This is a genomic window from Sporomusa sp., from assembly GCF_035561255.1.
Taxonomy (GTDB): Bacteria; Bacillota; Negativicutes; order Sporomusales; family Sporomusaceae; genus Sporomusa.
On sequence record NZ_DATMXX010000405.1, the window covers coordinates 1 to 53,202 of the forward strand.

The 53,202-nt window shown below is 46.9% G+C and carries 70 protein-coding genes, 5 tRNA genes and 1 other annotated feature; of the genes, 2 read left to right on the forward strand and 73 right to left on the reverse strand.

Features of this window, described 5'->3' with window-relative positions:
- Positions 1 to 25: 25 nt before the first annotated feature.
- The 8 genes from VN379_RS23060 to argC all read right to left on the reverse strand — a co-directional run bounded on the left by VN379_RS23060 (position 26) and on the right by argC (position 9,635).
- On the reverse strand, positions 26 to 1,099 hold the full coding sequence (locus tag VN379_RS23060; RefSeq protein ID WP_325538269.1) for a branched-chain amino acid aminotransferase: 1,074 nt from the start codon (positions 1,097 to 1,099) through the stop codon (positions 26 to 28).
- 36 nt (positions 1,100 to 1,135) lie between these two features.
- On the reverse strand, positions 1,136 to 2,551 hold the full coding sequence (gene argH, locus VN379_RS23065) for an argininosuccinate lyase (RefSeq protein ID WP_325538271.1): 1,416 nt from the start codon (positions 2,549 to 2,551) through the stop codon (positions 1,136 to 1,138).
- Positions 2,544 to 3,767, reverse strand: a complete 1,224-nt coding sequence (locus VN379_RS23070) for an argininosuccinate synthase (protein WP_325538273.1) — start codon at positions 3,765 to 3,767, stop codon at positions 2,544 to 2,546. Before VN379_RS23070 ends, argH begins: the two co-directional genes overlap by 8 nt.
- Positions 3,768 to 4,079: 312 nt before the next feature.
- Positions 4,080 to 5,012 carry an ornithine carbamoyltransferase gene (gene argF / locus VN379_RS23075; protein WP_325538274.1) on the reverse strand — a complete coding sequence of 311 codons (933 nt, stop codon included), beginning with the start codon at positions 5,010 to 5,012 and terminating at the stop codon, positions 4,080 to 4,082.
- Between the two features lie 21 nt (positions 5,013 to 5,033).
- Positions 5,034 to 6,188 carry an acetylornithine transaminase gene (locus tag VN379_RS23080; RefSeq protein ID WP_325538383.1) on the reverse strand — a complete coding sequence of 385 codons (1,155 nt, stop codon included), beginning with the start codon at positions 6,186 to 6,188 and terminating at the stop codon, positions 5,034 to 5,036.
- A gap of 34 nt (positions 6,189 to 6,222) precedes the next feature.
- Entirely contained in the window at positions 6,223 to 7,128 is a 906-nt protein-coding gene (gene argB / locus VN379_RS23085) for an acetylglutamate kinase (protein ID WP_325538276.1), read from the reverse strand.
- 78 nt (positions 7,129 to 7,206) lie between these two features.
- Positions 7,207 to 8,418, reverse strand: coding sequence for a bifunctional glutamate N-acetyltransferase/amino-acid acetyltransferase ArgJ (argJ, locus tag VN379_RS23090; protein ID WP_325538278.1), 1,212 nt, complete (start codon positions 8,416 to 8,418; stop codon positions 7,207 to 7,209).
- 176 nt (positions 8,419 to 8,594) lie between these two features.
- A complete protein-coding gene (gene argC, locus VN379_RS23095; RefSeq protein WP_325538280.1) occupies positions 8,595 to 9,635 on the reverse strand; it encodes an N-acetyl-gamma-glutamyl-phosphate reductase in 1,041 nt (346 codons plus the stop codon).
- Between the two features lie 98 nt (positions 9,636 to 9,733).
- On the opposite strand from argC, the gene VN379_RS23100 reads away from it, so the two are divergent.
- A complete protein-coding gene (locus VN379_RS23100) occupies positions 9,734 to 10,354 on the forward strand; it encodes a DedA family protein (RefSeq protein ID WP_325538282.1) in 621 nt (206 codons plus the stop codon).
- Positions 10,355 to 10,374: 20 nt separating this feature from the next.
- Here VN379_RS23100 and amrS read toward each other — a convergent pair whose 3' ends face one another.
- The 4 genes from amrS to VN379_RS23120 form a co-directional block, all read right to left on the reverse strand.
- Positions 10,375 to 11,364, reverse strand: coding sequence for an AmmeMemoRadiSam system radical SAM enzyme (gene amrS / locus VN379_RS23105; protein WP_325538284.1), 990 nt, complete (start codon positions 11,362 to 11,364; stop codon positions 10,375 to 10,377).
- 19 nt (positions 11,365 to 11,383) lie between these two features.
- A complete protein-coding gene (gene amrA, locus VN379_RS23110; RefSeq protein WP_325538286.1) occupies positions 11,384 to 11,899 on the reverse strand; it encodes an AmmeMemoRadiSam system protein A in 516 nt (171 codons plus the stop codon).
- An 11-nt stretch (positions 11,900 to 11,910) separates the two neighbouring features.
- A complete protein-coding gene (gene amrB, locus VN379_RS23115) occupies positions 11,911 to 12,744 on the reverse strand; it encodes an AmmeMemoRadiSam system protein B (protein WP_325538288.1) in 834 nt (277 codons plus the stop codon).
- A gap of 91 nt (positions 12,745 to 12,835) precedes the next feature.
- Entirely contained in the window at positions 12,836 to 13,552 is a 717-nt protein-coding gene (locus tag VN379_RS23120; protein WP_325538290.1) for an N-acetylmuramoyl-L-alanine amidase family protein, read from the reverse strand.
- A gap of 109 nt (positions 13,553 to 13,661) precedes the next feature.
- Between VN379_RS23120 and VN379_RS23125 the strand changes: the two genes are divergently transcribed.
- The gene (locus tag VN379_RS23125) at positions 13,662 to 14,447 is read left to right on the forward strand and encodes a transglycosylase domain-containing protein (RefSeq protein ID WP_414715032.1); all 786 of its coding nucleotides are present in this window, start codon (positions 13,662 to 13,664) and stop codon (positions 14,445 to 14,447) included.
- A 296-nt stretch (positions 14,448 to 14,743) separates the two neighbouring features.
- On the opposite strand, the gene rpsI is transcribed toward VN379_RS23125, so the two are convergent.
- The 61 genes from rpsI to ispD form a co-directional block, all read right to left on the reverse strand.
- Positions 14,744 to 15,136 carry a 30S ribosomal protein S9 gene (gene rpsI / locus VN379_RS23130; RefSeq protein ID WP_325538292.1) on the reverse strand — a complete coding sequence of 131 codons (393 nt, stop codon included), beginning with the start codon at positions 15,134 to 15,136 and terminating at the stop codon, positions 14,744 to 14,746.
- Between the two features lie 23 nt (positions 15,137 to 15,159).
- A complete protein-coding gene (gene rplM, locus VN379_RS23135) occupies positions 15,160 to 15,597 on the reverse strand; it encodes a 50S ribosomal protein L13 (protein WP_325538294.1) in 438 nt (145 codons plus the stop codon).
- A 188-nt stretch (positions 15,598 to 15,785) separates the two neighbouring features.
- Positions 15,786 to 16,526: a tRNA pseudouridine(38-40) synthase TruA gene (gene truA, locus VN379_RS23140; RefSeq protein WP_325538296.1), complete on the reverse strand. Its 741-nt coding sequence runs from the start codon at positions 16,524 to 16,526 to the stop codon at positions 15,786 to 15,788.
- Positions 16,523 to 17,332, reverse strand: a complete 810-nt coding sequence (locus VN379_RS23145; RefSeq protein WP_325538298.1) for an energy-coupling factor transporter transmembrane component T — start codon at positions 17,330 to 17,332, stop codon at positions 16,523 to 16,525. The genes truA and VN379_RS23145 overlap by 4 nt, the downstream gene beginning before the upstream one ends.
- A complete protein-coding gene (locus VN379_RS23150) occupies positions 17,322 to 18,191 on the reverse strand; it encodes an energy-coupling factor transporter ATPase (protein ID WP_325538300.1) in 870 nt (289 codons plus the stop codon). Before VN379_RS23150 ends, VN379_RS23145 begins: the two co-directional genes overlap by 11 nt.
- Complete coding sequence (locus VN379_RS23155) at positions 18,182 to 19,012, reverse strand: energy-coupling factor transporter ATPase (protein ID WP_325538302.1); 831 nt, start codon at positions 19,010 to 19,012, stop codon at positions 18,182 to 18,184. Before VN379_RS23155 ends, VN379_RS23150 begins: the two co-directional genes overlap by 10 nt.
- Positions 19,013 to 19,107: 95 nt before the next feature.
- Positions 19,108 to 19,446, reverse strand: a complete 339-nt coding sequence (gene rplQ / locus VN379_RS23160; RefSeq protein WP_144348557.1) for a 50S ribosomal protein L17 — start codon at positions 19,444 to 19,446, stop codon at positions 19,108 to 19,110.
- 14 nt (positions 19,447 to 19,460) lie between these two features.
- Positions 19,461 to 20,420, reverse strand: a complete 960-nt coding sequence (locus VN379_RS23165) for a DNA-directed RNA polymerase subunit alpha (protein ID WP_325538304.1) — start codon at positions 20,418 to 20,420, stop codon at positions 19,461 to 19,463.
- Between the two features lie 65 nt (positions 20,421 to 20,485).
- Positions 20,486 to 21,118, reverse strand: a complete 633-nt coding sequence (rpsD, locus tag VN379_RS23170; RefSeq protein ID WP_325538306.1) for a 30S ribosomal protein S4 — start codon at positions 21,116 to 21,118, stop codon at positions 20,486 to 20,488.
- A 24-nt stretch (positions 21,119 to 21,142) separates the two neighbouring features.
- Positions 21,143 to 21,535, reverse strand: coding sequence for a 30S ribosomal protein S11 (rpsK, locus tag VN379_RS23175; protein ID WP_144348554.1), 393 nt, complete (start codon positions 21,533 to 21,535; stop codon positions 21,143 to 21,145).
- Between the two features lie 14 nt (positions 21,536 to 21,549).
- A complete protein-coding gene (gene rpsM, locus VN379_RS23180) occupies positions 21,550 to 21,921 on the reverse strand; it encodes a 30S ribosomal protein S13 (RefSeq protein WP_325526171.1) in 372 nt (123 codons plus the stop codon).
- 23 nt (positions 21,922 to 21,944) lie between these two features.
- Positions 21,945 to 22,058 carry a 50S ribosomal protein L36 gene (gene rpmJ, locus VN379_RS23185; protein ID WP_094607412.1) on the reverse strand — a complete coding sequence of 38 codons (114 nt, stop codon included), beginning with the start codon at positions 22,056 to 22,058 and terminating at the stop codon, positions 21,945 to 21,947.
- A gap of 90 nt (positions 22,059 to 22,148) precedes the next feature.
- Entirely contained in the window at positions 22,149 to 22,367 is a 219-nt protein-coding gene (gene infA / locus VN379_RS23190) for a translation initiation factor IF-1 (RefSeq protein WP_084577080.1), read from the reverse strand.
- Between the two features lie 32 nt (positions 22,368 to 22,399).
- A complete protein-coding gene (locus tag VN379_RS23195) occupies positions 22,400 to 22,675 on the reverse strand; it encodes a KOW domain-containing RNA-binding protein (RefSeq protein ID WP_325538309.1) in 276 nt (91 codons plus the stop codon).
- A gap of 13 nt (positions 22,676 to 22,688) precedes the next feature.
- Complete coding sequence (gene map, locus VN379_RS23200; protein ID WP_325538311.1) at positions 22,689 to 23,435, reverse strand: type I methionyl aminopeptidase; 747 nt, start codon at positions 23,433 to 23,435, stop codon at positions 22,689 to 22,691.
- Entirely contained in the window at positions 23,432 to 24,085 is a 654-nt protein-coding gene (locus VN379_RS23205) for an adenylate kinase (RefSeq protein WP_325538312.1), read from the reverse strand. The genes map and VN379_RS23205 overlap by 4 nt, the downstream gene beginning before the upstream one ends.
- 12 nt (positions 24,086 to 24,097) lie before the next feature.
- Positions 24,098 to 25,354, reverse strand: a complete 1,257-nt coding sequence (gene secY / locus VN379_RS23210) for a preprotein translocase subunit SecY (RefSeq protein ID WP_325538314.1) — start codon at positions 25,352 to 25,354, stop codon at positions 24,098 to 24,100.
- Positions 25,355 to 25,795 carry a 50S ribosomal protein L15 gene (rplO, locus tag VN379_RS23215; RefSeq protein ID WP_325538316.1) on the reverse strand — a complete coding sequence of 147 codons (441 nt, stop codon included), beginning with the start codon at positions 25,793 to 25,795 and terminating at the stop codon, positions 25,355 to 25,357. It abuts the gene before it with no gap.
- 45 nt (positions 25,796 to 25,840) lie between these two features.
- Positions 25,841 to 26,026: a 50S ribosomal protein L30 gene (rpmD, locus tag VN379_RS23220; protein ID WP_325526165.1), complete on the reverse strand. Its 186-nt coding sequence runs from the start codon at positions 26,024 to 26,026 to the stop codon at positions 25,841 to 25,843.
- A 12-nt stretch (positions 26,027 to 26,038) separates the two neighbouring features.
- On the reverse strand, positions 26,039 to 26,539 hold the full coding sequence (gene rpsE / locus VN379_RS23225; RefSeq protein ID WP_325538318.1) for a 30S ribosomal protein S5: 501 nt from the start codon (positions 26,537 to 26,539) through the stop codon (positions 26,039 to 26,041).
- Between the two features lie 17 nt (positions 26,540 to 26,556).
- Positions 26,557 to 26,919 carry a 50S ribosomal protein L18 gene (gene rplR / locus VN379_RS23230; RefSeq protein WP_325538320.1) on the reverse strand — a complete coding sequence of 121 codons (363 nt, stop codon included), beginning with the start codon at positions 26,917 to 26,919 and terminating at the stop codon, positions 26,557 to 26,559.
- 38 nt (positions 26,920 to 26,957) lie between these two features.
- Complete coding sequence (rplF, locus tag VN379_RS23235) at positions 26,958 to 27,509, reverse strand: 50S ribosomal protein L6 (protein WP_325538322.1); 552 nt, start codon at positions 27,507 to 27,509, stop codon at positions 26,958 to 26,960.
- A gap of 23 nt (positions 27,510 to 27,532) precedes the next feature.
- Positions 27,533 to 27,931: a 30S ribosomal protein S8 gene (gene rpsH / locus VN379_RS23240; protein WP_325538324.1), complete on the reverse strand. Its 399-nt coding sequence runs from the start codon at positions 27,929 to 27,931 to the stop codon at positions 27,533 to 27,535.
- A 33-nt stretch (positions 27,932 to 27,964) separates the two neighbouring features.
- Positions 27,965 to 28,150, reverse strand: coding sequence for a type Z 30S ribosomal protein S14 (locus VN379_RS23245; RefSeq protein ID WP_084577069.1), 186 nt, complete (start codon positions 28,148 to 28,150; stop codon positions 27,965 to 27,967).
- Positions 28,151 to 28,269: 119 nt separating this feature from the next.
- Positions 28,270 to 28,815: a 50S ribosomal protein L5 gene (gene rplE / locus VN379_RS23250; protein ID WP_325538327.1), complete on the reverse strand. Its 546-nt coding sequence runs from the start codon at positions 28,813 to 28,815 to the stop codon at positions 28,270 to 28,272.
- Positions 28,816 to 28,845: 30 nt separating this feature from the next.
- Complete coding sequence (gene rplX, locus VN379_RS23255; RefSeq protein ID WP_325538329.1) at positions 28,846 to 29,184, reverse strand: 50S ribosomal protein L24; 339 nt, start codon at positions 29,182 to 29,184, stop codon at positions 28,846 to 28,848.
- 18 nt (positions 29,185 to 29,202) lie between these two features.
- Positions 29,203 to 29,571 carry a 50S ribosomal protein L14 gene (gene rplN / locus VN379_RS23260; RefSeq protein WP_325538331.1) on the reverse strand — a complete coding sequence of 123 codons (369 nt, stop codon included), beginning with the start codon at positions 29,569 to 29,571 and terminating at the stop codon, positions 29,203 to 29,205.
- Between the two features lie 84 nt (positions 29,572 to 29,655).
- Complete coding sequence (gene rpsQ / locus VN379_RS23265; RefSeq protein WP_325538333.1) at positions 29,656 to 29,916, reverse strand: 30S ribosomal protein S17; 261 nt, start codon at positions 29,914 to 29,916, stop codon at positions 29,656 to 29,658.
- A 41-nt stretch (positions 29,917 to 29,957) separates the two neighbouring features.
- Positions 29,958 to 30,155 (reverse strand): 50S ribosomal protein L29, encoded by a 198-nt coding sequence (rpmC, locus tag VN379_RS23270; protein WP_144348538.1) that lies wholly within the window; start codon positions 30,153 to 30,155, stop codon positions 29,958 to 29,960.
- Entirely contained in the window at positions 30,145 to 30,621 is a 477-nt protein-coding gene (rplP, locus tag VN379_RS23275) for a 50S ribosomal protein L16 (protein ID WP_325538335.1), read from the reverse strand. Before rplP ends, rpmC begins: the two co-directional genes overlap by 11 nt.
- Positions 30,621 to 31,298 carry a 30S ribosomal protein S3 gene (gene rpsC / locus VN379_RS23280; protein ID WP_325538337.1) on the reverse strand — a complete coding sequence of 226 codons (678 nt, stop codon included), beginning with the start codon at positions 31,296 to 31,298 and terminating at the stop codon, positions 30,621 to 30,623. The genes rplP and rpsC overlap by 1 nt, the downstream gene beginning before the upstream one ends.
- 25 nt (positions 31,299 to 31,323) lie before the next feature.
- A complete protein-coding gene (gene rplV / locus VN379_RS23285; RefSeq protein ID WP_325538339.1) occupies positions 31,324 to 31,656 on the reverse strand; it encodes a 50S ribosomal protein L22 in 333 nt (110 codons plus the stop codon).
- A gap of 48 nt (positions 31,657 to 31,704) precedes the next feature.
- Complete coding sequence (rpsS, locus tag VN379_RS23290) at positions 31,705 to 31,986, reverse strand: 30S ribosomal protein S19 (protein ID WP_325538341.1); 282 nt, start codon at positions 31,984 to 31,986, stop codon at positions 31,705 to 31,707.
- Between the two features lie 42 nt (positions 31,987 to 32,028).
- The gene (rplB, locus tag VN379_RS23295; protein ID WP_325538343.1) at positions 32,029 to 32,853 is read right to left on the reverse strand and encodes a 50S ribosomal protein L2; all 825 of its coding nucleotides are present in this window, start codon (positions 32,851 to 32,853) and stop codon (positions 32,029 to 32,031) included.
- Positions 32,854 to 32,882: 29 nt separating this feature from the next.
- Positions 32,883 to 33,170, reverse strand: a complete 288-nt coding sequence (gene rplW / locus VN379_RS23300) for a 50S ribosomal protein L23 (RefSeq protein ID WP_325538345.1) — start codon at positions 33,168 to 33,170, stop codon at positions 32,883 to 32,885.
- Entirely contained in the window at positions 33,170 to 33,796 is a 627-nt protein-coding gene (gene rplD, locus VN379_RS23305; RefSeq protein ID WP_325538347.1) for a 50S ribosomal protein L4, read from the reverse strand. Before rplD ends, rplW begins: the two co-directional genes overlap by 1 nt.
- A gap of 67 nt (positions 33,797 to 33,863) precedes the next feature.
- On the reverse strand, positions 33,864 to 34,505 hold the full coding sequence (gene rplC, locus VN379_RS23310) for a 50S ribosomal protein L3 (RefSeq protein ID WP_325538348.1): 642 nt from the start codon (positions 34,503 to 34,505) through the stop codon (positions 33,864 to 33,866).
- A 14-nt stretch (positions 34,506 to 34,519) separates the two neighbouring features.
- Positions 34,520 to 34,831, reverse strand: coding sequence for a 30S ribosomal protein S10 (gene rpsJ, locus VN379_RS23315; RefSeq protein ID WP_021168692.1), 312 nt, complete (start codon positions 34,829 to 34,831; stop codon positions 34,520 to 34,522).
- Positions 34,832 to 34,986: 155 nt separating this feature from the next.
- Positions 34,987 to 36,189, reverse strand: a complete 1,203-nt coding sequence (gene tuf, locus VN379_RS23320; protein WP_325532282.1) for an elongation factor Tu — start codon at positions 36,187 to 36,189, stop codon at positions 34,987 to 34,989.
- Between the two features lie 172 nt (positions 36,190 to 36,361).
- Positions 36,362 to 36,438 (reverse strand) — tRNA-Met (locus VN379_RS23325).
- A 9-nt stretch (positions 36,439 to 36,447) separates the two neighbouring features.
- Positions 36,448 to 36,523, reverse strand: a tRNA-Thr gene (locus VN379_RS23330).
- 250 nt (positions 36,524 to 36,773) lie between these two features.
- Positions 36,774 to 36,849, reverse strand: a tRNA-Met gene (locus tag VN379_RS23335).
- Between the two features lie 24 nt (positions 36,850 to 36,873).
- Positions 36,874 to 36,958 (reverse strand) — tRNA-Tyr (locus VN379_RS23340).
- Positions 36,959 to 37,142: 184 nt separating this feature from the next.
- A tRNA-Thr gene (locus VN379_RS23345) sits at positions 37,143 to 37,218 on the reverse strand.
- Positions 37,219 to 37,381: 163 nt separating this feature from the next.
- The gene (locus VN379_RS23350; RefSeq protein WP_325538350.1) at positions 37,382 to 37,843 is read right to left on the reverse strand and encodes a chemotaxis protein CheX; all 462 of its coding nucleotides are present in this window, start codon (positions 37,841 to 37,843) and stop codon (positions 37,382 to 37,384) included.
- Between the two features lie 79 nt (positions 37,844 to 37,922).
- Entirely contained in the window at positions 37,923 to 38,723 is an 801-nt protein-coding gene (locus tag VN379_RS23355; protein WP_325538352.1) for an undecaprenyl-diphosphate phosphatase, read from the reverse strand.
- 4 nt (positions 38,724 to 38,727) lie between these two features.
- Positions 38,728 to 39,252, reverse strand: a complete 525-nt coding sequence (locus VN379_RS23360; RefSeq protein WP_325538354.1) for an NUDIX hydrolase — start codon at positions 39,250 to 39,252, stop codon at positions 38,728 to 38,730.
- 106 nt (positions 39,253 to 39,358) lie between these two features.
- Positions 39,359 to 40,063 carry a DUF421 domain-containing protein gene (locus tag VN379_RS23365; protein WP_325538356.1) on the reverse strand — a complete coding sequence of 235 codons (705 nt, stop codon included), beginning with the start codon at positions 40,061 to 40,063 and terminating at the stop codon, positions 39,359 to 39,361.
- Between the two features lie 73 nt (positions 40,064 to 40,136).
- Entirely contained in the window at positions 40,137 to 41,228 is a 1,092-nt protein-coding gene (locus VN379_RS23370; protein WP_325538358.1) for an ATP-dependent 6-phosphofructokinase, read from the reverse strand.
- Positions 41,229 to 41,378: 150 nt separating this feature from the next.
- Complete coding sequence (gene sigH / locus VN379_RS23375) at positions 41,379 to 42,134, reverse strand: RNA polymerase sporulation sigma factor SigH (protein WP_325538360.1); 756 nt, start codon at positions 42,132 to 42,134, stop codon at positions 41,379 to 41,381.
- Between the two features lie 173 nt (positions 42,135 to 42,307).
- Positions 42,308 to 42,826 (reverse strand): NYN domain-containing protein, encoded by a 519-nt coding sequence (locus tag VN379_RS23380; RefSeq protein ID WP_325538362.1) that lies wholly within the window; start codon positions 42,824 to 42,826, stop codon positions 42,308 to 42,310.
- A 19-nt stretch (positions 42,827 to 42,845) separates the two neighbouring features.
- Positions 42,846 to 44,243 (reverse strand): VanW family protein, encoded by a 1,398-nt coding sequence (locus VN379_RS23385; RefSeq protein ID WP_325538364.1) that lies wholly within the window; start codon positions 44,241 to 44,243, stop codon positions 42,846 to 42,848.
- The gene (gene rlmB / locus VN379_RS23390; protein ID WP_325538366.1) at positions 44,240 to 44,992 is read right to left on the reverse strand and encodes a 23S rRNA (guanosine(2251)-2'-O)-methyltransferase RlmB; all 753 of its coding nucleotides are present in this window, start codon (positions 44,990 to 44,992) and stop codon (positions 44,240 to 44,242) included. Before rlmB ends, VN379_RS23385 begins: the two co-directional genes overlap by 4 nt.
- 166 nt (positions 44,993 to 45,158) lie before the next feature.
- Positions 45,159 to 46,214, reverse strand: a complete 1,056-nt coding sequence (locus tag VN379_RS23395; protein ID WP_325538368.1) for an HD-GYP domain-containing protein — start codon at positions 46,212 to 46,214, stop codon at positions 45,159 to 45,161.
- A gap of 65 nt (positions 46,215 to 46,279) precedes the next feature.
- Positions 46,280 to 46,960, reverse strand: coding sequence for an FAD-dependent thymidylate synthase (gene thyX / locus VN379_RS23400; protein ID WP_325538370.1), 681 nt, complete (start codon positions 46,958 to 46,960; stop codon positions 46,280 to 46,282).
- A gap of 21 nt (positions 46,961 to 46,981) precedes the next feature.
- Positions 46,982 to 47,467 carry a Mini-ribonuclease 3 gene (locus tag VN379_RS23405; RefSeq protein WP_325538372.1) on the reverse strand — a complete coding sequence of 162 codons (486 nt, stop codon included), beginning with the start codon at positions 47,465 to 47,467 and terminating at the stop codon, positions 46,982 to 46,984.
- On the reverse strand, positions 47,464 to 48,906 hold the full coding sequence (cysS, locus tag VN379_RS23410) for a cysteine--tRNA ligase (RefSeq protein ID WP_325538374.1): 1,443 nt from the start codon (positions 48,904 to 48,906) through the stop codon (positions 47,464 to 47,466). The genes VN379_RS23405 and cysS overlap by 4 nt, the downstream gene beginning before the upstream one ends.
- The gene (cysE, locus tag VN379_RS23415) at positions 48,887 to 49,570 is read right to left on the reverse strand and encodes a serine O-acetyltransferase (RefSeq protein WP_325538376.1); all 684 of its coding nucleotides are present in this window, start codon (positions 49,568 to 49,570) and stop codon (positions 48,887 to 48,889) included. Before cysE ends, cysS begins: the two co-directional genes overlap by 20 nt.
- 54 nt (positions 49,571 to 49,624) lie before the next feature.
- Positions 49,625 to 49,839: a binding site (T-box leader), on the reverse strand.
- Positions 49,840 to 49,987: 148 nt separating this feature from the next.
- Positions 49,988 to 51,448 carry a glutamate--tRNA ligase gene (gltX, locus tag VN379_RS23420; RefSeq protein ID WP_325538378.1) on the reverse strand — a complete coding sequence of 487 codons (1,461 nt, stop codon included), beginning with the start codon at positions 51,446 to 51,448 and terminating at the stop codon, positions 49,988 to 49,990.
- A gap of 170 nt (positions 51,449 to 51,618) precedes the next feature.
- Complete coding sequence (locus VN379_RS23425; RefSeq protein ID WP_325538379.1) at positions 51,619 to 51,900, reverse strand: hypothetical protein; 282 nt, start codon at positions 51,898 to 51,900, stop codon at positions 51,619 to 51,621.
- 76 nt (positions 51,901 to 51,976) lie between these two features.
- On the reverse strand, positions 51,977 to 53,202 hold a 1,226-nt coding region (gene ispD / locus VN379_RS23430; RefSeq protein ID WP_325538381.1), incomplete at its 5' end, for a 2-C-methyl-D-erythritol 4-phosphate cytidylyltransferase.

Genomic DNA, 53,202 nt, shown 5'->3' on the forward strand with positions numbered 1-53,202 from the left:
CTAGTATAGTATATTTAGGTCAAATTTATAGCTTAGTTACTTCACCAATCCAACCAAATTTGTCCGCTACGCGGCCCTGTTGAATGCTGGTAATATAGTCAAACAGTTTTTGAGAGGTTTCGCCTGTTTGGTTATTATTAATGACGATATTCTTGCCATGCCAGGATAGCTCGCCAACTGGTGAAATGACCGCAGCTGTACCTGAACCGAATACCTCTTTCAGGCGGCCCTCGGCATGAGCAGCATATACTTCATCAATCGAGATGCGGCGTTCGGTCACTTTCATACCCCAGTCTTTTGCCACCTGAATGACAGAGCGGCGGGTAATGCCATTTAAAATACTGCCATTGAGTTCTGGGGTAATAATCTCGTCGTCAATTTTAAAGAAGATATTCATAGTGCCGACTTCTTCAATATATTTCTGTTCAAGCGCGTCAAGCCACAGCACCTGGGTATAGCCTTCTTTTTTAGCTTCTTCCGAAGCCTTGAGGCTGGCGGCATAGTTAGCCGGTGTCTTGGCTTCGCCCAGCCCCCCCTTAACGGCGCGTACATAGTTTTCTTCAACCTTAATCTTGACAGGTTTGAAGCCAGATGCGTAATAGGCGCCAACTGGGGAGAGAATGATGAAGAGTGTGTATTCGTCGGCAACTTTTACACCGACGAAGGGATCAACTGAAATAACGAACGGACGAATGTACAGAGATGTTCCCAGCGATTGTGGCACCCAATCCTTGTCAACTTCAATCAATTTATTCAAACCGGCATGTAATAAATCAACATCCATTTGCGGGATGCTTAAAATGTCAGCTGAATTGTTAAACCGTTTCAGGTGATCGACAGGACGGTACACCACGATGCGGTTATCTTCCGTACGGAAGGCTTTCATACCTTCAAAGATGGCTTGTCCATAATGCAGCACCATAGCTGCCGGAGAAATGCCAAAGTCACCATACGGAACGATGCGGGGGTTATACCAGCCTTTGCCTGATTGATAGTCCATGACAAACATATGGTCGGTAAAGATCTTGCCAAATCCAAGTTTGTCGTCTGCAGGGAGTGTGCCGCGTTTATCAGCCAGTGTAACAGCGATATCAGTCATGTTAACAGGCCTCCTTGGGTTGTATATTTATGGATATTATAGTTTGATTTTTGTATACATGTCAAGGCGTTTTTGCTGTTTCTCCATTATGGACTTGGCAACAGTGACAGCCTGTCCAACCTGAGCGGGCGATGTCCCCCCCAAAGAATTACGGGCAGCCACACAGGTTTCGATGGTAATGGCGACTAAAATATCGGTGTCAAACAGCGGCGAAAAATTTTTAAACTCTGCCAGGGTCAAATCTGTCAGGTTTTTTTGCTCACCTAAGCAATAGGCTACACATTTGCCGACAACTTCATGCGCCTGCCGGAATGGCAACCCTTTTTTAACAAGATAATCTGCCATATCAGTTGCATTGGAAAAGTCGGTTTTAAGCGCCTGCCGCATTGTACCGGAATTGACCTTCATGCCTCTGAGCATCGCAGCATACACTGTCAGGCTGAATTTCACAGTGTCAATGGTGTCAAACAACCCTTCTTTGTCTTCTTGCAGATCTTTATTGTATGCCAGCGGGAGACCTTTTGCCACTGTCAACATAGCCATCAGATGACCGAAAACGCGTCCGGTCTTGCCCCGCACCAGCTCGGCGACGTCAGGGTTTTTCTTTTGCGGCATAATACTGGAACCGGTACAATGGGCATCGTCAAGCTCAATAAAGGAGAACTCGGTGGATGACCACAAGATGATCTCCTCACTTAACCGGCTTAAATGCATCATCAAAATTGACGCAAACGACAAAAATTCCAGGATATAGTCCCGGTCACTTACCGCATCAATACTATTTTCGTAGATGCGGCCAAAGTTTAGTTCTCTGGCAACAAGTTCCCTGTCAATGGGAAATGTGGTGCCGGCTAAAGCGCCTGCACCAAGAGGCATAATATCTGCCGACTCCCACACCCCGCCCAAACGCCTGAAGTCCCGCTCAAACATGAAAAAGTAGGCTATCATATGGTGGGCAAAAAGGATGGGCTGGGCCCGCTGCAGATGGGTATAACCAGGCATAATTGTCTCCGGATATCGATGGGCGGTATCAAGAACAGCCTGCTCCAGGTCAAAAAGCAGGGTGCCGATTTCGGCCACTTGCTCCCTGACATACATATGGGTATCAAGGGCCACTTGGTCGTTCCGGCTGCGGGCAGTGTGCAGCCGGCCGCCGGTCGGGCCGATGCGTTCAGTCAGACGTTTTTCAATATTCATGTGGATATCTTCAAGCGATACCTCAAAGCTGAAGTTGCCTGCTTCAATATCGGCAAGAATGCTGTTTAAGCCGTCAATAATCAGCTTAGCATCGTCAGTGCTGATGATGCCGCACTTAGCCAGCATGCCGGCATGAGCAATACTACCGGCAATATCCTGCCGGTACATGCGGCTGTCAAAAGAAATGGAGGAGGTAAACTCCTCCACCATAACATCAGTGTTTTTGGCGAAACGTCCGCCCCATAATTTACTCATTACTTTTCTTGGCCTCAGCTTTCATCATGGCCCGAACCTTAAGGGGCAGTCCAAAGAGGTTGATAAAGCCCTCGGCATCGCCGTGGTTATATAATTCTTCGCTATCGCCAAAGGTTACAATTTTTTCGTTGTAGAGCGAATATGGCGATTTCGCGCCGGCGCTCATGATGTTGCCTTTGTAGAGTTTCATCCGGACAGTGCCGGTAACAGTCTGTTGTGTCGAATCGACAAACGCATCAAGTGCTTCACGGAGGGGGGCAAACCACATGCCGTCATACACCAGTTCAGCATATTTAATCGCAACCTGTTCTTTATAATGCATAGTTGCCCGGTCCAGGGTCAGGTATTCCAGTTCACGGTGAGCAAAATATAAGATCGCTCCACCGGGATTCTCGTACACGCCACGGGATTTCATCCCAACAAGACGGTTTTCGACGATATCGGCAATACCAATGCCATTGGCGGCACCGATCTCATTGAGTTTGGTGAGGAGCGCCACAGCGTCCAGCTTGACACCGTCAACAGACACTGGAATACCTTTTTCAAAACCCACCTCAATGTAGAGCGGTTGATCAGGTGCTTTTTCCGGTGGGGTAGTAATCAGATACACATCATCAGCCGGTTCGTTGGCCGGGTTCTCCAGATCAGCACCTTCATGGCTCAGATGCCAGATGTTGCGGTCCATGCTGTAGGGGCGTGCTTTGGAAACAGGCACAGGAATGCCGTGTTTTTCGGCATAGTCGATGGCATCTTCGCGGGAACGGATGTCCCATAGGCGCCAGGGAGCAATGATTTTAAGATGAGGAGCCAGTGCTTTTACAGTAAGCTCGAAACGAACCTGGTCGTTGCCTTTACCTGTTGCGCCATGGCAGATGGCATCAGCGCCTTCTTTCAGGGCAATCTCAACAAGTGCCTTGGCAATGATCGGGCGGGCAAAGGAAGTCCCTAACAGGTATTTGCCTTCATATACAGCGCCGGCCTTAAGGGTCGGCCAAACATAGTCTTCGACAAACTCAGCTGTCAGGTCTTCAATATATACTTTGCTGGCGCCTGATTTAATAGCCTTTTCACGGACAGGGGCCAGTTCATCGCCCTGCCCAACATCAGCGCACATCGCAATAACTTCGCAATGATAGTTCTCTTTCAGCCAGGGAATAATAACCGAGGTATCCAGGCCACCGGAGTAGGCCAGTACAACCTTTTTGATTTCACTCATTATAAATTGCCTCCTATTGTCGATATGGTTTCCCAGGTTTTCCTATTGTAAAGTTTACAGGAACCCAGTGAAATTGTCTATATGGTAAAGGAAATTGAAAAGTACGTGTGTTAAAATAACCGTCCGCTCGGCATACTCCCGTAACCAAAAAAGTCATGAGCAGCCGGAACTTGTTAGAAATGTCCAGATGCGAGGCGCACCGGAAAAACGTGCAGCGCCGCGTACTGGCGTACGCAAGCAATCGTTTTGAGGAGCAACGAAGCAGGTGGGCGTTTATAACAAGTTCTAAAATATTTGGCACAAGTTCAAAGGCTAATCGGCCATAAGAAGGGCTAATATGGCTTTTTGCACGTGCAGGCGATTCTCCGCCTCATCAAATACTACCGAGTTTGGCCCTTCGATAACATCATCACTAATCTCCTCGCCGCGGTGGGCGGGCAGGCAGTGCATCACGATGGTATCTTTCTTGGCCGCCTGCAGGATGGCGTTGTTAATCTGGAAGCCGGCAAAGGCTTGTTTACGGATAGCCTGCTCGCCCTCTTTGCCCATGCTGGCCCATACGTCGGTGTACAACACGTCGGCATCTTTAGCGGCAGCAAAAGGATCATCGAGAATGGTTATTTTACTGCCGGACAGTTTGGCATCCACAGCAGCCTGCTCAACAATCGTTGCATCAGGCGCATAGTTGGCCGGGGTGGCCACACTGATATCCATACCGACCTTGGCACAGATATGTAAAAGCGAGTTGACCATATTGTTGCCGTCCCCAATATAACACAGCTTACGGCCTTTTAAGTCACCTTTGTGTTCAAGGGCGGTAAAGATATCCGCCATTGCCTGGCAGGGGTGCAGCAGGTCTGTCAGCGCGTTAATAACAGGCACTGTGGCATGCTCAGCCAGTTCTTCCACCTCCAGGTGGGAGAAGGTCCGAATCATAATTCCGTCAACATAACGGGATAATACGCGGGCCGTATCCTTAACCGGTTCGCCCCGGCCAATTTGCAGATCGTTGGAAGAAAGGAACAGTGCCGAACCGCCTAACTGCCACATGCCGACCTCAAATGATACCCGGGTACGGGTTGACGACTTTTGGAATATCATGCCCAGTGTCTTGCCTTTTAACAGCGGGTGTGGCTCACCTGCTTTTTGCTTGGCTTTTAATATCCTGGCAAAATCAAAAATTTGATATATCTCATCAACAGATAAATGATGTACTGATAAAAAATCTTTCCCTTTAAGGCTCATTCCTCATACACTCCCCCATGATTAAAGTTGTACAGCCGCCAGTGTTTTATCTAATATGGCGATCAATTCGTCCACATGACCTTTAGTGATAATCAGCGGCGGTACAAACCGGAGTACATCGCCGGCGGTGCAGTTAATAATCGCACCCTGGTTCATGCAGCTATTAACGATGTCCCGCCCTGGTAGAGTGAGTTTGGCGCCAACAATCAGACCTTTGCCGCGTACCTCGCTAATAATTGCCGGATATTTTTCTTTGAGCACATTAAGCTGTGCCATCAGGTATTCACCCATTGCCTGCGCGTTAGTGAGCAGCTTTTCCGACTGAATAGTGTCCAGCACCGCATTTGCAGCGGCACAGGCCAGCGGATTACCGCCAAAGGTAGAACCATGGTCACCAGGCCCAAAGGCAGCAGCAACCTTATCGGTGGCAATAAACGCGCCGATCGGCACGCCGCCTGCTAATCCTTTGGCCAGGGTAACGATGTCAGGCTTAATGCCTAAATGCTCATAAGCGAACATCTTGCCGGTACGGCCAATCCCGGTCTGAATTTCATCAAGGATTAAGAGCGCGCCATACTTGTCACACAGATCCCGAACTTTGATAAAGTAGTCCTGATCCGGCATGTTAATGCCGCCTTCGCCCTGAATAGGCTCAAGCATTACGGCGCATGTTTTGTCAGATATAAGGGCTTCAAGAGCGGCAATATCATTAAACGGTACATGGGTAAAGCCGCCTGGCAGCGGTTCATAGCCATGCTGGTATTTGGGCTGAGCCGTAGCTGTCAGGGTTGCCAGTGTACGCCCGTGGAAAGATTGCTCAGCGGTGATGATTTGAACCTTATCCGCATTGATTGCCTTGCCATATTTACGGGCCAGTTTAATGGCCCCTTCGTTGGCCTCTGCGCCACTGTTGCCAATAAATATTTTGTTAAGGCCGCTTGCGCTTACTAGTGTCTTGGCAAGGGTAACCTGGGCCTCGGTATAGTAAAGATTAGAACAGTGAATCAGTTTACCGGCTTGCCCGGCCACGGCAGCAACCAGTTTAGGGTGGGCGTGACCCAGAACATTGACGGCTATACCGGCTAGAAAATCTATATATTTGTTACCTTCATTATCATAGACATAGGGTCCTTCACCATGACTAAGGACCATCTGATACCGCGCGAACACCGGCATATAGTTGGTCCGGTCAATATCAATTACCGTTTGTTTATCCACTGATGTACCTCCTGTATTTAACCACTTCGGTACCGATCCCCTCGGTGGTAAAGATCTCTAACAACAGTGAATGGGGTTTGCGGCCATCAATAATATGGGTTTTGGCTACCCCGGCTGCCAGTGCTTTTACACAGGCCTCCACTTTGGGGATCATCCCGCCTTCAATGCTGCCTGATTTAATCATCTCCTGAGCTTCTGCCAGTGACAAGGTTGATACAAAGCTGCTTTTGTCGCTATAGTCGCGATAAATACCCTCAACGTCAGTAATCAGGGCCAGTTTCTCAGCCCCTAAGGCTGCAGCCAGTTCACCGGCCACATAGTCGGCGTTAATGTTGTAGGTAGCGCCATCTTTGCCAATGCCGATTGGTGAAATAACCGGGATATAGCCTTGATCCAGCAATGTCTCGATAATACCGGTATTCAGTTTCAGCACATCGCCAACAAAACCGATATCAACCTCTTTGGTTTGACCGTTCTCACGGACTTTCGCCAAATGCTTGGCCGCAATAATCAGGTCGGCATCTTTGCCGCTTAAGCCGACTGCTTTGGCCCCGAGAAAGTTTAGATTTTTAACGATTTCACTGTTAATTTTGCCGACAAGCACCATCTCGGCAATCTCCACAGTCTCGGCATCTGTTACCCGCAGACCACTGACAAAGCTGGATTCCTTACCAAGTCTTTTGAGCATGCCGGTGATTTCCGGTCCGCCACCGTGAACAACAACAGGACGAATACCGGCGTATTTAAGAAAGATAATGTCCTGCATTACATTTTTCTTGAGTTCATCATTAAGCATGGCATTGCCGCCGTATTTAATCACAATTGTATTGCCGGCAAACCGCTGCAGGTATGGCAGAGCTTCAATAAGCACAGCCGCTTTTTCTACCGAATTAATCATATTCATCATCCCTTCCCATTTTAACCTTATTGTAACGATGCTGAATCAAAGCGTTGCGGTATGAGGTTCTTGACAGCATCAGGTAGTATATTCACCGTTAATCTTGACATACTCATACGAAAAATCGCAGGTCCACACGGTAGCTACCGCATCGCCTAAACCTAAATCGATGGTAATTGCTATATCTTTGGCAGCCATGACTGCTTTGAGTTTGTCGGTGTCAAAGCCAACTGCTCCCTGCCCATTGACAACAATGGTTAAGTCACCAATAACCAGCGATGTTTTTTCCGGTTGGCTCTGGGCGCCGGAATAACCGACTGCGCATAAGATGCGCCCCCAGTTGGGGTCCTGACCGAAAAAAGCGGTCTTAACAAGCGGTGATTTGGCGATCGCCATCGCAGCACATTTCGCTTCAGCAAAGGATACCGCTCCGGTGACGTTAATCTCTAAAAACTTAGTGGCCCCTTCCCCGTCCCGTACGATCAGCTGGGCCAGTTCAGTACAAACGGTTTTGAGGGCTGTATAAAATTCCTGGTAGCCTTGGCTATCAGCGGTGGCAATCAGCTCATTGCCGGCCTGGCCATTGGCGATGACAGCAACCATATCATTGGTACTGGTATCACCGTCTACGGTTATCATATTAAAGGACAGCTCAACCGCCTGGGCAAGCGCCTGTTTCAGTATTAATGAGTCAACGGCTGCATCAGTAGTAATAAAACTCAGCATTGTTGCCATATTGGGGTGAATCATACCTGCCCCTTTGGCAATTCCGGCAATTTTGCAGGCTTTGCCGCCAAGTGTAAATTCATAAGCACAAGACTTCGAAAAAGTGTCTGTTGTCATAATTGCCGCCAGCATCTGTTCGTGACCAGCCGCAGCCAAGCTGCCTGCGGCCTGAGTGATCCCCGGGATTACTTTATCCATTGGCAGGTTAACGCCGATTACCCCGGTTGAAGCCACCAGTACCTCACAGTCGTCCAGCTTAAGGGCCTGGGCTGTTTCACGGGCCATTGTCCGGGCATCAGTCAGCCCCTGATCACCGGTGCAGGCGTTGGCACAACCGGAATTGACAACAATGGCGCGGGCTTTCCCCCGGGCGATAGCCTGACGGGAGACAAGCACAGGCGCCGCCGCCATTTTGTTGGTGGTAAACTGTGCTGCCGCTGCTGCGGGGACAGTGCTATAAATAATCCCCACATCTTCTTTACCATTCTTTTTTATGCCGGCATGAACACCGGCTGCTGTAAATCCTTGCGGGGCGGTTATGCCACCGGTGATTTTAGTTAACATTACAATTCTTTCCCCCTGTTAGCGTGTTTGTTAAAACACGCACCCTTAATGTAAGTAGGTTGGTTCAAAATGTTCAGATGCTAGGCGCGACGAGGATTGTGCCGCGCCGCGTACGCAGTTGGTACGCAAGCAAGCAACCGCAGGAGCAACAACGCAGATGGGCGTTTTCAACCAACCTACGGATATAAGGGCGCGTTGTCCAGCCCTGTCCGCTCCTCAATATTAAACATTACATTCATATTTTGCACGGCCTGACCGGCTGCGCCTTTGACCAGATTGTCGATCGCCGCAACAGCAACTACCCGGCCGGTGCGGTTGTCAATATGCCAGCCCAGGTCGCAGAAGTTGGTGCCACGGGTATTCTTGGTAGCAGGGTACCCGCCCCGCCCTAACAGCCTGACAAAATATTCGTCGCCATATAGAGAGGTGTATGCCGCATCAACAGCTTCTGCTGTTACGCCTTGTTTTAATGTGGCATAACAAGTGCTCAGGATGCCTCTGGCCACAGGAATCAAGTGCGGCGTGAAGCTAATAACAAGTTGTTCACCAGCCAGTTCGCCGAGCACAGCCTCAATCTCCGGAGTATGCCGGTGACCGGCTACATTGTACGCCTTAACGTTTTCGAATACCTCAGTAAAATGCGACCCCAGGCTCAAACCACGTCCGGCGCCGGATACGCCTGATTTGGCATCAACGATAATCGAAGTCAGGTCAATTAGTTTATGCTGTACCAGTGGTGCCAGCGCCAGGATGCTGGCTGTTGTGTAGCAGCCGGGGTTACCGATAATCGATGCCTCACGGACTTGGCTGCGCTTTAATTCTGTCAGTCCATACACGGCTTGGGCTTCACGGTGGGTATGGGGAACTTTGTACCACTGTTCATATATATCATGATCCTTAAACCGGTAATCGGCTCCAAGGTCAATAATCTTTAGGTTAGGATTTACTGCCGTGGCCTTACGCCCAACCTCCATGGCATGACCATGGGGCAACCCAATAAATATAACCTCGCTCTGGGATGCTATCATGTCCAGGTCGGACAAACTGGCTAGTGTTTTAGCATAAAATCGTGTAAAATGGGGATATATTTCATTGATGGCAGTACCTGGCTGGCTTTCGGATGTAATATACAGTACTTCAGCAGCTGGATGGGATGCCAGAATACGTAAAAGTTCCGCACCGGTGTAACCGGTTGCTCCGACAATGCTTATCTTCATGGGCCTCGCTCCTTTTCATGTTATAATAATACATTATATATGAATATTAATGCAAGTATTTTCGTGTTTTTGTATACATTAAATTTTTTGAGGTAGTTATGGCGATTGACTTTACTCCCCTTATTGGGATAATTGAACAGTATAGCTATGGGGCTGTATGTCTGGCGATGGTATTTGAAGGCATGTGCCTGCCCATCCCCAGCGAGCTGGTATTGGGATTTGCCGGTTATATGGTGTATAAGGGTGTTTTTAGTTTTCCAGCCGCCGTGTTTGCTGGTTGGCTCGGTAGTATGCTGGGGTCTTTATTTATCTATTTTGTGGCCAGACAGGGCGGTCGCAGGTTTCTCTACAGATTCTGCGGGATTATCCGCCTCTCACCGGTTTATGTTGATAGAATGGGCGAGGCATTTATCCGCTATGGCCCCCAGATTATTATCCCCTGGCGGCAATTACCCATTGTCCGCACTAAAATCAGTATTGCTGCCGGCCTGCTCAACATGCGGCTAACTACGTTCACGTTGCTTACAGCCTTGGGCATTGGGATATGGTGTACGCTGGCGGTAGGCTTAGGTCTTTTCTTCGGCCCGCATTGGCAAACCCTGATTGACATCTTCTCAGAGCTTGGTTATCTGGTTATAGCCCTTTGGGTTATTATCGCCGTCATTATTGGTATATATTGGAATATATGCTTTAAAAGAAAAAAAGAGGCTCCCAGATAATCGCAGATAGCCTCCTGCCTTTAAAACTTGACTTCTCCGGTAATTGATATGCTGCTCCCGCACCGGGGGCAGTTTTTTTTGTTTAACCGGCTATTACGCTTCAGGCGGTCAATTACTTTGTAGCAACACTCTGGACAATAGGTCACTGATCCCTCGCCGCCGGTATTGCCAAGATAGACATAGTTAAGCGCCTGACAGGCAATTTTACCAGCCTGCTCAAGGGTGCTGACAGGGGTTGGCGGTGCATCCATTTTGTAATTAGGGAAATAACGTGAGAGGTGTAGCGGTATATCAGGGCTAATATCTGCTAGCCATTCAGCCATGTCGGCAATTTCAGCGTCAGAGTCGTTGAGCCCGGGAACAATTAAGGTGGTGATCTCTATATGACACTGCTGAGCTGCCAGCTTGACTGTCTCTTTGACCTGATCTAGCTGGCCGGCACAAACTTTTTGATAAAAATCATTATTAAACGCTTTTACGTCAATGTTTATCGCATCAATATACGGCAGCAGCTCCTGCAAGGGCTTGGGGTTGATAAACCCATTAGTGACAAGTACGTTTTTGAGCCCGCCCGCTTGTACGAGGCTGGCGGTATCCAGAATATATTCGTACCATACTGTAGGCTCTGAATATGTATAAGCGATACCGATATTTCCCTGGCCCAGGAGGTGGTTGGCCAATGCGGCGGCAGCCTGGGGCTCAAGGGCGGTTACCTGTGGGTTGGCATGGGCTATATGCCAGTTTTGGCAAAACCGGCAGGCAAAGTTACAACCCCAGGTACCAAGTGACAGAATGTGGCTGCCAGGGTAAAAGTGATACAGTGGTTTCTTTTCTATCGGGTCAAGCGCCTGAGCAGTCGCTTGAGCATAGTTGAGGCTGTATAATCTGCCGCCGGTGTTTTGGCGTACCCGGCAAAAGCCTGTCTGCCCTTCATTAATAAAACAGTTTTTCGGGCACAGGCTACAGGCGATTCCCTTGTCATGAGGGGTGTAATGGAGAGCCTCGCGCATGTTGTTCACCTGCTTTAGCTTACTTATACCGGGTCACAGTAAAACGATATAAATCAATCTGTTCATTTGTCTGGATACCGGCTTTTTCCATGGCAATAGCAACCTGCTCAGATGTGGTTTCAACACCCTCCAGATCAGGCAGGAGCAATCCGGAGCGCCGGCCTTTACGGACAATGACCCCATACCTTTTGGGGTCAAGCTCATCAAGGCTATAGATCTGTTCCGGCGCTTCCAGTATGTCCACCGAGATCTCAAGTTCAGAGAGCTCTGATTGTTTAATTTGTGGAAAACGAGGATCTTCTGTTCCGGCACTCACGGCATTTTGGATAATTTCCTCGGCCACAGTCGGCTGGGTGGGAGCGAAAGTACCGATACAGCCACGCAATTGACCGTCTTTCTTAAACGAAACAAAGACCCCGGCTTGTCCCTGTAACACGCTTGACAGTTCAGCGGGTTTATCCATTAACCGGCCATAGCGCAGGTAATGTGTAAGACTTTCCCGGGCAAGAGCTGGAACTGTACTTTGTCCACTCATGCTAGACCCTCCTATTTTTTACCTTTAATTTTATAAAGGGCTACAGCATACCCAACTCCAAACGGGCCTTCATATGATAGCTTAACTGTTTCCACATCAAGACCGCCCATGGCTCCCATAAGGAAGAAGATGGGCCTGAGGCCACATTCTCCGGCTTCTTCAATCAAGTTTCTATCCATTTTGAGTAAGGCTTTGACATCCGCGTTTTTGAGGGCAGCCACTACCTGACTGTCAAACTCAGCGCCACGCGGGTTATAGCCCGCCGGGGCATTTGGTGTCAGACGATGGGATAGGTCACCAGAGGCAATGACAGCAACGCGCTTGTCCATACTGCCAATAGCCGCCTGAACAGCTTTGCCGAAGGTATACATCTCCTCATAGGGCAGCATGCCCATTGACAAATTGACAATCTGTCCTTTAAACCCGGCCTTTGCAAGATAGTATAGCGGTACAAATGCGCCATGGTCAAGTGTTAAGGAGGTTCGATGATTTTTCGCCACATCGTCAGTCAATTCCAATAAATTAACGCCTAGTCGCTGGCAGTTACGGATGATATGCTTTATTAATAAATTGTCGGTCTCAAAACCGAGGGTTACATCAGCCGCGCCAAAATTGGCCAGATTGCCGCGCAGGCGGGGATGGATACTAACAGTAACCGAGTCATCAAATACTGGCCCATGCGGGCTAATGATCACTATCGTCTGTGGATTGCTTTCTTTTAATAGCTCAGCGACCTGGTTAGCTGTTTCAACAGTAGTTTTAATTACATTTAGTTCGTCTTTTCCCACTTCCGGGATCATAAGCGGCGGATGCGGCATGAGCGCACAGCCAATCAAGTTATCCATATAATCGCTCCCTTGAGTTAGTGGTGCGTTTTAGTAAGAACGACTAAAGCTTCTGCCTTCGCCCTCAGGCTCGGGAGAAGCAAGTCTTTTCTTATCTTCCCACATTCTGGCTGAAATGATACGCCAATGCCCTGGCGATATACTCGGCCAACTTTTGCTGATAAGCATCGCTGTTAAGGCGCACTGCCTCATCCGGATTACTGATAAAGCCGGCTTCAACGAGTATACCTGGCACACTTACAGATTTCAATACTATAATATCAGAATCCTGCTTGATTTGACGTTTGTTGCCTGGAGGAAAATTTTTTAATGCATGCTGCATTATCTCCGCTAACTTTTTATTCTCCTCATCCTTAGGATGATAAAAAACCTGAGCACCTGACCAGTTAGCCCCTTTGATGGCATTGCAATGAATACTGACAAACACATTTGCTCCCGAACTGTTAATAATTTCGGCACGTTTTAACAGGTCATTGCGTTTGCCGCCTTTACCCTTCGTGTAATAGTCAATATCCCCTTCCCGGGTGAGTACAGTCGTTGCACCGTTCGCTGCCAGAATTTCGGCCAATTTCACAGTAATAGCCAGATTTATATTCTTTTCATCAATACCATTCCATTTCGCACCGTCGTCAATCCCGCCATGACCGGCATCAATGGCAATCGTCTTGCCGGCAAGTACTGACATATTGGCATTTTCAATATCATCTAAAACCAGATAACGCAGTGTCAGGAGGTTTAACACCACTACCGCAATGCTGAAAACCACCGCACTCACTAATCGCCGCCGTGGCACCACCAATATCCGCATGTTATCCCCTGCCCCTCTTTCACGACCTTTGCTACTTACACTGTATTCTCTATTGCCCAATTAAATGCTAAAATATAGGTAAGCGTTACGCTGCAGGAGGTGGTTGAACATTAAACGTGTGCGAATAGGTCGATTATTAGCCTTATTACTTATTATTTTTACGATCGCCTTTTGGTGGGCTGGCGGCGACTTAATGCTGCGTTCAGCAATGCCCAAAACCCCGGCACTGCCAACAGGGGCCGCTGCTACAGTAGCTAATGTTACCGGTGTATGGGAACGAGTCCACCGGATCATCTTTCTTAAAAAGGCTGTTGATGCTTCATTAGACAGGAAAAGCTATGTTAGCCTGAATGATACTCCCCTGGCCTTACAGCAGGCCATTATTGCGGTCGAAGATAACAGGTTCTATCAGCATATGGGGTTTGACATTGAGGGAATCCTGCGGGCAACATTGGTCAATGTGCAAACAGGTTCTTATTCCGAGGGCGGCAGCACAATTACTCAGCAGCTTATTAAAAACTTATTTTTAACACAGGAACGTACACTGAGCCGTAAGCTGGAAGAGGTTGTCCTGGCAATAGATATTGAGCTTCGCTATTCCAAAGAAGAAATACTTGAGATGTATCTCAATAGCATTTATTTCGGTTCCGGGGCTTATGGGATCGGTGAGGCATCAACTATTTATTTTGGTAAGCCGCCCTTTCATCTAAACCTTGCTGAATGTGCCCTGTTGGCAGGTTTGCCTAATGCCCCTTCCCTAAACTCTCCTTATGTTGATTTTGCGGCTGCTAAACAGCGTCAGGCCGTTGTACTGGCGGCTATGGCCCGCAACAGTTATATTGGTCCGTCACAGGCGCAGGAGGCTAAGCTAACCCCTATATTATTAGCTAAATAGGCTAAGGATCTAGCCCAGGCCAGATCCTTTATGTAATAAGAAAAACCGATGGCGCAAGTCTTTACGCTCAAACAGTACGGATTCTTAACGGATTACCGCCCGGCTTTTCTCCTCCGGAACGCTTTTTCCGGCAAAGGCTGGGGGGCTCTACCGGGGTTGCGGGCCCGTCTCCTTGCCAAGCCGGGCATTAACCTTGGCTCCCCCTTGTTTTATAAGACTTTTCAGCCTCTCAAAACTTATAATCCTGATACATAAAAAAACCGCCAGAGAACCTGGCGGTTTTGTGTAAAACAATATTAACGCTTCGAGAACTGAGAAGCTTTACGGGCTTTCTTGAGGCCGTATTTACGACGCTCTTTTTCGCGAGGGTCACGGGTTAAGAGACCAGCTTTCTTAAGAGCAGGACGGTATTCACCGTCAACTTTTAAGAGTGCGCGGGAAATACCGTGACGGACTGCGCCAGCCTGACCGGATACGCCGCCGCCCTCAACTTTAGCTAAAACATCATATTTGCCGACAGTGTCGGTAAGATTAAGCGGTTGAGTTACAATCAGCTCAAGGGTTTTCAATCCGAAATACTCATTAAGCTGACGATTGTTTACGATGATCTTGCCTTCTCCCGGAACCAGACGAACTCTGGCAACCGAGGTTTTTCTGCGACCTGTGCCGTAGTAAGTAACCAATGCCATGTATATGTTCCTCCTTTCCGGTATTACTTAATATTAAATTCCAGCACTTCCGGCTGTTGCGCGGAATGCGGATGGTTAGCACCAGCGTAAACATTCAGTTTACGGTACATCTGACGACCAAGGGTGTTCTTAGGAAGCATGCCTTTAACGGCCATCTCAATAACACGCTGAGGCTTGTCTGCCAGCATCTTGCCGGCAGGGGTAAAGGTAGTGCCGCCCGGATAACCGGAATGACGGAAGTATGTCTTTTGTTCAAGCTTTTTACCAGTCAATACAATTTTATCAGCGTTAACCACAATTACATGGTCGCCGGTATCAACATGGGGGGTAAAGATCGGTTTATTTTTGCCGCGAAGAACTTTCGCGACTTCAACGGCCAATCTACCAAGGGTTTGACCCTCAGCATCCACGACATACCATTTGCGTTTGATGTCGGCCGGGTTTGCCATAAAAGTTTTCATTGTCTATCCTCCTCGTACAAGCTAAAGGAATAAAAATTATGAGAGACAAGTTATGATTATTTAACCTTGAATTCCGGGGCTAATGGAAGCCATGGCAAAAAACTCATAAAACTATTGTAATAAATTAGCTAAAGGATGTCAAGCGTTATGCCTTGTCATCGCAAAAATATTTTGGACATTGTTACAAATCAGTACTTAACTTCTATCAAAAACAGCCCTTGTGCTGGTGCAGTCATACCGGCAGCACGGCGGTCACGTCCGGCCAGTATAGCGGCAAAGCCCTCAGGTGTCACGCGGTGCTGACCGACCTTAACCAGTGTCCCCACCAGATTTCGCACCATATGGTACAAAAAACCTGTTCCCCAAAATTCAAACTCAATAATGGAGTTGCCCATCTCCTGGCAAGAGGCCGACATAATTGTACGCACAGGGCTTACCGGCGCACCGCCTGTTGCACGAAAAGCTGAAAAATCATGAGTACCAACAACAACTTGCGCAGCCTGATGCATCAATGCGGTATCAAGTTTAGCAATACAATGCCATGTATAATTACGTTCAAATGGGTTAGGTGGACGAGTGTTTAAGATCCGGTAGCGATAAATCTTACTCTGAGCTGAACGCCGGGCATGAAATGCCACAGGCTCTTCGCTGGCACCAACAATAACAATATCGGCTGGCAGCAGCCCTTTGGTCGCCATGGCAATACGTTCTACCGGTATTGTCCCTGTGGTAAAAAAATTAACAACCTGGCCATAAGCATGTACCCCGGCATCAGTACGGGCAGCGCCGTTAAGTTTAATTGGATGTTCAAAGAGTTTGCTCAGTCGCTCTTCTACCAGCTGTTGAATAGTCAGCGCGGCATTAGCCTGGCGCTGGTAACCATGATAAGCAGTCCCGTCATAGGCCAGTATCAGTTTAATATTTCTCATATAGTTAGGTTGTATACCCGCACAAGAACTAACACCACGATCAATACAACAAGGGTAGCAGCTGCCATAATATCCAGAGCACCCAGCTTCAATTCTTTCATCCTTGTGCGGTTTTCCCCACCCCGGTAGCATCTTGCCTCCATGGCTACGGCCAGCTCGTCAGCCCGGCGAAAAGCACTGATAAACAGCGGTACTAGGAGTGGTACCATGTTTTTCGCTCTGCGTAAAATATTGCCTGAGGTAAAGTCTGCCCCCCGGGCCATCTGTGCTTTCATAATCCGGTCGGCTTCTTCCAACAGGGTTGGGATAAATCTAAGTGCAATCGTCATCATCATCGCCAGTTCATGCGCCGGAACCCCCAGCCTGCGAAAAGGATTAAGTAAACGCTCAATTCCATCTGTCAGGGCGATGGGTGAGGTAGTAAAGGTCAATAAGGAGGATACGGCAATAAGCAGCGCCAGCCGCAGCGACATGAGGATGCCCATGCGAATGCCCTCTTTAGTTACTGACAGCGGTCCCAGGTTATAGAGAACGACTCCTGGCGTACTAAAGATATGAATAGCAAGGGTCAGCAGGATAATTATCCATAACGGCTTTATTGACCTGATTACCATCTTGGCCGGAATCCCCGATATCCCAACAACCATTGCGGCAAAAGCGGCCAATATGCCATAGGCCAGATAATCCTCAGCCAGGAAAATAGTGCAGATATAGACAATAACACTTAATATCTTGGTACGGGGGTCAAGGAGATGTATAGCAGAGCGTCCAGGAAAGTATTGCCCTAAGGTAATATCAGTTAGCATGCTTACGCCCCCTAACGGCTGTAATAATTTCCTCAGCCGCGGCCTCTGCCGTCATGGCGGTATTGGTAATCGGTAAACCTTTAGCCTGGAGTGCATCAACCAGCGCAGTCAGCGGCGGTACATCAACGCCAGCCTCTCGAAGCTCCTGACGACCACTGCCAAAAATATCACGCGGCGTACCGTCAAGGCTAATTTGGCCGCCGTTCATGACCAAAACCCTGCTGGCAAACCGGGCAACATCCTCCATATTATGTGATACTAAAATGACGGTGATCCCAGTTGTCTGATGCAGCTTGACGATCTGACCAAAGATTTCATCACGGCCCCGGGGATCAAGGCCGGCCGCAGGTTCATCAAGCGCCAGATAATCGGGTTCAAGGGCAATCACACCGGCGATGGCAACCCGCCGCATCTGCCCACCGCTGAGGTTAAAAGGGGAGCGATCCTTAAACATTTGGTAGTCCAGCCCGACAAAGTCCATGGCCCGTCGCACACGGTTCTCCAGCTCTGTTTCGGGTACGCCTAAGTTTTTCGGCCCAAAAGCAATATCCTCATAGATGCTTTCTTCAAATAATTGATGTTCAGGGTATTGGAAAACCATCCCTACCCGTCGTCGTGCGTCCCGGGCAGCATCATTTTTTGCCTTTAAGTTTGCGCCATCTACGGTAACCTGACCGGAGGTAGGTGAAATAAGGCCGTTCATGTGTTGAACAAGCGTAGATTTCCCTGAGCCGGTATGACCAATAATCCCAATAAATTCGCCTTTATTTATTGTTAGGTTTATATTTTGGATGGCTGTCCGCTGATAGGGCGTATCCGGCATATAGGTATAGGTAACATTGTCAAATACTATGGACATAAGGCCACCACCAGTTGTTCATCGCTTATTATATCTTTTTCTAGCTCCAGTCCCTCACTGCGCAGGCAGGCAGCGACTTCAGCGGCAGCCGGGACATCAAGCCCCATGGCTTTTAGCTTGTCCACCTGACTGAAGATTTCAGCAGGCGTTCCCTGCATGACAATACGACCTTGTTCCATAACCACTACCCGGTGGGCAGATACTGCTTCTTCCATAAAATGCGTAATATAGACAACAGTAATCCCTTCTTTGTTTAACAGGGAAACGGTATCAAGTACCTCTTTCCGGCCACGTGGGTCAAGCATAGCGGTCGGCTCATCAAGGACCAGACATTTGGGACGCATCGCCAAAACACCAGCAATGGCAACCCGTTGTTTTTGCCCGCCAGACAGTAGATGCGGGCCATGGTGCCGGTAATCAGACATATTGACAAGTGCCAGCACTTCGGTTACCCGCCGCGAAATTTCACCTGGTTCAATTCCGAGGTTTTCTGGTCCAAAAGCTACATCCTCTTCAACAATAGCGGCCACGATCTGGTTATCTGGGTTTTGAAACACCATACCAACCTGCTGACGGATGTCCCAAACCTTAGCAGGGTCAGCAGTATCCAGACCACCTACCAGACACTTGCCACCAGTTGGCAGAATGAGTGCATTGAGGTGTTTAGCCAGTGTTGATTTACCTGAACCGTTGGTACCAATAATGGCGACAAATTCCCCCTGACTGACAGCCAGGTTAATATCAGTAAGCGCAACAACCTCCTGGCCCTCATAGCCCTGGTAGGTATGACGCAAGTTTTCAAGCTTAATAAGTTCTCCCATAGTGAGGTTTGTACACCCCTTTACCAATAAGATATAATCAGCTGCTATTGTAAGAATAAAGGCGACCCGCCGGGTCGCCCTTGTCTTTAAACCTGTTACACTAATTCGATAATCGCCATAGGAGCAGCATCGCCCCGGCGCGGTCCCAGTTTTAGCACCCGGGTGTAACCACCTTGACGCTCGGCATATTTCGGAGCAATTACATCAAACAGCTTTGTTACAACTTCTTCGTCGTAGAGGCTTGATAACACTTGGCGGCGGGCATGCAGGTCGCCCCGCTTGGCCAAAGTAATCATTTTATCGGCAAGGCCGCTGATTTCTTTCGCCTTAGCTTCAGTGGTTTCAATACGCTCATATGCAAAGAAGGAAGTCAACATACTGCGAAACAGCGCTTTGCGAGCACTTGTATCCCGTCCTAACTTTCTGTAGGCCACAACTCTTCCCTCCCTTATTCTTCGTGTTCCGCAAGTGCCAGACCCATCTCAATGATCTTTTTCTTTACTTCTTCCAGAGACTTGCGGCCTAAATTGCGAACTTTCATCATATCTTCTTCGCTCTTTTGGACAAGCTCAGAGACTGTGTTGATACCAGCCCGCTTTAAACAATTGTAAGAACGCACGGAAAGGTCCAGGTCTTCAATGGTCATTTCCATTGTCCTGTTCTTGCCCTCTGCAGGTTCTTCAGAAACTAAACCCTGACCCTCATCCTCTTCAGGAGGTTCTCCGGCAATATTTTGAAACAATTTCAGGTGAGACACCATTATGCCAGCAGCCTTACTGACCGCTTCTTCAGGACGCATACTGCCATCTGTCCATACTTCCAGTGTCAGCTTATCATAGTTGGTTACGTTACCGACACGTGTGTCGGTTACGTTATAATTGACACGTACAATGGGTGAGAAGATGGAGTCAATAGGAATAATCCCGATTACATGGTCGGGTTTTTTGTTTTTATCAGCCGGTACATAACCTTTACCTTTTTCCACCATGATTTCCATGCGGAGCTTACCGCCAGCGCCAACTGTCGCCAGATGGAGGTCCTCGTTCAAGATATCAATATCGGCGTCGGCTCTGATATCGCCTGCAGTGACTTCGCCTTCTTCAAATGCTTCGACCAGTAAAACTTTGGGCTCGTCACTATGCATTTTCAGACACAGTTCTTTTAGGTTTAGAATAATGTCGGTGACGTCCTCCCGAACCCCGGGAATAGTAGCAAATTCATGAAGAACACCATCAATTTTCACTGAAGTAACAGCCGCACCAGGCAATGACGATAAAAGCACCCTTCTCAAACTGTTGCCCAGCGTAATGCCAAAGCCCCGGTCAAGTGGTTCCCATACGAATTTACCGTAACGGTTGTCTTCACTTACTTCTACTATTTCGATTTTCGGTTTTTCGATTTCAATCATCCGGAAAAAACCCTCCTCATTTGCGCAAACTCTTAGGTTACGCCTTCGCCACGGTTGAGGGCAGATTATCTCGAGTACAACTCTACAATTAGATGTTCCTGGATAGGAATATCAATTTCCTCCCGGGTGGGGTAGCGCGTAACTTTACCGCTCATATCGGCAGCCGTAAGTTCGATCCAAGCTGGAGCTTGCTTATGACCAAGAGATTCAGCGATTTTCTTCATAATTGGTGATTCTTTGCTGCCTTCCCGTACTGCAATAACCTGGTCAGCTTTAACCAGGAAGGAAGGGATATCTACGCGGCGGCCATTAACATTAATTAAGCCGTGACGGACTATTTGTCTAGCTTGGTTGCGGCTTTCGGCCAGCCCCATGCGGTAAACAACATTGTCAAGTCTTCTTTCCAGCATAACCAATAGGTTTACGCCGGTAATGCCTTTTTGGCGTTCAGCTTTTTCAAAGTAGTTCCGGAATTGACGCTCAAGTACGCCGTAGATACGACGGGTTTTTTGTTTTTCCCGGAGCTGAATGCCGTATTCAGAAACTTTTTTACGGGTTTGACCGGCGCCATGCTGACCGGGAGCAAAACCGCGCTCTGTAAAGGAGCATTTATCGCTATAGCATCTATCGCCTTTAAGGTACAGTTTTGAACCTTCACGGCGGCATAATCTGCAAACAGGACCTGTATATTTAGCCATTCTTACCAAACACCTCCCAATTCCCTAAACTCTTCTTCTTTTCGGCGGACGGCATCCATTATGCGGAATGGGTGTTACGTCTTTAATCATATTAACTTCAAGGCCAGCAGCCTGGAGTGAACGGATAGCAGCCTCGCGGCCGGCGCCAGGGCCTTTAACAAATACTTCGATTTGTTTAAGACCATGTTCCATAGCAGCTTTAGCAGCAGTTTCAGCAGCCATTTGGGCAGCAAACGGGGTGCTTTTACGCGAGCCTCTGAAGCCGAGGCCACCGGCGCTAGCCCAGGAAATAGCATTTCCTCTGGTATCAGTGATGGTTACGATGGTGTTGTTGAAAGTGGAACGGATATGAGCAACACCATGTTCTATATTTTTACGCTCTTTACGTTTAGGTCTGGCAACTTTTTTAGCAACCAATGGTTATCCCTCCTTTACTTCTTCTTCTTCGCGCCAACAGTCTTTTTCGGGCCTTTGCGGGTACGGGCATTGGTCTTGGTACGCTGACCGCGTACTGGCAGACCCATGCGGTGCCGTTTGCCCCGGTAAGAGCCGATCTCAATGAGCCGCTTAATGTTTAAAGCTTCTTCACGACGAAGGTCACCTTCGACGCGATAGTTTTTATCGATGCTTTCACGGAGTTTGGCAACTTCTTCCTCAGTTAAATCCCGGGTACGGGTATCAGGATTGATCCCGGTCTTAGCAAGGATTTCTTTGGATATTGTAAGACCAATACCAAAAATATATGTTAAAGCAATTTCAATGCGTTTGTCACGCGGTAAGTCTACACCGGCAATACGTGCCATGGTTTAATCCACCCCCTCTTTTTTTAGCCTTGTTTTTGTTTATGCTTGGGATTCTCACAAATCACCATTACTCTGCCATGTCGTTTAATGACTTTGCATTTTTCACATATAGGCTTAACCGATGGCCTTACTTTCATAATTAAACCTCCTTATCGTGCGTCCGTCGTCCGCCAGTCCGCGTTCGCTCATCGACTTGACTAACGAACTTACGAACCCACAAACACAAGCTATTTAAACCTATAGGTAATACGGCCGCGTTTTAAATCATACGGTGTAAGTTCAATCGTAACTTTATCACCTGGCAAAATCCGGATAAAATTCATACGTATTTTACCTGATACATGAGCCAGAACTATATGACCGTTTTCCAGTTTTACCTGGAACATGGCATTAGGCAGTGCCTCAATGACCGTACCTTCTACTTCAATTACATCTTGTTTGGACATGAGCTATTCCCTCCTCGCCCGCTTTTAACAGCTTATCTGGGCACCCCGCTATAGGCGAGGGCCTGACGGATATCTTCATCCGTGATTTTTAAACCGCCGGCTAAAGCTTCCACCACATCGTTAGCAATAGAATGCCTCTTTACGTGCTTAACGTTTTTTTTCTTAGGACTCACGACCTTACGTCCGCGTCCGTCAGCTACCAGAAGAGTTTGCGGCTTATACCACCCGAGTACCACATAGGCGTGACCAGCATCACGTCCTGCTGATGATATCACAATGTGCCCTGGGTTTATAGTTCCATCTGGCACAAGCCGTCTCCTCCTATAGTTTTGTTAATATTTCCGGACCATCGGCCGTGATGGCAATTGTGTGTTCAAAATGAGCCGAACGCTTGCCGTCAGCAGTCACTACTGTCCAGTTGTCGCTCAAGGTCTTAACCTCATGAGTCCCTGCGTTAATCATAGGCTCTATTGCTAATGTCATACCAGATTTTAATCGCGGGCCGCGTCCGGGTAGCCCATAGTTAGGTATTTGCGGATCTTCGTGCATGTTTCTACCAATTCCATGCCCGACAAAATCACGCACTACACCATAACCGTGCTCCTCAGCATAGGCTTGAATACTATGCGAAACATCGCCTAAGCGACTTCCAGCGATAGCTTTCTCAATCCCTTTATATAGCGACTGTTCCGTAACTTCGATAAGTTTTCCGACCTCGGCATCAACCTCACCTACCGGCACGGTAATCGCAGCATCGCCGCAATAGCCATTGATGATGGCGCCAATGTCAATACTTACATTATCTCCATTTTTTAACCTTTTTAATCCAGGAATGCCATGTACTACCTCATCATTAACCGAGGCACAGATGTTGCCGGGAAAGCCGTGATAGCCTTTAAAGGCCGGCACCGCGCCTTTACTTTTGATATACTGCTCAGCAATCCTGTCAAGCTCCAGTGTAGTGACATCAGGTTTTACCGCTTTTTTGACTTCAGCAAGTGTCTCTGCCACTATCCGGCCGGCATCACGCAGGTAGTTTAATTCCCTTTGTGATTTCAGTATTATCATACTTGCCCGCCTCTCAGGCTATTGACAATGTCTTGCAGGACATCATCGATAGGCTGCAAACCATTAATTTCGGTGTACAGGCCTTTGTCCTGATAGTACTCAATCAGAGGCTGGGTTTGGGTTTGATATACCGACAGGCGGTTAATTACCGTTTCTTCTCTGTCATCATCACGCTGATAGAGTTCACCACTGCACTTATCACACACACCACTTGTTTGAGGAGCGTTGAAAGCTACATGATAGGTAGCACCACAGCTTTTGCAAATCCGTCGTCCAGTCATACGGCCGACCAGTTCGGACCCTGGTGCAGTAATATTGATAACCCGATCAAGTTTGATGACAAGTTCGGTTAGGGTGCGGTCAAGGGCCTCAGCCTGGGCGATGGTACGGGGAAAGCCGTCAAGGATAAATCCAGTCTTGCAGTCGTCCTTAGCCAAACGCTCTTTTACAATGCCGATTGTTACACTGTCAGGTACCAATTGTCCGGCATCCATGCAGGCTTTCGCCTGTTTCCCAAGCTCTGTGCCTTCTTTGACTGCCGCCCGGAACATATCACCTGTTGATATATGGGGAATTTTAAAGTTTTCTACTAGTTTGGCCGCCTGAGTTCCTTTACCGGCCCCAGGTGGACCCATTAACAGAATAAACATGACCACTACCTCCTACTTCATGAAGCCTTGGTAGTGACGCATGAGTACCAGCGCCTCTATTTGCTTCATGGTATCCAGAGCCACACCTACTACGATTAAGAGGGCAGTGCCACCAAAGTATACGCCCTGGAGGTTAGTTGCTGCACCAACAAAATTCGGCAGTATTGCGATTATGGCCAGGAAGATTGATCCGGCTAGGGTAATTCTAGTCATAACCCGGTCTAAATAATCGGCGGTAGGCTTACCTGGCCTGATGCCAGGGATAAACCCGCCGTGTTTTTTCATGTTCTCTGCCATATCTGATATGTTCATGGTAACCGCAGTATAGAAATACGTAAAGAACACGATTAAGAGCGCATACAATATAGTTTGTAGCGGTGTTCCCCACGCAAACCACCCTGCCACTGTTTTTACCCAGGGGACATCAATAAACTGGGCAATAGTTACCGGGAACATCAGCACAGATGACGCAAAGATTATCGGAATAACGCCCGCTTGGTTAACCTTAAGCGGTATATGGGTGGAATGACCGCCATACATTTTCCGGCCAACTACCCGTTTTGCATACTGCACAGGGATCCGACGCTGACCTTGCTGTATTGCTATTACAAACACAATCATAGCCACTGCGATGATCAGGAACAGGAATACATTGAAAATGTTAATTGTCCCGGCACTTACATACTCAAAGATAGTGTAGAGGCCATCCGGGAGCCTGGATACGATACCGGCAAAGATGATCAACGAGATACCGTTACCAATACCTTTTTCGGTAATTTGCTCACCCAGCCACATGAGGAAGGTTGTTCCCGCAGTCAGGGCAAGAGCAATAATAAAAATGGAAGCAAAACCAGGGTTAATAATTGCTGCTTTTAGGCCGAATGCCATGCCGATTGCCTGGATAAAACCAAGTACGACAGTGCCATACCGGGTAATTTGGGTAATTTTCTTGCGGCCCTCATCGCCTTCTTTGGCCCATTGTTCGAATTTCGGCACAACTACAGTAAGTAGCTGCATGATAATCGAAGCATTGATGTAGGGTGTTATACTCATCGCAAATATCGAGAATTTGCTTAAAGCACCGCCGGAAAACAGATCCAGCAACCCAAACAGATTACCGCTGGTAAACAGCTGCTCGATAACGGCGGCGTTTACTCCCGGTACTGGGATATGTGTGCCCAACCTGAATATCAAGAACATAACCAAGGTAAATACGATCTTCTGCCTCAGTTCAGTAATTCTTAAAATGTTCGAGAGCTGTGACAGCAATTAAATCACCTCGACTGTACCGCCGGCTGCCTGAATTTTTTCAGCGGCCGACTTAGTAAAGCCATTGGCTTTAACGGTTAAAGCCTTGGTAAGCTCGCCATTGCCTAAGATTCTTAGGCCATCAAGCACTTTTTTAACTACACCGGCGTCTACCAAAGCTTCAAGATCTACAACCGCACCGTTGTCAAAGCGGTTGAGTACAGCTACATTAATTTCGCTATAATGTTTAGCGAATTTATTGGTAAAACCGCGCTTAGGCAGTCTTAAGTACAAGGGCTTCTGGCCGCCTTCAAAACCTGGACGCACACCGCCGCCTGCACGGGAGTTTTGACCTTTATGGCCTTTACCGGCAGTTTTACCAAGACCGGAACCAAGACCGCGGCCGACACGGGTGCGAACCTTTTTTGAACCAGGCGCTGGAGCTAATTCATGTAATTTCATTAACAGCACCTCCTTGAACTAGTATATTGGTTATTGCCATTGTTTTTATTCTGCAACTGTTTCTACGGTAACAAGGTGTTCTACTTTGCGAACCATTCCTTTTATTACCGCACTATCTTCTTTGACTACAGAGCTGTTGGTTTTTTTGAGGCCCAATGCTGCTACTGTTGCACGTTGGTCTTCAGGTCTGCCAATCAGGCTACGAGTTAAAGTAATTTTAAGCTTCGCCATTGTGTTACCTCCTTAACCCAACAGTTCTTGAACGGTTTTGCCACGCAGGCTGGCAACTTCTTCAGCGCGTTTAAGCTGGCTAAGACCGGCGATTGTAGCTCGAACCATATTGTTGGCGTTAGATGAACCAAGCGATTTAGTCAGGATGTCATGAATGCCGGCAAGTTCAAGTACAGCACGGGCTGGGCCGCCGGCAATTACGCCTGTACCTTCGGAAGCAGGCTTTAACAACACTCTGCCAGCGCCAAATTCACCCATGATTTGATGAGGAATAGTGGTGCCAACAATAGGAACTTTAATCAGGCTTTTCTTCGCATCTTCCACGCCTTTACGGATAGCTTCCGGTACTTCAGCAGCTTTGCCTAAGCCGAAACCTACATGGCCGTTGCCATCGCCGACAACTACCAGAGCGCTGAAAGAAAAGCGCCTGCCGCCTTTAACTACCTTGGCAACCCGGTTAATGAATACTACTTTTTCTTTAAGGTCAAGACCGGTGTAATCAATTCTGGCCATTAATTTCCCTCCTTTTCTTAGAATTCAAGTCCAGCTTCGCGTGCAGCCGCCGCCAGGGCAGCAACGCGGCCATGATAAATATAGCCGGCACGATCAAATACCACTTTAGTGATTCCTTTTTCGAGGGCCCGCTTGGCGATTGCCTCGCCTACAGCTTTAGCTGCTTCAGTGTTGCCACCGTACTCAACTTGTAATTCTTTATCCAGGGTGCTAGCCGCTACCAGGGTAGTGCCAGTTTTATCGTTGATAATCTGAGCATAAATATGCTTCAAACTACGAAACACGTTGAGACGTGGACGTTCGAGGCTACCAATTATGTTCTTCCGGGCTCTTAATTGGCGCTTTTGACGCCCGATGTTTTTGCTTGGTTTACGCAGCAAGGTGTTCACTCCTTTCGCTTGAATTGCCTATGACAAGTTTATTTCTTGCCTTTACCGCCGGCTTTACCGACTTTACGGCGAACAACTTCACCTTCGTACTTAACGCCTTTACCTTTGTACGGTTCTGGTTCGCGATAGCCGCGGATTTTTGCAGCAAGTGCTCCAACAGCTTCTTTATCAATACCAGAAACAACAATACGGTTAGGTGCCGGAACATCAATTGTAAGACCTGCAGGCGGCTCGACTTCCAGCGGATGCGAGAAGCCTAAAGTGAGCGCCAGTTTTTGGCCGGATTTAGCGGCACGGTAACCTACGCCGGCAATCTCCAGAGTTTTAGCAAACCCTTGGGTTACGCCTGTTACCATATTGCTAACAAGGGTACGGGTCAACCCGTGGAGAGAACGGTGATCTTTATTATCTGTAGGCCGTTTGACGTTAATGATATCGCCTTCCATTTCGATAATCATATCTTTATGGAGTTGGCGGGTCAGTTCGCCCTTAGGGCCTTTAACTGTTACTACATTGCTATCACCGATGGTTACGGTAACGCCAGCAGGAACAGTGATGGGACTCCTACCAATTCTAGACATATTGCACCTCCTGTATCACTAGACTACCAAACGTATGCGAGCACTTCGCCGCCAAGACCGTCTTTACGTGCGGCCTTGTCGCTCATGATGCCTTTAGATGTCGAGATAATCGCAATTCCGAGACCACCCAATACGCGTGGCAGCTGCTCTTTCTTAGCGTAAACGCGAAGACCAGGTTTAGAAATGCGTTTAATTCCAGTTATTACTTTTTCTCGGTTCGGGCCGTATTTAAGGCTAACCCGCAGCATTCCCTGTTTGCCATCTTGAAGCGTATCATAGTCTCTGATAAAACCTTCGTCTTTCAGGATTTGAGCTACGGCTTTCTTGATGTTGGATGCTGGAATCTCGACTTTATCGTGAAAAACCGAATTGGCGTTGCGAATGCGAGTTAGCATGTCGGCAATCGGATCGGTCATTACCATGGTTTAGAACCCCCTTCCTATATGTTGCTGCTACTACCAGCTTGCCTTAGTTACTCCAGGAATGGCGCCTTTATAGCTCAGTTCCCGGAAACAAATCCGGCACATTTCAAATTTGCGCATATATCCGTGCGGACGACCACATATCTTGCAGCGATTGTACTTTTGCACTTTAAACTTAGGCTCGTTTTTCCATTTCTCAATTAAAGCCTTCTTGGCCACCGAATTCCCTCCTTTTTGTAAACTGTTGACTGTAAACCGGTTACCCTAAAGACGCTGCCGCGCCGCGTACACAGACAAATATCTGAGAGTACGACGCAGATGGACGTCAATGGCCGGTTTTAGTATGCCGTAAAAGGCATCCCCATCAGTTTTAACAGTTCCCTAGCTTCTTCATCAGTCTTAGCAGTGGTAACAATGATGATATCCATGCCACGAATCTTATCTACTTTATCGTAGTCGATTTCAGGGAAAATCAGTTGTTCTTTAACACCCATGGTGTAGTTGCCGCGTCCGTCAAAGGATTTAGGGTTTACACCGCGGAAGTCACGCACACGAGGCAGTGAGATGTTGAAGAGTTTGTCAAGGAATTGATACATCCGTTCGCCACGCATTGTGACTTTAGCGCCGATCGGCATACCCTCACGAATTTTGAAAGCTGCGATGGATTTCTTGGCTCTGGTGATAACCGGCTTTTGACCGGCGATCAGAGTCATATCGCCTACAGCTGCGTCGAGAATCTTGGGGTTGCCTACTGCTTCACCGACCCCCATATTGATAACTACTTTCTCGACTTTAGGAATTTCCATGACGTTTTTGTAACCAAACTTTTCCATCATCGCTTGAGTTACTTCATTTATATATTTTTCTTTAAGTCTTGTAGCCATAAGTTAACCTCCTTTCAGGGAAGATGGTTTTTACTTGTCTTTATCGATAACTTCGCCGCAATGCTTGCAGGCACGGGCAAATGTGCCGCCAGCTTGCTGGGCTTTTTTAATGCGGGTAGGTTTGCTGCAAGCCGGACATACCAGCATAACTTTAGCTGATGAAAGCGGCGCTTCTTTCACCAAAATGCCGCCTTGGGGCGACTTTTGGCTAGGTTTTGTATGGCGTTTTACTTTGTTTACGCCTTCTACCACTACTTTGCCTTTTTTAGGCAATGCTTCCACAATCTTGCCTTGTTTGCCTTTATCTTTACCTGACAGTACAACAACTTTATCGCCTTTTTTAACATGCAATTTTTGGGCTTCGGACACTCCGGACACCTCCTTAATCTAGATAACTTCAGGCGCCAGTGAGATAATTTTCATGAAATCTTTGTCCCTGAGTTCGCGGGCTACAGGTCCAAATATCCGTGTACCTCTCGGGCTTTTATCTTCTTTAATAACAACTGCAGCATTTTCATCAAACCGGATGTACGAACCGTCCGGGCGACGTAATCCCTTTCTGGAACGTACAACAACGGCTTTAATTACATCGCCTTTCTTGACAACGCCACCGGGTGTAGCGTCTTTAACAGCCGCCACGATAACATCGCCAATGTTGGCATAGCGGCGATATGAGCCACCCAGTACGCGGATGCACATAATTTGCTTTGCGCCGGTATTATCAGCAACATTCAGTATACTCTGTTGTTGAATCATAGTGCTTATCCTCCTTCCTCATGTGACTCGATGCGCAGTTAAGAGCAGTCGAGCTTTAGAAGCTAACTTCGCTGTGAGTTATTACTATCTTGCTTTTTCGAGAATTTCCACCACGCGCCAGCGCTTTTCTTTAGACAGTGGGCGGGTTTCCATGATTTTAACGGTATCACCAATATGGCTTTCGTTATTCTCATCATGAGCTTTAAACTTAACCGTTTGCTTAATGGATTTATGATACAACGGGTGACGTACTAAACGCTCAACCGCGATGACTACTGTTTTGTCCATTTTATCGCTTACTACCTTACCAATACGGACCTTACGTTCGTTTCTTTCAACGGTCACTCTGCATTGCCTCCCTTCATACTCACTAACATAGTGCCCAATTACTGAGCCTTAAGTTCACGTTGACGCTGAACAGTTTTGATGCGGGCAATTGTTTTCTTGACGGCAGGAATCCGCATAGGGTTATCCAATTGGCCGGTAGCATGTTGGAACCGCAGGTTAAACAGTTCCTCTTTCAGCTTCGTAAAATTTTGCTCAAGTTCGGCTGCACTCATATCGCGGATATCTTTAGCCTTCATTTACTTCACCACCCGCTTTAGCATTGACACCAGGTGCGTCCATGTCCAAATGCGCGGTTTCCTCCCGCGTAACGAACTTTGTCTTGATGGGCAGTTTGTGAGCAGCAAGACGCATAGCTTCACGCGCTGTTTCTTCAGGCACGCCGTCCATTTCGAACATGACACGACCAGGTTTAACAACAGCAACCCAGTATTCCGGTGAACCTTTACCACTACCCATGCGAGTTTCAGCAGGCTTAGCAGTAATCGGCTTGTCCGGGAATATTTTTATCCAAACTTTACCACCCCGTTTAATGTAACGGGTCATGGCGATACGGGCTGCTTCAATCTGCCGGTTGGTAATCCAAGCCGGCTCAAGAGCAACCAGACCGAACTCACCGTGAGAAACAGTATTGCCTTTAGTGGCTTTACCTTTCATGCGTCCGCGGAATTGTTTGCGGTGTTTCACTCTTTTAGGAATCAGCATTATTTCTCGCCCCCTTCAATGGCGGCAGCAGCAACAACAGTCTTTTTAACTTCAGGCAGGACTTCACCTTTATAAATCCAGACTTTTACGCCGATCCGGCCATAAGTGGTATGCGCTTCAGCAGTGCCGTAATCAATATCAGCACGTAGAGTATGAAGAGGAATACTTCCTTCACGGTAGCTTTCAGTACGAGCAATTTCAGCGCCGCCTAAACGACCGCCAACCATTACTTTAATACCTTTTGCGCCCATACGCATTGTACGGGTTACTGATTGCTTCATTGCCCGGCGGAAAGCAATACGCTTTTCAAGCTGAGCTGCGATGTTTTCGGCAACCAGGGTTGAATCAAGTTCGGCTTGCTTAATCTCGGCGATATTTACTTCAATGTTCTTGCCGGTAAGAGCCTTCAACCATTTCTTAATGTTTTCGATCCCGCTGCCGCCACGCCCAATTACCATACCTGGCTTAGCAGTGTGAATAGTAACTTTCACCCGGTTGGCCGCACGCTCAATAATGATTTGCGACACGTTTGAAGTGTAAAGTTTTTCTTTCAGCATATCACGCATTTTAATATCTTCATGCAGGTTTTTAGCATAATCTTTGTCGGCATACCATTTTGCATCCCAGGTTTTTACAATGCCAAGACGAAGACCATGCGGATTAACTTTTTGACCCACTAAATTTCCCTCCTTCGTCGTTAGCTTATCTTTCTTTAACAACCAGTGTTACGTGGCTGGTACGCTTCAAAATTTTGAACGCCTGGCCGCGTGACCGCGGGTGAATGCGCTTCAAGGTTGGACCCTGATCAACAAACGCCTGTGCTACATAGAGAGCATCAACATTCAGGTCGTAGTTGTGTTCAGCATTAGCAATAGCTGATTTAAGCACTTTTTCCAGAACTTCCGCTCCGACTTTCGGAGTGTATTTCAAAATCGCAAAAGCCTCGCCCACGTTTTTGCCGCGAATTAAGTCAATAACTATGCGGATTTTACGGGGAGCAATGCGAATATGTCTGGCAATTGCTTTAGCTTCCATTATTTAACCCCCTTCCGGCTATAATCCCGGATTTTTGCAAAGCGTATGTTATCTTACCCCAGTAGACCGTTCAGAGCCGCTGTGGCCTTTATAAGTCCGGGTCGGCGCAAATTCGCCAAGTTTATGGCCAACCATGTCTTCGGTAACATATACCGGTACATGTTTGCGACCGTCATGGACAGCCAGTGTGTGTCCTACAAAGGTAGGTAGAATTGTCGAGCTGCGCGACCATGTTTTGATAACTTTTTTTTCATTTTTAGCGTTAAGCGCATCAATTTTCTTGGTCACGCTTTCGTGCACATAAGGTCCTTTTTTAATTGATCTTGACACCTAAATAGCCTCCTTTCATGTGTTCGCGTTATTGCAGTGAGACTACTTCCGTCTCTTAACAATCAGCTTATCAGAAGCTTTGCTTTTACGGGTTTTAGCACCCATTGCGCATTTGCCCCACGGAGTAACCGGATGCTTACGGCCGATCGGCGAACGGCCTTCACCACCGCCATGTGGATGGTCAATCGGGTTCATAGCAACACCGCGGTTAGCAGGACGAATACCGAGCCAACGCGAACGGCCAGCTTTACCAATGGTGATGTTTTCATGTTCAAGATTTCCGACCTGACCAATAGTAGCCCGGCAGTTAATATGAACCTTTCTCAACTCGCCTGATGGCAATCTGAGGAGTGCGTGGCTGCCTTCTTTAGCCATAAGCTGAGCTGAAGCGCCAGCTGAACGGACCATTTGGCCGCCTTTACCGATTTTCATTTCAATGTTGTGCAGTTGAGTACCTACCGGAATATTCTTAAGTGCCAAGGCATTACCTGGTTTGATATCGGCTTCAGGGCCGCTCATAATGGTATCGCCTACTTTAAGTCCGTTAGGAGCTAGAATATAGCGTTTTTCACCGTCAGCATAGTTTAACAGAGCAATCCGGGCTGAACGGTTAGGATCGTATTCAATGGAGGCGATTTTTGCAGGAATACCGTCTTTATTGCGTTTAAAGTCAATTACACGGTACAGACGCTTATGTCCGCCACCTTGATGCCGCACAGTCAAACGACCTTGTTGATTACGACCGGCGTGTTTTTGGAGACGCTCGGTCAGAGAACGCTCGGGACGATCTGTGGTAATATCCGAAAAATCGGCTACCGTCATGAATCTTCTGCCAGGAGCGTATGGTTTAAAACTTTTAACTGGCATGTGTGCCCCTCCTTTTTAGGAAATTGTGGTTATACGCCTTCAAAGAATTCAATGCGCTCGCCAGGAGCCAGTTTTACAACGGCTTTTTTAAAGTCCGGGCGTTTGCCGATATGCTTGCCCATGCGCTTAGTCTTGCCCATTACCCGAAGGGTATTGACGTCAAGAACTTTGACTTTGAAGATTTGTTCAACAGCTTGACGAATCTCAACTTTATTGGCTGTTAAAGGCACAATAAAAGTATATTTGTTGTCAGCCATCATACTGGTGGTTTTTTCTGTAATGTACGGTTTAATCAGTACATCGCGCAGGTTTGCCATTATGCCAGCACCTCCTCAATCTTGGCGATTGCATCTTTGGTAACCAACACTTTGTCATGGTGAAGCAAGTCGAATACATTAAGTCCCATGGTGTTAATGGCTTTAACGCCAGGAATGTTACGGGACGATTTTACGACATTGTCATTTTGATCAACAGTGATAATAAGTGCCTTATTATCGCTAGCCTCAAAATTACCTAAGAATTTAACAACATCTTTTGTTTTTGGAACAGCAAAGTTGATGTCTTCAACAACCAGTAAACCACCATCATTTACTTTAGCTGTCAACGCTGATTTAATCGCCAGACGACGAACTTTGCGAGGCATACTAAATTTATAGCTGCGCGGATGCGGTCCAAATGCAACACCGCCACCTACCCATAATGGAGATCTGATGCTGCCAGCCCGTGCCCGGCCGGTACCTTTTTGTTTCCAGGGTTTTCTGCCGCCACCACGGACCATTGCTCTGGTCTTAGTTGCGTGAGTGCCGTGACGCTGGCTTGCCAGTTGCATAACAACGGCCTGATGAACAACGGCTTCATTTATTTCTACGCCAAATACGCTATCATTAAGTTCAATTTCACCGGTCTTTGCGCCGGTCATATCATATACTGCCACTTTCGGCATATAGCACATCCTCCTTTCGATGCTCGCAACCTGCTCTTTACGTTAAACGTAGAGCCGCAAGCTGCGATTACTTAGTGGGTTTTACTGTATTTTTTACGATTACAAAACTACCTTTAGGTCCGGGAACAGCACCTTTAACCAACAAGAGGTTACGAGGTACATCTACGCGGACTACTTGCAGCCGTTGAACGGTTACTTTCTGCCCGCCCATACGTCCAGGAAGTTTCTTGCCTTTGAATACTTTACCGCCGCCGCCGCTCATCCGGGAACCAATGGTACCGGGTTCACGATGGGACTTAGAGCCATGGGCCATAGGTCCGCGGGCAAAATTATGTCTTTTAATGCCGCCGGCAAATCCTTTGCCTTTAGCAGTACCAGTTACATCAATCAGTTCGCCTTCGCTGAATACATCAGCGCTCAGAACTTGACCTACTGTATATTCAGAGGCTCCAGGCAGACGCAGTTCGCGGATAAACTTTACCGGTTTGACGTTGGCTTTTGCAAAGTGACCTTTTAACGGTTTGTTAACTTTTTTCTCTTTGACAGCGCCAAAACCAAGCTGCACTGCATTGTAGCCATCATTTTCAACAGTTTTGTTTTGTACTACGACGTTGGGGCCGGCTTCAATAACAGTAACCGGAATAACTTTACCCTCAGCCGTAAAGATTTGGGTCATACCCAGTTTTTTTCCTAAAATTCCTTTAGCCATTATCGCACCTCCTCCTACAGCTTGATTTCAATGTCCACACCAGCCGGCAAGTCGAGACGCATTAAGGCATCAACCGTCTTGGGGGTCGGCTCCAGGATGTCAATAAGACGCTTGTGGGTCCGCATTTCGAATTGCTCGCGGGAGTCTTTATTGACATGGGGTGAACGAAGAATAGTAAAGATATTTTTCTCGGTAGGAAGCGGAATAGGACCAGAAACCATAGCGCCGGTACGTTTTGCGGTTTCAACTATCTTGGCCGCACTTTGGTCAAGCGCCTTATGGTCATACGCCTTTAGGCGGATTCTGATTTTTTGTTGTTTAGCCATTTATTTATTCCTCCTTATCGCCCAGTTTCTCTGAACGGACATTCTCGGTGGAAATTTCCCCGCGCGTGCGGGCCACCTTCCACGTCATCGCCGGTCAATATCCGGGCAAAAGGCGGCATCAGCCGCCCTTGCCAGATATTCATTTAAAGCTATTATTATTTAACAATCGCGGTAACAACACCGGCGCCAACAGTACGGCCGCCTTCGCGAATCGCGAAACGCAGGCCTTCTTCGATAGCAATCGGGGTGATAAGCGCAATGTTCATTTGAATGTTGTCGCCAGGCATTACCATTTCTACGCCGTCTGGCAGGGTAACAACTCCGGTTACGTCAGTTGTCCGGAAGTAGAACTGCGGGCGATAGCCGTTAAAGAACGGGGTATGGCGGCCGCCTTCTTCTTTGGACAATACGTATACTTCGGATTTGAATTCGGTATGTGGCTTAATGGAACCGGGCTTAGCAAGTACTTGGCCGCGCTCGATTTCCTTACGGTCAACACCACGGAGCAAAGCGCCGATGTTGTCGCCGGCTACTGCTGAATCAAGCAGCTTGCGGAACATTTCTACGCCGGTTACTACTGTGGATTTAGGCTTTTCAGTCATACCAACGATTTCGATGGTCTCACTTACTTTTACTACTCCGCGTTCTACACGTCCGGTGGCTACAGTACCACGGCCAGTGATAGTGAACACGTCTTCTACCGGCATCAGGAAAGGCTTATCAGTAGCGCGTTCCGGTGTCGGGATGTATTGATCAACTTTGTCCATGAGGTCATGGATCTTACCGCACCATTCGCACTCGCGTTTAGCGCAGCCGCAGTTAAGAACCTTAACAGCAGAACCACTTACTACAGGGATGTCGTCGCCAGGGAATTCGTAGCTGGAGAGAAGTTCGCGAACTTCCATTTCTACCAGTTCCATCAGTTCAGCGTCATCAACCAGATCAGCTTTGTTCAGGAATACAACCATGGCAGGCACGCCTACTTGGCGGGACAGCAGGATGTGTTCACGGGTTTGCGGCATCGGGCCGTCAGCAGCTGATACAACCAGGATGGCACCGTCCATTTGCGCTGCACCGGTAATCATGTTTTTAACATAGTCAGCATGGCCTGGGCAGTCAACGTGGGCATAGTGGCGGGCAGGGGTTTCGTATTCAACGTGGGCAGTGTTGATGGTGATACCGCGTTCTCTTTCTTCAGGCGCTTTATCAATTTGATCATAGGCCATGAACTCGGCTCCGCCGTGTTTGGACAGGGTCATGGTGATTGCGGCAGTCAGCGAGGTTTTACCATGATCGACGTGACCAATAGTACCAATATTTACGTGGGGTTTGTTTCTTTCAAACTTTTTCTTAGCCATTTGAGTGTTACCTCCCTTAATATCTTTATCATATTATGTATTAACACAAATAATCAGCAGTATACATCATTTTACAAAGCTAGATTATTCTATCTAATCAGCAAAATTCCTGCTATAACTAGTAATAAAAATAAAAAACCTTGCAGTTATTGCAAGGTTTTTTATTTTAGCGTGGTGGCGGCGCAGGGATTTGAACCCCGGACACTTCGGGTATGAACCGAATGCTCTAGCCAGCTGAGCTACGCCGCCTTATTGAAATGGAGCTAGTGACCGGGATTGAACCGGTGACCTTATCCTTACCAAGGATACGCTCTACCGACTGAGCTACACCAGCAAGTAGCGCAAAACGACTTATGAACGCCCATCTGCGTTGTTGTCACTGCGGGCGCTTGCTTACGCACCCCAGTGCGCCGCGCTTCACGTCCTCGTTTCCGCCTAGCATCTGGACATTCCTAAGCCGTTTTGCGGCTGAGTGGTAGATATTCGGCTTGTCGCAGATAACATGGGTTTTGGTTCTTTATAAAGCTGTGCTTTATAAATTCAGGAAAATTCAGAACTGAATTTAACAAAGCACGTTAATTACTTGGTTGCGGGGACAGGACTTGAACCTGTGACCTTCGGGTTATGAGCCCGACGAGCTACCAACTGCTCCACCCCGCGATATTCAGTCGACAAAGGTAGTTTTGGTGGAGGGAGGTGGATTCGAACCACCGAAGTCGTAGACGGCAGATTTACAGTCTGCTCCCTTTAGCCACTCGGGAATCCCTCCGGTAATAACTCACTATTAGGATGTTCTTCGCTACCGCTCAGAACTAAGCGACTCACACATATTCTCACTTCGCTTTACAGCTCGCAACAATATGGTTCGCTGCTTATCGCTACTGCTCAGAACTAAGCGATTCGCGCCAATCAGTCTTCGCCTCTCGGCTCGCCTTCTTGAGCTCTCAGCTTAATGGAGCTGGCGAGAGGAATTGAACCCCCAACCTGCTGATTACAAGTCAGCTGCTCTACCAATTGAGCTACGCCAGCATCTTTTCCTAGGTTACCTTGTCTAGTGACAAAACATATTATATAATAACCAAGATGCTGTGTCAATATTTTTTTACTGGTAATTTTACGATAAGAATCGAGCATATATCATTACCGGTAATAGGCTGTAAAAACACGGCTTTAGCGTGAGCCGTGTTTTTTTCTATGCCCCCAGTCCAACATTCACCTCGATAAGCTCAGAGTCGACCATTAAACTGAGCGCCAAATACTTATTATGGCTGACCCGCACTGTATATTCAGTCCCCACAACAATGCTGGGCGGCGAGATATCTACTGCCAATCCCTGCTTTTCGAAATTAGTAGCGGCATTAGCAGTAACCATATTTACCATTTCCGAGATTGCACTCTGCGCCATTTCATCCATCTCAGGCACCGGCATACCCATCATAATTGTTGAGGCAACCTTTTTAGCGGTATCTGCAGACATATTGTAGGCTACATTTCCCTTAATTCCTTTGGTGATTCCAATGAGCACAGTGACCCCTTGACTTGCTAATACTTGTTCCTTAACCGCTAGCCCACGCCGGTTAATTTCCTTAAAGCCTAATTGCGGTAAAATCGTGGTTATTGCTTCTAAGAATGGATTGATTAATTTTACGTCCAAAACAATACTCCCTCCAACATATCAATATCAGTTTAGCTATCACTTAATTAATAATAGGAACGAAAACATATATTTCGATTTAGCGTAAAAAGAAATAGTAATAGGATATCCCGGCTACACCAAACCGGTAATAGGCAAACGATGCCAGTGTAGAGTTATTAAGGAACCGCAAGAACCAAACAATCGATATATATGCGGTGATGAACGCAACAACAAATCCGATGGCAAACATGGCAAAATCATCAACGCTCAGCTTATTCCATATTTGCATTAAGTCATACACACACGCCACTAACATAAGCGGCACAGCAATAATAAAAGAAAACTCGGCTGCTGCTTTGCGACTCATCCCTAAGAATAGGCCCCCGGCAATTGTTGAGCCCGAGCGGGAAAAACCTGGCCAGAGAGATAAAATTTGAAACAAGCCCACGAAAAAGGCCTGTTTGATTGTCATCTTATCAACATCATTGGTTACTGGACGCTGTGAGATTTTTTCGGCTACAAGCATGAGAATAGCACCCACGATTAGCCCGATAATAACTGTGTAAGGGGAGAAAAGGTATGTTTTAATGAATTCATGCAGAAGATACCCGAGCCCCATTACCGGAATAATCCCGGCTAACACATGCATAGCTGTCAGACTGCCACCAAAGTTATTTAGGGTTCGGGGCCTAAGCATGGCCAAAAATTTATCCCTGTATAAAATAAACACTGATAAAATAGCGCCTAATTGGATAAACACCTCAAATACAGATGCTTTTTCCCCTTCAAACCCCAATAATGCACCTACTAAAATCATATGTCCGGTCGAAGAAATTGGCAAAAACTCAGTCAATCCTTCAACAATACCTATAATGACTGCAATTATATTGTCACTCACTGGGTCACTTCCCTCTTAATTGTTTGTTATTTTCCGCCTGCAGCATACTTATTACCTGGGTATCTGTAGGAAAAGCAAGCTCTGGCACCGAATCAAGCGGAAAGTAGGCTACCTGATCTAAATCATCGCCTGGGCAAAGGGTGCCGCCGGCTACTTGGGCCATAAACCAAACACCAACAGTGTGAACAGCTGGATTATGAAAGTTGGACAAGACCGTATACACCTGCCCCGGCTCAATAACTAACCCGGTTTCTTCCAGAAACTCACGTTTGACAGCATCGCGGATATCTTCATCATATTCCACATAGCCGCAGGGTATGCACCATAGCCCCGAATAACTGGCATTAGCAGCCCGCCTCCCCAGCAAAATAGTTCCGTCTTGCCTTACAATTGCAGCAACCCCCACAATCGGGTTTTCATAAACAGTATATGCACACTTGCTACATACTAAGCGTTCGCGTTCGCCAGCCTGGCGAAAATTTAATTGACCGCCACACTTAGGACAAAAATTATATCGCTGTTGTTTCATCGCTACCTCCTTCGGACACAGACATGTTCCTATTTTACCATATTTCGACTAAATATCCTGCAACATGTAGAAAATTTAATATTTTTCACAAGAAAAACCCGGGGCTTTAGTGTAAAAACACATTATGCTCCCGGGCATCATCATGAATCACATGCAGCCGTTTATTTTGATCCATAAATGCTATAAAGACATTGTGGATACTGTTTAGATGCTGACAACGAAATTCTTCAATCTGCTGCGATGAAAAACCCATATCAGCCAGCGCTTTCTCCTGCAGTTTTCCCTCTAGTATTACAGGCACAAGAATGCTGTTCGGGGTAACATTAAAATTAACCTGGCTTGGTGTTATTGGCAAATGTTCGGCTCGTTTGAGCACGCTTAGTTTACCATGTGGTTCCAAAATAGCAAACTCCACGATAGTAATGTCAAAGACATCTTTTTCACGCAACAGCTGCAACAGGGTTTCTACCGGCATATGTATTTTGCGCAGGCTTTCCTTAATTATTTGGCCGTTTTCGACCATCACCAGGGGCTTAAAGTTTATTTTGTGGTTAACCGGGCGAATTTTGATGCTTAACCAGCCGAAGAACAGTTGCATCCCACCCAGTGCCAACAAGGCAATTAGCGAGCTTGCAAGTTCAATCCGGTGATCAACAATAAGCGCACCTGCCACTGCACCGATAGTAATTGATGTCAAAAAATCAAATGAGCTAAGCTCACCCAACTGACGGCGGCCGATTGTCAGCATAATGACAAGCAATACACCCATACCCGCAACTACCCTAAACAGAGTAATGCCTAACGTTTCCATCGCAGCCCTCCACTGCGCGGATGCATAAAACCACGCACTATTTAGAGCTTAGTATAACCTAAGTACAGTTTTTCTAATCACCAAAACAAATACCGATTGCCCGCCCAGCGATTAAGAGTTCATTATCAATTGTGACATTATTTGCTTTGCCGGCAATATCAACAATTGGCACACGAATAATCTGATTTTTCTGCAGGGCCACCATGATCCCGAAGGCCCCCTCCAATATACATTGAGCCGCTGCCACACCGTAACGTGTTGAAAGCACCCGGTCAAAAGCTGTTGGTGTACCCCCTCGCTGAACATGTCCCAGTACAGTGCAGCGAGACTCCATTCCTGTAAGCGCCTCAATCTGTCTAGCCAGTTTTTCACCGATGCCGCCTAAGCGTACTTTCTCATGACTGCCTTCGACAATACGCGCTATTGATATTTCCCCGCCTTGAGCATAAGCACCTTCAGCAATAACAATCAAGCTGAACTGCCGTCCACGCAGCTGGCGTTCTTTGATCTTGGCAATAACCGATTCTGTATTAAAGGGGATTTCTGGAATGAGGATACAGTCAGCACCACCCGCCAGGCCTGCATGTAAAGCAATCCAGCCGGCATATCTGCCCATCACTTCAAGTACCATGACCCGGTGATGGGATTCAGCGGTAGTATGTAGCCTGTCAAGGGCATCAGTAGCCACGCCAACAGCAGTATCAAACCCGAAAGTCCGTTCAGTATCAGGTATGTCGTTGTCAATGGTTTTCGGAACAGCGACTACCGGTAAACCCATTTGATAGAATTCAGCAGCAATTTTAAGAGTGCCATCACCACCAATAACAACAAGAGCCTCAATCCCTGCCTGCCGCAGGTTATCCAGAGCGTGAGCCGACATATCTTTATAAACGATTTCCCCAGCCTCCGTTTGAGGGTAGCTAAATGGATTATCGCGGTTGGTGGTCCCTAGCATAGTCCCCCCACGGGGCAAAATACCCGCAACACTCTCGTCGGTCAATTGAATCATTTTATTTTCAACCATTCCGCCAAACCCATTTTTAATTCCCCAGACTGCCAATCCCCTCCCCAGCGCCGTTCTAACAACAGCCCGAATTACAGCATTAAGGCCGGGCGCATCGCCACCACCGGTCAGTATTGCAATGGTTTTCACCTTATTATCCATATATTAATCACCTCATCTAAGTTTCTATATGTTCCATGTTAGCAAATTAGCAGGGGGTTTATTACATCAACACCCTAAGACGCATGTACATACTTTAGCGAGTTATATATATTAGGAGAACATAAGAAAAAATGACACCGACTAATGGTGTCATTTTATGCTGCGTTGGTCATCATAGTTTTCGCTGTAGCTGGTCAAGTCCGACGAAGCATCTTTATTAAGACCGGTAAGACCTCTGTACATACCGCGAATATCGCTGTCTTCACCACGATTTTCCAGATAGCGCTCCAATTTACGTTTTACCCGCTGCAAAGCGTTGTCAATCGACTTGACATGGCGGTCAAGTTCAACAGCAATCTCCTGATAAGACTTGCCATCAAGGTAAGACATCAGTACCTTCCACTCAAGATCGCTTAAAATTTCACCCATTTTTTCTTCAATATCAACGAATTCCTCACGGCTGATTACCAGTTCTTCCGGATCAGTCACTTTAGAGCCGGATAGTACATCTAAGAGTGTCCGGTCAGAATCTTCATCATAAATAGGTTTATTTAAAGAAACGTATGAATTCAAAGGTATATGCTTTTGTCTGGTGGCGGTCTTAATGGCGGTAATAATTTGCCGGGTTACGCACAATTCTGCAAAAGCTCTAAACGATGAGAGCTTGTCATTGCGGAAATCTCGAATGGCTTTGTATAAGCCAATCATGCCTTCTTGAATGATGTCCTCACGCTCAGCGCCGATTAAAAAATACGATCTGGCTTTAGCCCGCACAAAATTACGATATTTATTAATCAAATACTCCAGAGCGACCGTGTTGTCATTATCTTTGGCGTCAAATACTATTTCTTCATCAGTTAAGTTGTCAAAACAACCATACAGATCGCGTTGAGTATTAACCCGCATCGCATCGCCCCCACTAGTTTTTATTTTGCTGTCGATAATGGCCAACCTGATTTTTTATCTATAAAAACCGGCCATTTGTTCATCGTGAAAAAAATAAAAGTGCACTAAAAGGATTAGTGCTTACCGTATTAGTTCACGTCTTGTCACAATAAATTATACCTTTAAGCACAAAGTTAGTCAAGCCCATCTCTGCGGATCGCATCCAGGCGCTTAAGGATATCTTTCCCCAGACGGTTGCCAAGCTCATGACGGTCTCGCGCTAATACCTTCCGGGAGATGTTTTCCTTAATTTCTTTTTTGGTACTGGCAACGTCATTTTTTAGCTCGCGGGCTGAAATACGGAACGCGCCAGCCCCTAAAATAAACATCTGTTCCGCCAGGTCAGAGGTTACAACATAGACACGTTCTCCCTGACGCACAAGATAGTATACCATTTTTTCGATACAACTGTCAGCAGTCTCACCTTCTTTGGTATAAATCACCTCCAACTCGCCGACCAAAGTTTGGCTGACACTTTTGCCGGCAGCCATATGCGCATCAAATACGATAATCGTCCTAAAACCTTTATATGCACCATATTCACTGAGTATGTCCACAAGTTTATCACGGGCATATTCTAAATTATCTTTAACTGCAATTAACTCAGGCCAGGCATTAATCACATTATAACCGTCGACGATTAACAAGTCCATCGAGAAAAAGTCTCCAATCTTATTGCATACTGGTGGCTTCAGGCGGGTTGCCGGCCGCCTCTTTCCGCTTTACTTCAGATTGCACTGGTTTGGGGGCCGGTCCTGTTTTTATCAAGGTATTATCAGGCGCATACTTGTCACGCGATAATATTTCGCGTTTTAGTTCTGTACCATTATTATCACGTATGATTCGAATAACAGTGACTGAGTATCCAGGCTTGCCAGGTTTTTCAACCTTGTTTTCTCCAGGCGGCAAAGAAGGGTCGGCCTTTTTGACTATCGCCGGCTGAATCACTTGTTGGTCTACTGTCACAATATCAATATTTTTATCTAGAACCCGTTGGCCGAATATCCCGACATTTAATTTGTTGCCTACCGCCTCAGCCATAATCATAACCGGCGCCAGGCTGTTGTTGACAAATTTAAAATCAAGTGCATTATAAGCAACAGTAGCATCCCGCCCCAGCGGCACATAAGCAAGTGGCTTAGAATGGTTGGTTCGTTCAACAATATCAAGCCCCGCAAGCAGTACCGCATTATATAGTGTAGATGAAACCTGACACACACCGCCGCCTATTCCGGGCACAAATTCACCATTAATGATCTCCATGGCCTCTTTAAAACCTTGTGATTTTTCCCTTGGACCAACAGTATCGTTATATGAAAATACCTGGCCAGGGTAAAGTAATTTGCCATTAATTTTTTGTGCAGATAGTTTTACATTGACAGTCCGGTTAGTATCTTCGGTGTTAAATATGGTTGTATACATGGCAACCATTTCCTTTATGCCATTCTTAGCTAGCTCACCTGCCGTAATTTCAGGATAAACCGGTTTGACCGGAAGGTTGATCGTATTGGCGTCAGAACGATTAATTGCAGCCACCATTAATTCTTTAAGTGCTGCAACATCAATCTCCTGTCCCTCCACTTCAGCCACAATACCGCCTGTCCGCAGGCTTAATGTTGCATTTCGGGGCGGTTTGTTTACGCTCTCCTGTAACTGCTCAAGGATGGTATCTAATTTATTCTCATTATACCTGATTTTAAGGGGGATAGACCAGCCTTCAGCCTGAACATTTCTAATATTTCTTAGCCGCAACCACCAGGAGCCTTCACGCCCCACAAGCCACGCAGCATCAGCCGTGGCTTCTGCATCAATACTATAATCAATATGTTCAGGTTCAATGCGAAATGTTGTCGTGCCATGGGACAGCAAGATCGGCTTGCTTGTTTGCTCTTTTTGCCATACATATAGCATCTGGGCCACTTCATCCCTGGTTTTTCCGGTAACCTCAATGTTGGCAACCGCCACGCCGTTGTACACTGTTTGGGCAAACAGCGGCCGGGTCAGCCAAAATACGGCTACCCCTGTTAGGACTACGGCCACTGCCAGAATCATTCCCACCCAGTGTTTCATTTTGCCTTCAACTCCCTTTGCCTAAGAACTTCGTAAAGCAAAAGCGAACATGCTACCGATGCGTTGAGAGAAGTCATCTTCCCCCGCATGGGTATACGAACAACAAAATCACAAGCCTCTTTAGTTAGCCGGCCCATTCCCTCGCCCTCACTGCCGACAACAATGACAACAGGTCCGGTAAGGTCGGCTTCATAATAGTCTTTTGTTCCGTCCATATCAGCGCCTACCACCCAAAGCCCCTGCTTCTTCAGGGCTTTAAGCGTTTGAGATACATTGCCAATTCGCGCTACCGGTACGTGTTCAACCGCGCCGGCCGAGGTTTTAGCCACTGTCTGCGTAAGGGGACAACTACGCCGTTTGGGTATAAGTACACCATGAACACCGGTTGCATCTGCGGTGCGTAAAATAGCACCAACATTATGCGGGTCAGCCAGTTCATCCAAGAGAACTAAAAACGGTGGTTCATTTTTCCCATAGGCTGCCGTTAAAATCTCATCAATCTCAACATAGGCCACCGGTGCTGCCAGAGCAACGACACCTTGATGCCGCACCCCAGCCGATAGTTGGTCCAGTTTGGCAATCTCAACTTCTTGTATTACCAACCCCAGCTCCCGCGCCTGAGCAATGATATCGCGGATCGAACCTTGCCGTTCCCCTTTGGCAACAAGAACCTTATTCAGTGATCGCCCCGCTTTCAACGCTTCCAGAACGCTATTACGGCCGGCTATTATTTCTGCATCATCAGACATGATTATCGCTCCTTAAATAATATAAGTTGTGTGTTTCTTATTATTATGAAAAAACGGCAGAATATAATCCTGCCGTTTGTCCTTTATTGACTCACTTCGCCAAAAGTTGGCTTAAATTACAACCGATTGCGTTATCGTCGCCGGTAATGACATTATTAGATAATCTTTAAGAGACTTCAGCAATATACAGTGTGGGGTTCACAGCCATATCAATTGTAACAGTTTGGCTAACCCGCTCACCCGCCGCGTTTGTGGTAAGATTAACAATTGGTTTAGTCTTCAGCTCATCAGCATAGTCGTGGACAATACCCCTTGATTTATTATTCAGCCGGACAACAGACCCCAGTGGGTAACTAGCTACATTCCTCATTAAAATTTGAATATATTCCGGGTTAAAATAGGCACCACCAGCTTTTTGAATAATCGCTAACGTATCATAGACTGACAAGGCTTTCCGGTATGGGGTTGTTGCAGTCATTGAAGAATATACGTCAGCAATCGCTACAATCTGAGCAAAGTCATGGATAGAGCTCTCGCTAACACCACGCGGATAGCCGCTGCCATCAAAGCGCTCATGATGCTGCAGCGCGCAATTAGCCGCCGATAAACTAATGTCTGCGTTACGTTGAAGAATTTCATAGCCCTTCTCAGTATGTTTTTTTACCACAGCCATCTCTTCCGCGCTTAATGCGTCAGGCTTATTGAGTATATCACGGGAAATCGTAATCATACCTACATCGCGCAGAAGCGCCCCCAAGCCCAGGTCCCGCAACCGCTGCCCTTCAAGGCCGCAGCTAATCCCCATTACTGTGGCAAAAAAATAACCACTAACAGCATGTTTAAACAGATAATCATTACACTGCTGCATCGCTGTAAATAACGGCTGGATTTCTTTGTGCATACAACACTCGTCCAAAAGCATTAATATCCTATTTTTCACAGCCTCTGTTTGAACATATTTGCCAACACGCACTTCTCCCAGCGCCTGATGTGCGCTCTGCACAATCTCGCTCCTGGCGGTTTGCGCGGCCTCATCATTAGGGTCGATGAGTTGGGCATCCCCTTGAATGTAGATATACGTAATATCAAGTTCTAACAGTTTGGAAATATGGAACCCCGTCAACTCAATCCCACTGTTTAATATTACCTGACCATTTAGCCCATACACCGGCTGAGCCAACTGCATACCTGCCTGAATATCCTCCAGAAGCACACGCCGCATTGTAGATTACCTCCAGCAAAAGTTTGTATATAATGGTTAAGTGTGTATACCTCTTGGTAAGAGTTCTACTTTTGCTTTTTTATTCCTGCCAATCGACCACAAGATAATGTCCCCTCTTTACAATAGCCACCAGTTACACAAGTAGGTCCGGCTTGGGTAAATAGGCGGGGCGCAACCGCTTTAACCTCAGCCAGCATAGCATTGGCAAGATTACGTATTTCCCACTGCGCCCGTTGACAGCAGCGTTTTTCAAAAAAGTGCAGCAGCGAACGGGCATTCATAGTTACAACAATTTTGGTTTCAGTGGCATTAGCCAGTACATAGCGCGCATCCTCTTGATGTACACCAAGAGTCACCAATTCATCATATGTCTGCTGAACCTGGCTCATAAGCGCGGTATATTTAGCTTTAGCTTCAGGGTTAGCGGCAACTGAGGGTGGTAAAATGTATTCAAAGCCATGTTCACGTACATATCGCTGTGACTGTTGTGAGTATGATGCAATACGGTGGCGGACAAGCTGGTGCGTTAGCACCCGGGAGATACCCTCAATAGCAAAGGTAAAGTTCACGTGTTCAAATGTTGACAAGTGCCCCATGTTAAAAAGTTTGTCAATTAACGTTCCAACCTGCGCATCCGGCATCGTTTGCACCAATTCTTCAGCCCCGCTGGCCGAATAACAGAGCCGTGCCGCCATAGCAACAGTACGTTCTGGATCTGGGGTATACTGAATCAATTTTAATTTCATGGGGACAACGCTCCCTTTTGGTTACTTTTTAGCAATGGCTGTCATTTCCCGGGAAATAATAGCGAAAGCTTTGTCAACAATTTCTGACAGTCTGTCGTAGTTTTTCTGCACATATAAAAAACCCATTAATGCTTCAAAGCCTGTAGCATAACGGTATTCAGCAATGGAGGCACTCTTAGGTACTGTCGATTTAGCATTACGTCCCCGTCTCACAATATCGGCTTCCTCGGGCGTGAGCTGGTCTTCGAGTATTTTAACCGCTTTGGACTGCATGACGGCCGATACAATTTTAGCATCAAAAGTATGTAATACCCTTACCTTATTTTGTTCATATCCGAGCAGCCGTGTTCGCACATATAGCGTAAAATAGGCATCACCAATATACGCCAGCACTAACGGCGACAGCCGCTCGGCCTCAATATCATCATATTTAGCCGGAGATACCTCTCCGGCTTCGTTAAGTGTAAAAAAATTATCAACTAATTTCTGAAAATGATCAAATCTCACCGTTTTTTCCACCTGACGCCTTGCGGCGAGTCTTCAAGAACAATGCCTGCCGCTGCTAGTTTGTCACGAATTTGGTCAGCTGTTGCCCAGTCTTTTTTCTGACGTGCGTCCTGGCGAATATCAATGATAAGGTTCATAAGTTCATTAACCAGTTCAGCATTGCCATCTTGAGCCGTACCACTACCCTCAATCCGTATCCCTATAATGTCAGCCATCTGGCTATAGACCTTGGCAACTTGTGCCAAAACCTCACTATCCAGGCCGATCTTTCCGCCTGTAACCTTGCTATGATAGATATTGATCTCTTTGGCTAACCCAAACATTGTGCTAATCGCCAGCGCGGTGTTGAAATCATCGTCCATTGCGGCCACAAATTCAGCCAGCGATGCAGTAGCGGCTTGAGCGAGGGCCTGAGAATCGCCACTGGAGGTCCCGGCAGGAAAGGTTGCCAGGTATGTTAGGTTTTCGCGGGCTGTCCGCAAGCGTTCCAGGCTTCGTCCGGCTTCTTCCAACCGTTCATCACTAAAATCAAGTGGACTCCGGTAGTGGGTTGACAAAATAAAGAAGCGTAACACTTCCGGCCGGAAATGTTCAAGGATATCAATGACCAGAAAAAAATTACCCAGCGATTTACTCATCTTCTCTTCATTTACGGTAATAAAACCATTGTGCAGCCAAAAGTGAACAAACGGTTCAATACCAGTAAAGGCTTCGGATTGGGCAATCTCGTTTTCATGATGCGGAAATACCAAATCACTGCCGCCACCGTGGAAGTCAAAGCTTGCGCCGAGATACTTATACGACATAACAGAGCACTCAATGTGCCAACCAGGCCTGCCCGGACCCCAGGGGCTTTCCCAGGCAGGTTCGCCTGGCTTGGCACTTTTCCACAGAGCGAAGTCCATCGGATGTTTCTTCCGTTCATCAACGTCAACACGGGCACCAGCCTTCATATCTTCTAGATTTCGCCCGCTTAGCTTGCCATATTGAGGGAATTGTTCGACACTGTAGTATACATCACCCTCAACAGCATAAGCAAATCCTTTATCAACAAGCGTTTTAATCATAGTGAGAATCTCTGGAATATGGTCAGACACCCTGGGGTAGACCTGCGCCCGCCGGATATTAAGTGTATCCATAACCTCAAAGTAGGAGGCAATATATCTGTTAGCAATAGCATCCCAGGTTACTTGCTCATTTTTAGCTGCATTAATAATCTTGTCGTCAACATCAGTAAAGTTTTGGACATGGTACACATCATAGCCTGAGTATTCGAGATAACGGCGGATTACATCCCAGGTTATAAATGGCCGGGCATTGCCGATGTGCGGATGGTTATAAGGAGTAACACCGCAAACATACATTTTTACTTTACCTGGCGTTATTGGAACAAATTCTTCTTTTTGCTTAGTCAGGGTATTATATACTTTCAGACTCACGCTGCTTCAGCTCCTTTTCCAACTGTTCAATTCGCACTTCCAGACGTTTCATATTTCGTTGCATACAGTGCAGCATTTCTGCCACAGGATCTGGTAAATCATCGTGTTCCAGATCAATACCGTCTATACCAGTGCGGTTTATCTTTTTCCCTTCATGCCAGACAATTTTCCCAGGTATACCAACAACGGTTGAGTTAGGGGGAACCTCCCGCAATACTACCGAACCGGCACCAATTTTAGAATTGTCGCCAACAGTAAATGACCCTAGTACTTTAGCGCCGCTGGCTACAACAACATTATTGCCGATAGTAGGGTGACGCTTACCCTTTTCCTTGCCAGTACCGCCTAAGGTGACCCCCTGATATAGGGTAACATTATTGCCAATAATACAGGTTTCACCAATAACTACCCCAGTAGCATGGTCGATAAACAGCCCTTCGCCGATAGTTGCGCCTGGATGAACATCCACGCCAGTTAATAAACGATTGAAATAGCAGATCATGCGCGGAAACAGCACCCAGCCACGTTTAAATAAATAGTTGGAAATGCGATATAGCCAGATGGCATGTAGACCAGGATAGCACAATAGGACCTCGACTACGCTTTTCGCGGCAGGATCTCGGTCAAATACTACCTTAACATCTTGTTTTATCCGTTTAAACATAGTATTCCCTCCTTACAATAATTTAGAACGGGCATAAGAAAGCCACCATCTCACTACAGAGACGGTGGCCCGCGGTTCCACTCTGCTTGGGGATAATATCCCCCTGCTTTATGCTGATAACGGCAGCAACCGTGATGGCTTACTTAACTTTCACCCATCCTACTTACCAGGTGCACTTCTACGAAACCTTACCCAGTGCCGCTTACAGCCGGTGGCAGCACCTCTCTGAGGGGGATAAACGTATACTTCTCCTGGATCATTGCATTTATAGTGCTGATACCAGCACCTATTTATTTAAGGTAGTTTCGGTGTTTGTCATTCGCTTTATTTCCGAGTACGTAAATCGGTTTTATGAATAAATTATACTAACGGCTGCTTGGCTATGTCAAGCAGCAATATCACTATCTATACTGCAAATTATACTTTAGCTAACAGCGAAGCTATTCTTGCCAGGGTACGTTCTTTCCCAATAAGAGGAATCAGGTTAATAAGCTCAGGTCCGTGCATTTTACCTGTTATAGCAATACGAACCGGCATATATACCTTTTTCCCACCCAACTTCAACTCTTTAGTGATACCTTTAAGAATGGCCTGTACTGCCGCAGGTTCAACAGGATCTAAAGCCGCCAGTCTTGCTTTGAAAACCTCTATCACCTGCGGCACATCAGTATCTTTCATAATCTCATGTGCCTCTTCGCTCTCAAAGTCAAAATCATCATTAATAAATACGTCAATGTGGTCAGTAATTTGAGCGGCATAACTAATATAACCCTGAAGTTCAGCAACTACTTTAATCAACCATTCTTTTTTTTCAGGGGTTAGCTGTTCTTTAATGTACCCGGACTCCTGAAGATGCGGTAAAGCCAATTCGGTAATAAGTGCTGGATCGGCTTGTTTTATATAATGCGCGTTAATATAGTTTAGTTTATCAACATCAAATACCGCAGGATTTTTAGCCACCCGTTCCATCGAAAATTGCTCAATAAGCTCAGCTGCGCTAAATATTTCCTGTTCACCAGGAGGCGCCCAGCCTAAAAGAGCTAAGAAATTTACTATCCCCTCAGGCAAATAACCCAATTTCTTATACTGCTCAACCGAGGTCGCGCCATGACGCTTGCTCATCTTAGTACGATCTTTTCCCAAAATCAGTGAAATATGGCCAAACTGTGGTAACGGCAGCCCCAATGCCTGATAAATTAAAATTTGGCGCGGGGTGTTAGACAGATGCTCTTCAGCCCGAATGACATGTGTTATTTTCATAAGCGCATCATCAAGCACCACCGCATAGTTATATACAGGAATGCCATCTGATTTGACAACAACAAAGTCACCCACGCCATTAGAATCAAAACTTACCGTATCCCGAACCAGGTCTTTAAAAACAATTTGCTGATTCTCCGGCACACGGAAACGAACAGTAGGCTTACGCCCATCTGCGCTAAAGCGGTCACAGTCGGCTTGGCTCAAGTTACGACAGCGCCCGGTATACCGCGGTGTCTCACCTTGATTCATCTGCTCCTGACGGTCAGCATCAAGTTCTGCTTCACTACAATAACAGTAATACGCATGTCCGCTTGTTAACAGCTTGTCCGTATACTGCCGATACAGGTCAAGGCGTTCAGTCTGACGATACGGACCATATTCACCACCCACATCGATTCCTTCATCCCACTCAAGACCCAGCCAACGCAATGAAGCCTTAATATTTTCCTCAGATTCCCGGGTTGACCGCTCCAGATCTGTATCTTCAATCCGCAGAATCAGCTTGCCGCCTTCTTTACGCGCTAATAGCCAGTTGAACAAAGCCGACCGTGCTCCACCGATGTGAAACGGTCCTGTCGGGCTTGGCGCAAAGCGCACTCTAAGTTCTTGTTCCATTTATAGATACCCCTTCCATAAACTTTTTGAAGTAGTAAAAATTTGTGTTAATCATTGTATATTCTAGCAGATTATGCGCCAGCTTGCAAAATAATCAAACAAAAAACCGCCGTTTTGGCAGCGGGGTTACCAACAAATAAAAAAAAACCGCCAACTTGGCGGTTCACACCTTATTCCACCTTAACGACAAACATACCATTTACAATATCCGGGATGACAAGTGTCGTGTTTGCTCCATTAAAGCCACCTGACACCGGCTTAGCGCCATCTGATAACAGAGCCAGTCGCCATACCAGCCTATCGTTAAGCCATAACTCGCCGCAAGTGGCTCCGTCCTGGCGCGCAATATTGATGTTAAAACTAAATTCAGCCGCCAGTGCGGAGGAGGGGTACAGGTTAATGATCATCGACAGCAGTAGGGTAACTATTAATTTGCGAATTACTTTCTGCATAATCAGCCCTCCAAATATGTCAATATCAGCTATTCATAATATGTGTACTTCACTGACTTTTATACAGATTTGTGCATTAAACTTGAGTACCTATGATTGTTGCTGTGGCGTAAGCAGCAATACCTTGCCCCTGACCAGTGAAACCTAGCCCTTCTGTTGTTGTCGCTTTCACATTAACTTGGCTAACGTCAATACCCAAAGTTTCCGCAATATTGCTGTTCATTTTGTCTATATACGGAGCTAGCTTAGGTTTTTGAGCTACAATGGTAGCATCAATATTATTAACAGTATAACCATGCTTACACAAAATTGTACGCACTTTATCCAATAGGACCAGGCTTGATATGCCTTTATAGTGCCCATCGGTATCAGGGAAATGGCGACCAATATCGCCTAACGCAGCGGCACCCAAAAGCGCGTCCTTAACGGCATGTAACAGCACGTCAGCATCAGAGTGACCGTCAAGTCCCTGCGTATACGGGATATCTACGCCTCCGAGAATTAGTTTACGTTCTGGAACCAAGCGGTGAACATCATAGCCAATACCGGAGCGAATCATACTCATAGCCTCCTGTCGGTTTGCAAGTAAGGTTTCAGCAATAGTCAAATCTTCTCTGGTAGTAATCTTTATATTCCGATAATCACCTTGTACAATTTTCACTCTGATGCCCAGGCGCTCAACCAAGGCCGCGTCATCTGTACCGAGATAGCCATCCTGCGCCGCACGGATATAAGCTGTTTTAATCAGTTTTGCGTCAAAGGCCTGCGGTGTCTGAACCGCCCACAGCGTACGTCGATCAGGGGTGCCTGTAACCCAACCAGAGGTGTCGGCTGACTTAATGGTATCTTTGACCGGTACGGCTACAATGGCGGCCTGGTACTGACGAGCAGCGGCAACAGCCGTATTGAACAGGTGCGGCTCAGCCAATGGCCGCGCTCCGTCATGTACTACCACAATATCAGTATGATCCGGAACAGCCGCTAATGCATTGGCAATCGAATACTGGCGCTCACTGCCGCCAGCAACAACTTGCCAGGGCACCGGCAAATTGTAGCCTGACAGCAGGCTACTTACAGTTTCGGTTTCTGCGACCGCTGCAGTTATAATTAAGCTGTTGACATCTTGTACTGCGCAAGCCGCTAGTACCGTATGTACCAGCACTGTTTTATCTAAAAGCGGGATAAATACTTTATTGATCCCGCTTCCCATTCTTTTTCCTTGTCCAGCAGCTGCAATAATAATACAAACCATAAATTCTCCCCTTCGCAAGAAAACCTGACTTCTGTCAAATCCTATACTCC

What these genes read in the sequence shown, in the direction of transcription:
- gltX (WP_325538378.1), bottom strand. Translation starts at nt 51,448, where the DNA reads ATGGAACAAGAACTTAGAGTGCGCTTTGCGCCAAGCCCGACAGGACCG.
- rpsD (WP_325538306.1), bottom strand. Translation starts at nt 21,118, where the DNA reads ATGGCTAAATATACAGGTCCTGTTTGCAGATTATGCCGCCGTGAAGGT.
- infA (WP_084577080.1), bottom strand. Translation starts at nt 22,367, where the DNA reads ATGTCCAAACAAGATGTAATTGAAGTAGAAGGTACGGTCATTGAGGCA.
- VN379_RS23100 (WP_325538282.1), top strand. Translation starts at nt 9,734, where the DNA reads ATGGCGATTGACTTTACTCCCCTTATTGGGATAATTGAACAGTATAGC.
- rpmC (WP_144348538.1), bottom strand. Translation starts at nt 30,155, where the DNA reads ATGAAGGCTAAAGATATCCGCGATATGAGTGCAGCCGAACTTGAGCAA.
- VN379_RS23365 (WP_325538356.1), bottom strand. Translation starts at nt 40,063, where the DNA reads ATGGAAACGTTAGGCATTACTCTGTTTAGGGTAGTTGCGGGTATGGGT.
- argH (WP_325538271.1), bottom strand. Translation starts at nt 2,551, where the DNA reads ATGAGTAAATTATGGGGCGGACGTTTCGCCAAAAACACTGATGTTATG.
- VN379_RS23150 (WP_325538300.1), bottom strand. Translation starts at nt 18,191, where the DNA reads ATGTCCATAGTATTTGACAATGTTACCTATACCTATATGCCGGATACG.
- VN379_RS23370 (WP_325538358.1), bottom strand. Translation starts at nt 41,228, where the DNA reads ATGGATAATAAGGTGAAAACCATTGCAATACTGACCGGTGGTGGCGAT.
- argF (WP_325538274.1), bottom strand. Translation starts at nt 5,012, where the DNA reads ATGAGCCTTAAAGGGAAAGATTTTTTATCAGTACATCATTTATCTGTT.
- rplC (WP_325538348.1), bottom strand. Translation starts at nt 34,505, where the DNA reads ATGGCTAAAGGAATTTTAGGAAAAAAACTGGGTATGACCCAAATCTTT.
- rplF (WP_325538322.1), bottom strand. Translation starts at nt 27,509, where the DNA reads ATGTCTAGAATTGGTAGGAGTCCCATCACTGTTCCTGCTGGCGTTACC.
- VN379_RS23145 (WP_325538298.1), bottom strand. Translation starts at nt 17,332, where the DNA reads ATGCTAACTGATATTACCTTAGGGCAATACTTTCCTGGACGCTCTGCT.
- rplM (WP_325538294.1), bottom strand. Translation starts at nt 15,597, where the DNA reads ATGAAAACTTTTATGGCAAACCCGGCCGACATCAAACGCAAATGGTAT.
- rlmB (WP_325538366.1), bottom strand. Translation starts at nt 44,992, where the DNA reads ATGTCTGATGATGCAGAAATAATAGCCGGCCGTAATAGCGTTCTGGAA.
- truA (WP_325538296.1), bottom strand. Translation starts at nt 16,526, where the DNA reads ATGAGAAATATTAAACTGATACTGGCCTATGACGGGACTGCTTATCAT.
- VN379_RS23060 (WP_325538269.1), bottom strand. Translation starts at nt 1,099, where the DNA reads ATGACTGATATCGCTGTTACACTGGCTGATAAACGCGGCACACTCCCT.
- VN379_RS23155 (WP_325538302.1), bottom strand. Translation starts at nt 19,012, where the DNA reads ATGGGAGAACTTATTAAGCTTGAAAACTTGCGTCATACCTACCAGGGC.
- VN379_RS23165 (WP_325538304.1), bottom strand. Translation starts at nt 20,420, where the DNA reads ATGATTGAAATCGAAAAACCGAAAATCGAAATAGTAGAAGTAAGTGAA.
- rplO (WP_325538316.1), bottom strand. Translation starts at nt 25,795, where the DNA reads ATGAAATTACATGAATTAGCTCCAGCGCCTGGTTCAAAAAAGGTTCGC.
- rpsH (WP_325538324.1), bottom strand. Translation starts at nt 27,931, where the DNA reads ATGGTAATGACCGATCCGATTGCCGACATGCTAACTCGCATTCGCAAC.
- thyX (WP_325538370.1), bottom strand. Translation starts at nt 46,960, where the DNA reads ATGAAATTAAAATTGATTCAGTATACCCCAGATCCAGAACGTACTGTT.
- VN379_RS23120 (WP_325538290.1), bottom strand. Translation starts at nt 13,552, where the DNA reads ATGCGGATATTGGTGGTGCCACGGCGGCGATTAGTGAGTGCGGTGGTT.
- sigH (WP_325538360.1), bottom strand. Translation starts at nt 42,134, where the DNA reads ATGCGGGTTAATACTCAACGCGATCTGTATGGTTGTTTTGACAACTTA.
- cysE (WP_325538376.1), bottom strand. Translation starts at nt 49,570, where the DNA reads ATGTTTAAACGGATAAAACAAGATGTTAAGGTAGTATTTGACCGAGAT.
- amrA (WP_325538286.1), bottom strand. Translation starts at nt 11,899, where the DNA reads ATGAGTGGACAAAGTACAGTTCCAGCTCTTGCCCGGGAAAGTCTTACA.
- rplD (WP_325538347.1), bottom strand. Translation starts at nt 33,796, where the DNA reads ATGCCGAAAGTGGCAGTATATGATATGACCGGCGCAAAGACCGGTGAA.
- rpmJ (WP_094607412.1), bottom strand. Translation starts at nt 22,058, where the DNA reads ATGAAAGTAAGGCCATCGGTTAAGCCTATATGTGAAAAATGCAAAGTC.
- VN379_RS23385 (WP_325538364.1), bottom strand. Translation starts at nt 44,243, where the DNA reads ATGAAACACTGGGTGGGAATGATTCTGGCAGTGGCCGTAGTCCTAACA.
- VN379_RS23360 (WP_325538354.1), bottom strand. Translation starts at nt 39,252, where the DNA reads ATGAAACAACAGCGATATAATTTTTGTCCTAAGTGTGGCGGTCAATTA.
- amrB (WP_325538288.1), bottom strand. Translation starts at nt 12,744, where the DNA reads ATGGATAACTTGATTGGCTGTGCGCTCATGCCGCATCCGCCGCTTATG.
- rplV (WP_325538339.1), bottom strand. Translation starts at nt 31,656, where the DNA reads ATGGAAGCTAAAGCAATTGCCAGACATATTCGCATTGCTCCCCGTAAA.
- tuf (WP_325532282.1), bottom strand. Translation starts at nt 36,189, where the DNA reads ATGGCTAAGAAAAAGTTTGAAAGAAACAAACCCCACGTAAATATTGGT.
- rpsE (WP_325538318.1), bottom strand. Translation starts at nt 26,539, where the DNA reads ATGGCCAGAATTGATTACACCGGTCTTGACCTTAAAGAAAAAGTAGTA.
- rpsI (WP_325538292.1), bottom strand. Translation starts at nt 15,136, where the DNA reads ATGGCATTGGTTACTTACTACGGCACAGGTCGCAGAAAAACCTCGGTT.
- VN379_RS23070 (WP_325538273.1), bottom strand. Translation starts at nt 3,767, where the DNA reads ATGAGTGAAATCAAAAAGGTTGTACTGGCCTACTCCGGTGGCCTGGAT.
- rpsM (WP_325526171.1), bottom strand. Translation starts at nt 21,921, where the DNA reads ATGGCACGTATTGCCGGTGTAGACTTACCGCGTGACAAACGCATTGAA.
- VN379_RS23395 (WP_325538368.1), bottom strand. Translation starts at nt 46,214, where the DNA reads ATGCGGCGTGTGCTTCTGGAGGATATTCAGGCAGGTATGCAGTTGGCT.
- rplN (WP_325538331.1), bottom strand. Translation starts at nt 29,571, where the DNA reads ATGATTCAACAACAGAGTATACTGAATGTTGCTGATAATACCGGCGCA.
- map (WP_325538311.1), bottom strand. Translation starts at nt 23,435, where the DNA reads ATGATAATACTGAAATCACAAAGGGAATTAAACTACCTGCGTGATGCC.
- rplP (WP_325538335.1), bottom strand. Translation starts at nt 30,621, where the DNA reads ATGCTGATTCCTAAAAGAGTGAAACACCGCAAACAATTCCGCGGACGC.
- VN379_RS23380 (WP_325538362.1), bottom strand. Translation starts at nt 42,826, where the DNA reads ATGGACTTGTTAATCGTCGACGGTTATAATGTGATTAATGCCTGGCCT.
- argC (WP_325538280.1), bottom strand. Translation starts at nt 9,635, where the DNA reads ATGAAGATAAGCATTGTCGGAGCAACCGGTTACACCGGTGCGGAACTT.
- amrS (WP_325538284.1), bottom strand. Translation starts at nt 11,364, where the DNA reads ATGCGCGAGGCTCTCCATTACACCCCTCATGACAAGGGAATCGCCTGT.
- rplW (WP_325538345.1), bottom strand. Translation starts at nt 33,170, where the DNA reads ATGGCAAACCTGCGCGATGTACTGATTAAACCGTACATTACAGAAAAA.
- rpsJ (WP_021168692.1), bottom strand. Translation starts at nt 34,831, where the DNA reads ATGGCTAAACAACAAAAAATCAGAATCCGCCTAAAGGCGTATGACCAT.
- VN379_RS23205 (WP_325538312.1), bottom strand. Translation starts at nt 24,085, where the DNA reads ATGTTTATTCTGTTAATGGGTCCACCTGGGGCCGGTAAAGGAACTCAG.
- argB (WP_325538276.1), bottom strand. Translation starts at nt 7,128, where the DNA reads ATGATTAATTCGGTAGAAAAAGCGGCTGTGCTTATTGAAGCTCTGCCA.
- rplE (WP_325538327.1), bottom strand. Translation starts at nt 28,815, where the DNA reads ATGGCTACAAGACTTAAAGAAAAATATATAAATGAAGTAACTCAAGCG.
- rplB (WP_325538343.1), bottom strand. Translation starts at nt 32,853, where the DNA reads ATGCCAGTTAAAAGTTTTAAACCATACGCTCCTGGCAGAAGATTCATG.
- argJ (WP_325538278.1), bottom strand. Translation starts at nt 8,418, where the DNA reads ATGTTAACTAAAATCACCGGTGGCATAACCGCCCCGCAAGGATTTACA.
- VN379_RS23425 (WP_325538379.1), bottom strand. Translation starts at nt 51,900, where the DNA reads ATGCAGAAAGTAATTCGCAAATTAATAGTTACCCTACTGCTGTCGATG.
- VN379_RS23080 (WP_325538383.1), bottom strand. Translation starts at nt 6,188, where the DNA reads ATGCCGGTGTTCGCGCGGTATCAGATGGTCCTTAGTCATGGTGAAGGA.
- rpmD (WP_325526165.1), bottom strand. Translation starts at nt 26,026, where the DNA reads ATGGCGAAGCTTAAAATTACTTTAACTCGTAGCCTGATTGGCAGACCT.